The sequence below is a fragment of the Plantibacter sp. Mn2098 genome, from assembly GCF_049319745.1.
In the GTDB taxonomy this organism is placed as follows: domain Bacteria; phylum Actinomycetota; class Actinomycetes; order Actinomycetales; family Microbacteriaceae; genus Plantibacter.
This window is the reverse complement of the sequence record NZ_JBMOUH010000012.1, coordinates 1-57671: the sequence shown is the minus strand read 5'-3', so window position 1 is coordinate 57671 and position 57671 is coordinate 1. Positions and strand designations below refer to the sequence as shown.

Below are 57671 nucleotides of genomic sequence, written 5' to 3'. Positions count from 1 at the left end.
GGCGCTGAGGGACCCCACCAACGCGACGATGCGCGCGCCGTCCTCATCCACCGGGATCGGCGGAATCCGCAGGCCGGCATCGGCCAGGACGCTCCGATACAGCCCGAGTCCGTAGGACTCGACGGCAACTGTCTCGGCGCCTCTCGCGACGAGCGCACGAGCCACAATCCCCAAGCCGTCATGGAATCCGGACGCGATGACGATGCGAGACGGATCGGCGCGCACCCCGCGCGCACGAGCAAGATAGTCGGCGAGCGCCGCCCGCAGTTCCCGCCGACCGAGCGGATCTCCGTAGCCGAACGCACTCGGCGGCGCGGCGGTGATCGCTCGACGGGCGGCGGCAGCCCACTGCGCCCGCGGGAACTCCGCGAAGACGGACGCCCCGGGCGCCAGCCCGTGGACCGGCGCCCGGTCATGCGGCGCGGAACCCTGCCCCTCGACGCGCGCGCCACCAGGAGTCGCGAGCTGCGCCACCCGCGTCGCCGACCCCTGCCTCGCCGTGAACCACCCCTCGGCGACGAGTTCCGCGTAGCACTCGGTCACGGTGCTACGGGCGATCCCGAGATCGAGGGCGAGCGTCCGCGATGCCGGGAGCCGGCTCCCCGGGACGAGCCGGCCATCGCGCACCGCCTCCCGCAGCGCGCCGAGCAGACCGGCCCGCAGGCGAGGGCCGCGCAGTTCGAGATGCAGGTCGACACCCGTCGTCCCGAGCGGCACACGCGTCAAATTGGTCTGCGTTTTCTCCATAGAAGTGGACCATACTCCCCGGCCACCCGCTGCGTACAGTCGGAACTGCGCCACCCGAAACCGTTGGGCATCACGCATCCGACACCCGCCCCAGCGACACCCACTCACCCGAGGAGCACCCGTGACGAGCAGCCAGTCAGCAGACACCGGCGACATCGGCGGCGCCGTCGGCACGAGCGCCAGCACAAGCACCAGCACCAGCACCAGCGACGACCAGCACCGGCCAGGCACCCGGCACACCCAGCGCACCCGACACACCCTGTCGCCCGCGCTCGCGATGAGCGGCGCGGCCGTCGCGTTCGCGAGCCTGTACCTCGCGGCCGGATCGCTCACCCCGTTCCTCGTGCTCTTCGAACGCCAGTGGGGCTTCCCGCCCGCGATGCTGAGCCTCGCGTTCGCCGTCTACGCCGTCGGCTTCCTCGTCGCCGTGCTGGTGTTCGGCTCACTGTCCGACCACATCGGTCGTCGTCCCGTGCTCATCGCCGCGCTCATCGTGCAGCTCGCGTCGAACGTCCTGTTTCTGATCGGGCCGGACGTCGGCTGGGTCGTCGCCGGACGCATCGTGCAGGGCGTGTCGAGCGGGGCCGCGACGGCCGCGTTCACCGCGGCGCTCGTCGAGCTCGCCCCACCGCACCTCAAGCGCTTGGGAGCAATCCTCGGCAGCGTCAGCCTGACCGGCGGCCTCGCGGCCGGTTCGCTGCTGGCCGGGATCGCGATCCAGCTCACCGCCGCCGCGAGGGGGATCACATTCATCGCGCTCATCCTCCTCACCGTCATCGGCGGAATCGCGATGGTCTTCGCCCCGGAGACCATCGGCCGACGCCCGGGAGCGCTCCGGTCCCTCATCCCGACGCTCAGGATCCCACCGGACGCGCGGGCCGAGTTCGCAGCAGCGGCACCGGCCGTCGCGGCGGTGTGGATGCTCGCCGGCCTGTCCGGCGGCATCTCACCGAGCCTCGTGCGCAGCGTGTTCCATCTCGACAGCGGCCTCCTGAACGGGCTGGCGGGGTTCGTCGCACCGGCCGTGTCGGCCATCATCGGGCTGGCGTTCGCCCGTGTCGACTCCCGACGCGCGATGTCGATCGGCATCGGTTCGGCGATCGTCGGCTCGCTCGGCATCATCGGCGGAGTGCTCGCCGGCAGTCTGACGATCATGATCGTCGGACAGGCGTTGGCCGGTGTGGGCTTCGGTGCGGCGTTCACCGCTGCGCTGCGGCTCATCGTCCCACTCGCCCGACCGCATGAGCGGGCCGGGACCGTCGCGGCGATCTATGTCGTCTCCTACCTCGCATTCGGGCTGCCCATCATCATCGAGGGCCAACTCGTCGGCGCCATCGGCACCATCCCGGCTGTCGTCGCCTACACCGCGCTCACGCTGGTCCTCTCCCTCGCGAGCCTCATCGCGCAGACAGCGTTGCGTCGACGATCCCGCCGCGGTGAACACAGCCGACGTCGACCTCACGTCCCCACCCGTCCCTGAACCCCACACCCATCCCGAAACAGAACCCACAGAAAGCAGGCATCCCATGTCCAGAATCTTCCTCGCCGGCGCGACCGGCGTCATCGGTCAGCGACTCGTCCCACTGCTCGTCGCCGCGGGCCACACGGTCGGCGGCATGACCCGAAGCGCCGGCAAGTCCGAACTGCTCGTACAACTCGGCGCAGAGCCGATCGTCGTCGACGTCTACGACCGCGACGCCCTCATCGCCGCCGTCTCCGCGTTCGACCCTGATGTAGTGATCAACGAGCTGACCGACCTTCCGGACGATGTCGCCGACATCCCGGCGAGCGCCGGCAGCAACGCGCGCATCCGCACCGAGGGCAACCAGAACGTCATCGATGCCGCCCGTGCGGCCGGTGCGTCGAAACTCCTCGTGCAGACGGTCGCGTGGGACCTCGCCCCCGGCCCAGACGCCGATGCGGTCGCCGGGCTAGAACGGTCCGTGCTCGCCGAGGGCGGCATCGTGCTCGCCTACGGCCAGTTCTACGGTCCCGGCACCTACCACGAGGGCGCGATCCCGGCCGAGCCGCGGGTGCAGATCGACCGCGCGGCCGAGCGGACCGTCGATCTGCTCGACGCCCCCTCCGGAGTTGTGGTCATCACGGACTGACCCCGCGCGGGCCGGGCATCGCGTCCCGGCCCGTCCTCTATCGCGCATAACTCCTTCAAATTCGAGGGTCTCCGCGGCGGAACCCCGGTTTTCCGCGGGTCCGCTGGCGGGGCCGGACGAATCGAAGGAGTTATGCGCGATGGTGAGGGCAGGAACCGGGTCAGCCGAGCAACGGCGCGAGACGACGGGAGCCGTCCAGCATCACGTCGAGGAGCTCTGCCGGACGCTCGACGCGCACATTCGGCGCGGACAGCGCCAGACCGGCGACGAGCGACCCGCGCATGTCGCGGATCGGGACCACCAGACAGCCATACCCCGGCGTGAGCTCGCCGAGCTGCCTGGCGTACCCGACACGCGCGATCTCCGTGGCGAGCGCAGCGACGTCGACCTGCGGCCGCTCGACCAGACCTGTCCAGTCCGCGCCGGTCGACACGAGTTCATGCAGCAGCAGACGACCGATCGCCGACGCGTCCAGGTGCCGCACGATCCGCTCCTCGTCACTCAACGGGAAGTCCGGATCAGGATCGACGATGCTGATGCGATCACCGTCGTACCGCGCGAGGTGCACACCACCGCGCACCCGGGCGCGCATCCGCGCCATCTCCTCACGCGCAGCCTGCGGCGGAGGCGGGGCCGCCGGGGCCGCCGGAGCGACGAGGTGCGCGAGCTCCACGACCTTCCGCCCCAACGCGAACCCGCGCAGATCGGGCATCCGCACGAGGTACTCGTCCTGGACCAGCAGATTCAACAGTCGATACGTCGTGGCCCTGGGCATGTCGAGGCCCGCGGACACCTCCTGCGCCGTCACACCGGCACCGCACCGGGCGACCTCTTCGAGCACGGCCAGCGCACTGTGGATCGCCTTCGGTTGCCTCGCGCGGAGCTCGCCCGCCCCGCTCATCGTGGATCCGCCGACGATCCGCCCCCGCCGCTGCCGCCGCCCCGGATGCCATCACCGCCCGCAACGCCCCCGCCGTCCCCCGCATCTCCGCCGAGCACATCGCGGCGCACCGTCACATCGAACACGCCGACCGTCGAGTTCAACCACGGCCGGTGCCGATGCCGCACCCACCAGACGAGCACCCCGGCCACCATCAGCGCCAGGAACGACCAGACGCCGACGCGCCGACCCGTCCCGGCCTCGACCACGAGGTACGCGACGAGCGCGAGCGTGAGCAGGGCCCCTGCGACGAGCGCCCGCAGCACCGGCCACACGGTGACCTCACCGATCCGCCACAGGAACACCGGCGCGGCGGCGCACACGAGGATGTACGCCGTGATGTACCCGGCTGCGGCCACCACGATGAGCACCTGCATCGCCGCCCACACGCCACTGCCGAGGACGATCGCGATGATCGGCACCACCGTCACCACCGGCACGGCGACGAGGATCGCGATGTGCGGGGTGTGGAACCGGCGATGCGTCCGCCCGAAGCGCGACGGCAGCACCCCCTCCCGCCCCATCGCGAACAGGACCCGGACGAGCGCCGTGATCGAGGCGATCGCGCAGGCCAGGAACGAGGCGGCGACCGAGAGGTCGAGGAGGAGTCCCAACCACTCCACGCCGTACGCGCGGGTCAGGTCGTTGATGGGGCTGGCGCTCATGGTGATGTCCTCGCCGAGGCCGGCGAACCCGACGAGCTGACTGTACGACGTCACGAGGTAGACGAGTCCGGAGACGATGACGGTCCACCCGATCGCCCGGGGGATGTTCGCGAACGGTCGCCGAGCCTCCACCCCGAGCGTCGCCGAGCTCTCGAACCCGACGAACGCCGTGATCGCGAGCACCGACCCGACGGCGAAGCTCGCCGGATCGGCGTGCACGGCGAGCGCCGACCACTCGATGACGGGCCCGAACTGCGAGAGCAGCACACCGACGAGCACCAGGATGATCGCGACCGACGCCGTCTCCACGAGCAGCGTCACCCGCGTCGACACCCGGATCCCGCGCACCAGCACGAACAGGCACACGGCGGCCATCGCCACGATGAGGACCCCGACCACAACGGACGAACCGGGCATCCCCGGCCAGAAGCGATGCAGCAGGATGGCGAGGTAGTAGCCGGCCCCGGCGAGCGCGAACATCGCGATGAAGCCGTACCCGATGAGGAGCGCGACCCCCGCGACGAACGCCGCACCCGTCCCGAGTCCTTTCGACACGAAGGTGTAGAGCGACCCGGTGGCGGCGATCCGTTTGGCGAACACGTTGATGGTGCCGGCGACGAGCAGGGAGACGACCATCGCCGCGGCGAGCGACCACACCGTCGCCCCGCCGGCCATGACCGTGACGAGCAACGGGATCGTGGTCGCCGCGGCCGACGGCGCCACCGCCGAGACCGACTGTGCGAGCACGTCCACGAACCCGACGCTGCGACGGTCCAACCCGTCCACGGGGGAACGGGTGTCCAGGCCGCGGACGGCCGGCGGGTTGCTGATCGCACGCTCCAAGGCCGTCATACCGCCAGGGTAGGCGGCGCTCGTTGCACCGGCGTGGCGGTCGTGTTTCCAGTTCGTGTAGCCCAAATGAGACAGCTCCCCGCAGCCGTCTCATTCAGGGTGCGGAGGGTGTTACCGGGCCGAGACGGCGGCGCAACAGGCGGCGGCGATGCTGGTTGCCATCCCGATCGACCGGCACCACCGACCCCAGGAGATCACCCCATGAGCGTCACGAAAGACCCCGCAGCCGTTGCGGGCACCCCCACAAAAACCCTCACCGGATCGCTCGGCGTTACCGCGATCGTGTTCATGGTGGTGGCCGCGGCCGCCCCGCTCACGGTCGTCGGCGGCGCGGCGCCGCTCGGCATCCTGCTCGGGAACGGCGTCGGGTTCCCGAGCATGTACGTCGTCTCGGCGGTCATCCTGCTCCTCTTCGCCGTCGGCCTCGCCGCGATGACGCGGCACGTGCCGAAGCCCGGCGCGTTCTTCACCTTCGTCGGCTACGGCCTCGGCCGCCCGGCCGGGCTCGCGACCGCGTTCCTCGCACTCCTGACCTACACGGCCATCCAGGTGTCGGTGCACGGGTACATCGGCTACCTGCTGAGCGTGACGGTGTCCGGCCTCGGCGGACCGACGATCCCCTGGTACCTGTACTCGCTCGCCGGCATCGCGATCGTCGGCTTCCTCGGGTACCGGCACATCGACCTCAGCTCCAAGGTCCTCGGGGTGCTCCTCGTCGCCGAGGTGGGCATCGTGCTCCTGCTCGTCGCGGCGGTCGCGATCCGCGGCGGCGCCTCCGGGCTCTCCGCGGCGCCCTTCGAACCGGCGCACATCTTCTCCGGCTCCCCCGGCATCGGCCTGATGTTCGCGATCGCCGCGTTCATCGGTTTCGAGGCGACCGCGATCTTCCGCGACGAGGCCCAGGACCCGGCCCGCACCATCCCGCGCGCCACCTACATCGCCGTCATCGGCATCGGCGTCTTCTACACACTCGCGTCCTGGGCGCTCGTGATGGCGTGGGGACCGGACAACGTCATCAAGGTCGCGGGCGACGACCCGGGCGCGATGATCCTCAAGACCACGCTCATGTACCTCGGGCCGGTCGGCGAGGCGATCATCAACGTGCTCCTCGTGACCAGCATGTTCGCGTGCGTCCTGTCCTTCCACAACGTCATCACTCGCTACCAGCACTCGATGTCGAACGCCGGAGTCCTGCCGTCCCGACTCGGCGGGGTGCACCACAAGCACCTCTCCCCGCACACCTCGTCGATCGTACAGAGCATCACCGCCGGCGTCCTCGTCGTGATCTTCGCCGTCCTCGGACTCGACCCGGTGCTGCAGGTGTTCACCTGGTTCGCCGGGGTCGCGACCCTCGCCATCGCGATCCTGATGGCGGTCACGAGCCTCGCGGTCATCGTCTACTTCGCCCGCACCAAGCAGGACAGGCGGCTGTGGAACACGGTCGTCGCCCCTGGGCTCGGCCTGATCGGACTGGTGGGTGCGGCGATCGTGATCATCGTGAACTTCCCGATGCTCGTCGGCGACGTGAACGCGAAGGGCGCGCCGGTCTTCGGGCTCGTGAGCGCCGTGCTGCTCGCGCTGATCGTGCTCTTCCCGCTCTTCGGGCTGGTTCAGGCCGCGGTCCTCAAGCGGACGAAGCCAGCCGCCTACCTGACCATCATGGACGCGATCTCCGACTGATCGCGCCGCCCCGGTCCCTGAGTCCCGGTCCCTGAGCCTGTCGAAGGGCCCACCCCAACCTCACCCCGGTCCCTGAGCCCGTCGAAGCCCGGTCCCTGAGCCTGTCGAAGGGCCCACCCCAACGTCACCCCGGTCCCTGAGCCTGTCGAAGGGCCAGCCCCACCACCGTGAAGGAGCACCACCATGACCATCACCACCCCGTCATCGACCCCGGACACCACCATCCCCACCCCGCCCCAACACCCGCTCACCAGCCTCACCGCCGCCGAGTTCGAGCGCATCCGCGACATCGTGACCGCCTCCCCGCTCTTCACGCCGACGAGCCGCTTCGCGTACGTCGGCCTCGAAGAACCCCACAAGCGCGACGTGCTCGCCTGGCAGGACGGAGCCGCGCCGCTCCCTGAGCGCACCGCCCGGGTGATGCTCCTCGACATGGCCGCTGGCGCGTCGACCGACAACATCGTGTCGATCGATGCCGGGGCCGTGACCAGTTCGCACCTGCTGGACGGGTCGACGGGTCAGCTGCCGATCCTCATCGAGGAGTTCGAGGCCGTCGCCGACATCGTGGCGGAGGACCCGGCCTGGGTCGACGCCCTCGCGGCGCGCGGGTGCACGGTCGATCAGGTCGTTGTGGTCCCGCTGTCCGCCGGGTACTACGACTTCCCGGAGGAGGTGGGCCGTCGCATCGTGCGGGTGCTGGCCTTCCGACAGGACTACCCGGAGGACCACCCGTGGGCGCACCCCGTGGACGGTCTGAGCGCGTACGTCGACACGGCGTCGCGGACGATCACCCGGCTGGTGGATGCGACGCCCCTCGCCATCCCCGCGGAGTCGGGCAACTTCAACGATCCGGCCGTCCAGGGCGCACCGCTCACGACGCTCAAGCCCATCGTGATCACGCAGCCGGAGGGCCCGAGCTTCGCCGTGGACGGCGAGTTCGTGGAGTGGGCGAACTGGAAGTTCCAGATCGGTTTCGACACCCGCGAGGGCCTCGTCCTCCGGCAGCTGTCGTTCAACGATGACGGTGTGGATCGCCCGATCATCTACCGTGCGTCCATCAACGAGATGCTCGTGCCCTACGGCGACCCATCGCCAGTGCGGTTCTGGCAGAACTACTTCGACACCGGCGAGTACCTCTTCGGCCGCTTCACCAACTCGCTCGCGCTCGGTTGCGACTGCGTCGGCGAGATCACGTACTTCGATGCGACACTCGCAGACGAACTCGGCAACCCGTTCACGATCGAGAACGGCATCTGCATGCACGAGGAGGACTTCGGCACCCTCTGGAAGCACAGCGACATGTTCACGGAGTCGAACGAGGTCCGCCGGTCGCGTCGCCTCGTGATCTCCTTCTTCACCACGGTCGGCAACTACGACTACGGCTTCTACTGGTACCTCTACCTCGACGGCACGATCGAGTGCGAGTCGAAGCTCACGGGCATCCTCTTCACCTCCGCCTACCCCGGCCTCGACGAAGACGGCAACGACTACCCGTACGCATCTGAGGTCGCACCGGGGCTCGGTGGTCCGTACCACCAGCACCTGTTCAGCGCACGGCTCGACATGATGGTCGACGGCCTGTCGAACGCGGTCGACGAGGTGGACGCGGTCCGTGTGCCGATCGGGCCGGGGAACGAGCACGGCAACGCGTTCACCAAGCGGGCGACGCGGGTGACGAGCGAGGCCGTGTCCGGTCGGACCGCCGATGCGTCGGTCGCGCGTGCCTGGCACATCGTGAACACGGAGCAGACCAACCGCCTCGGGCGGCCGACCGGGTACGTACTCTACCCGCAGGACGCGCCGACGATGATGGCCGACCCTGCGTCCTCCATCGCGAAGCGGGCCGAGTTCGCGACGAAACACCTGTTCGTCACGAAGTACGACCCGGCGGAGCGATACGCGGCAGGCGACTTCGTCCACCAGAACCCGGGCGGCGACGGGCTCACCAAGTACATCGCCGACGACGCGTCCGTCGACGGCGAGGACATCGTGCTCTGGCACACCTTCGGGCCGACGCACTTCCCGCGGCCGGAGGATTGGCCGGTCATGCCGGTCGACTACGCGAAGTTCACGCTCAAGCCGTACGGGTTCTTCGGGAAGAACCCGACGCTGAACGTGCCGGCGAGCGAGGCGGTCGGAGCGTGCTCGCACGGGCACGACGGCGATGTCGGGCACGAGCACGAGCACGCCGGGCACTCGCACGACGAGCACGCCGGGCACGGCTCGCACGACCACGGCTCGCACGCCGGCCACTGACCGTCGATCATGGTCGAAGCCCTGCATCTCGGAGCGCTGCTCCCCGCCGCGGTCGGTGTGTGCTGCACCGCGGGCGGGCGACGCGGCGCCGGTGACCTGCTGGCCGCCATCGTGATGCTCGTGGCTATGGTCGACGTCGCGACGGGTGCCGCGCTCCTCACCCCCTTCACGTGGAGCGCGGTGCTCGTCGTCGTCGCGATGCTGTCGGCCCTGCGGTTGCGCATGGCGCGTCAGCCGGCGTCCGAAGCCGGCGAACGCACCCCTCGTCGGCACACCGGCATGGTGCTGCACACCTCGACCGGGTTGCTCGTCATGGCCGCGATGCTCGTCGCGATGGCCGGCCACGGAGCGCATGCCGCTCTCGGCATATCTTCGCAGGGGCAGCACCATGCCGGGATGTCCGGAGGTGTCTTCGGCCTGATCCTGGTGGCGGCCGTCGCGGCGTATCTGGCGTTCACGTCGCGGTTGGCGGTCATCGCCGTGCGCGAGCATCGCTCCCTCGCCACCGTCGAGCTGGTCAGCATGGCGCTCTCGGTCGCCACGATGGGCGTCGCCGTCGCCGCGGCCTGAGTCGATCGCCAACGGCTCAGTCGATCGCGCAGCCGCGACCGCGACCGCTTGAGAGAAGGTGAACCGCATGAGGGAAGGCCCGTTCCGCGGAACGGGCCTTCCCTCATGCGGTTCGCCTTCTGCCGTGCGGAGCGGCAGCCGCGTCAGACGGCGTCGACGCGCCCGTAGTTCGGCGTCGTGACAGCGCGGTCCCACGCAGCACCGGGTTCGAGCAGCTCGCGCCACGGCGCAACCTCGGTGTAGAGCACGCGCAAGGCGTTCAACCCGTTGACGTGCAGCGATTCGCCGTCCGTCGACACCGCATCCTCCGGCACGGCGACCTCGAAGTTCTTCATTAGCGCCGTTCGTGTGGTCGTCTCGACGCACGCGTTCGTCTGCAGTCCGGCGATCACCAGACGATTGACGTCCAGATTGCGGAGGATGCTGTCGAGCTCGGTCGCGTAGAAGGCGTCCCACCGCAGCTTCTCGATGACGATGTCTCCCGCCTGCGGAGCGACCGCGTCGAGTACCTGGGAGCCCCACGCCGCGTCATCGGCCACGGCGTTGTCCGCAGGGTCCGGCAGGGTCGCGGCGAGTTTGCGCATCGCCGGCGTCGCGTCGGCGCCGTCGGCGCGGCTGATCTGACGCGTGTAGATGACGGGCAGGCCCTGGGCGCGGGCCTCGGCGAGCAGGGCTGCGCATTCGGCCACGACTTCGTCGAAACGGAAGATGGGCGGCCAGCCGAAGCGGTCGCGCTTCTCCTGCTGCAGGTACATGTTCTGCATGTCGATCATGATGACGGCGGTGCGAGCGGACATCGGTGGACCTCCAGTGGAATGGGAACATTCGGTAGTACCTTTTGATACTCCAATAATGTTATACAGTAATTGACGTTACCCCCGTGTTACGCCGACAGGAGCATCCGTTTGTTGATCGACACCACACCGCCGACCGCGGAGAACAGCCCCCGCGAACGGCCGTGGGTGACCTTCTCCGTGCTCGCGGCGACGGCCGCACTCACCATTCTCGACGTGTCGAAGGTCGGTGTCGCGCTTCCGGCGATCCAGCAGTCCACGGGTGGCTCGGAGTCGGCGATCCAGTTCATGCTGGTCGGATACACGATCGCGTACGCGCTGTTCCTGCTGCCGTCCGGTCGCCTGGGCGACGTGCTCGACCGCAAGCGCGTGTTCCTCGTCGGATCGTTCGTCTTCATCGGCGCGAGCATCCTGTGCGCGCTGGCTCCCGACGCGAACTGGCTCGTCGCCGGACGACTGCTGCAGGGCGCGGGCGCCGGGATCCTCATGCCTCAGGTGCTCGGCATCATCCAACGGGTGTTCCCGGCCGGCGAGCGCACAAAACCACTCGCGATCCTCGCCGCGATCCTGGCCGCGACGTCGACATTCGGCCCGGTGATCGCCGGAGTCGTGATGCAGGCGGTCGGCTCCGCAGATTCCTGGCGCGCACTGTTCTGGATCAACGTCGCGGTCGGCGCGGTCGTCGTCCCGCTCGCCTGGCGGTTCGTCCACGAACCTCGGACGGAGAAACGACGAGGCTTCGACGCGGTGGGAGCAGCTCTGCTCGTCCCGGCCGTGGCCCTCACGATCTTCCCGCTCAGCACCATCTCGTCGACATCCGCCCCAGCCCCGTGGATGCTCGGCGTCACGGCGGTCGGGCTGATCTTCGGCGTCCTGTTCATTCGACACGAGTTGCGCTTGTCACGCGGAGAGACGCAGCCCCTCGTCGACCCGAGCCTGTTCCGCATCCACCACCTGCCGTCCGGCCTCGCGATCGCCGCACTCTCCTACGCGGCGGGGACGGCGAGCGCCCTCATCACCACCCTGACCCTGCAGCAGGCGGTCGGGCAGACGCCGCTCGAGACCGCACTGTGGATGCTGCCGGCCGCTGGCGCGGCACTCGCCGGCTCCTGGATCATGGCTCGCCTGCCGGAGTCGAAGAGCTACCGCCTCATCGCGATCGGCGCGCTGATCGGCACCATCTCCCTGCTCGCGATCTCGATCTCGATCTCAGCGGTTCCCGCGGGATGGCTGCCGCTGGCCGTCTGCATCGCGCTCGTCGGCAACTCCTTCGGCGCAGCGCTCGTCGGTGCCGCCAACCAGGCGCGGACGCTCCTCGACGTTCCGGCGTTCCGGTCGAGCATCGCGGGCTCGCTCATCCAGTTCTCGCAGCGCGTCGGCTCCGCCATCGGCATGGCCCTCGCGATGATCCTCTACTACGTGCTGCAGGTCGTCGAGGTGCCGTGGAGCGGGCGCCCGACCCTCGGCCCCACCCTTGCGATCGCACTCACCGCCGTCTTCACGGCCGCTGCCTTCGTCATCGCCCTCGCAGACCGGGACCGCCGCGCCGAAACCGTCCGCTAGCGAGATCCGTACACACACAGCAGCACCTCGCCGCCTGAATCGTTCGCGACAAACAACGCGAGTCAGGATACTCTACGGGGGTACGGCATTAGAGCGCCGTCTGCACAGACATCGGCACACGGAGGTGACATGGGCCCGGCATCGCGAACATGTTCCCGGCCGCCCCATGGCCGTCGTGTGACGACGATGCTCGTCGCCGTGCTCTCGCTGTCAGCCGTGCTCGCCTGGGTCCTGGTCATGCACTCCGGCGCACAGATGTCGGCGATGCCGGCCGGCTCGCACGGCATCCACACCGTCACCGATGCCGCTGATACCCCGGGCGCGGCGACAACAATAACCACAACCACCACCATTGCGACTGCCACGGCCATGTCGATGACCCTCCAAACGGCTCCCGGGGACGTGCCGTGCGGCGCGGGCTGCACGCCGGACTGCGCCATGATGACCGCGCTCTGCGCCCTCCTCGTCACGCTTCTCGCCCTCGTGCATCTCGCCGTCGCGCCCGCGGTTCACCGCCCGCTGGTCGAGGCCCTTCGACAGGTGATGCTGTTCTGCGCCGAGGCCGGCATCCCCGTGCATCGACCGGATCTGAACGCGCTGTCCATCAGTCGGACCTGAGTTGCGACGGCCGCTCCGCGTATCGCGGACACGCCCTTCGGCGACCCCGATTTCAGACCGATCTCTCAACGAATCTCCATGAATGGACCACACCATGTTCACCACACGAACCACCCTCCTCGCAGCAGGAGCACTCACGACCGCCCTCCTCCTCAGCGCCTGTTCCGGGGGAAACTCCGGCATGGGCATGGGCGGATCGACACCCTCCGCAACAGCCGAATCGGCGACCTCGAACACCGCCGATGTGATGTTCGCGCAGATGATGATCCCGCACCACGAACAAGCGGTCGCGATGAGCGAGACCCTCCTAGGGAAGGCTGCCGTTGATCCGCGCATCGTCGATCTGGCCCAGCAGATCAAGGGAGCCCAGGCGCCCGAGATCACACAGCTCACGACCTGGCTGGAGGAGTGGGGCGCGGATCAGGGCATGTCGCAGATGCACCACGGCACCGACGGGATGATGTCCGACGCCGACATGAACGCCCTCGACGCGGCGACGGGCGCCGAGGCCGGGAAGCTCTTCCTCGAGCAGATGATCGAACACCACGGCGGAGCGATCGAGATGGCGAAGGCCGAGGTCGCGGACGGCACGAATCCGGCCGCGAAGGCGATGGCGGAACGGATCGTCTCGACGCAGAGCGAGGAGATCGCGACCATGAAGCGCATCCTCGCGACGCTCTGACCGTTTCGCAGAGCAGAGCCGAACAGAGCCGAAGCGCCGGAGAGCACTTCGTCCCGGTCGGTGGCGGGATACATCCGAACGATGCCTCGCCGCCGACCGGAACCCATCACCGGTCGGTCGACTCGTGACCTCGCGCGCCCGAAGGAACGTCAAGATCCGGCGACATCGTCCGACTGAGCGGCCCCAGGAGTTCGGCGAGCCGCTGCGAATCGGCGAGGTATCGCTCGTACGGGAATCCCTCGCGCACGAGCCAGTCGCGCAACTCGACGGCATTGGCCGCACCCGACGCGTGGAACAGGTGCAACCCGCCAGGCGTCGCCGTCACCAGGCGTCGCCTGGCATGCGCGGGGTCGGTGACGATGTCGACGTGGCCGGCATCCCGGAGCGACTGCAGTGCGCGCGATGTCGCCGCCTCCGACAATCCGACGGAGTCCGCAAGCTCGCGTTGCGTCATCCCGGGCGCCTCTTCGAGCGTGCCGATGATCCGAATCTGCGTGTAGGTCAGCTGCGCCGGCCCGGAGGCGATGCGTTTGCGCGCGAGGTCTCCGAGGGTCGCGACGACGCGGTGGAGCAGGTCGGCAAGTCCATCATCCATACGTGAAGCATAGCGCAGTCTTGCGTTTGCAATATTGTGCGTGCAAGACTGCCGTCATGTCCACTTCGATGTTCCTGTTCCAAACGTCCGTGCCGGCCATCTGGCTGCTGATCGTCGTCATCGGTGCGAGCATCCACTCGGCGAGGTCCACCAAGCTGCCCAGGCTGGAGATCTGGCAGCGCTGGTGGGCCGTGGCCGCACTCGGCTGCGGCAGCGCCTGGATGACGGTGTCGTTCCTCCTCTTCCCCGGCATCATGACCACCGCGATCGGCTTCCAGCAGACGCCGTTCGTGACCGAGATCGCGTTCGCCAACCTCGGGCTGGCGATCGGCGGCTTCCGCGCCATCCACGCCGGTCCGCGCGAGCGCATCACCATCGGCCTCATCGCCGGCATGTTCCTGTGGGGAGCCACGATCGGCCACCTGTACCAGTCGTTCGCCCACGGGAACTGGAACCCGGGCAACACCGGCGGCGTCCTGCTCTACGACGTGCTCATCCCCGCGGTCATGATCGCCCTGGCAGTCCGCAGTCGTCGCAGCATCGCACCCTCTGGGGCGGGCGCTTCAAGCACCGCTGGTTGACGTTCGCGGCGGTTCGGCGGGGCGTGCTCCGGTCATCCGCCGTGCGCGTTGAGCGTCAGCTGGAACCCGGCGGCCGAGCACACTGACACCGAGCGGATGCGTGCGTCACCGTCAGCAATCACCAACATGTCGTCCGTTACTGACGTTTACAATACATAAACCCCAGTAACAATCTCTATACTGGGGCTTATGCCCCCGCGCGCACACGACTCCAGCTGGCCACCCCACGGCACTGAGAGACTCCCGTGGCGCCAGCAGACGCGCGGTGGCACTCGAGCTGATCGAATGCTCAGCGACGTCAGCGCGACCATCCCCCCACTCATTGCCGACCTGCACTACGTGCCGCCGCTTTCCGTTCTCCTGGCGACGGAGCAAGCGCTGCTGGTCGTCGTACAGGCCGACACCGATGCCGATGGCCATTCCGCAGCACTCAGCCGATTTATGGTGCGGTCAGAGTCAGTCGCCTCGTCGAAGATCGAGCAGGTCACCGCATCGGCGGAGGACTACGCCAAGGCGATTGCGGGCCAGAAGTCGAACGCCTCCGCGGTGAGCATGGTCGCCGCGTCCACGGCGCTACATCATCTCATCACCACCGTCGGCGAACGAGGCCTGTTCTCACTCGAGAATCTCACCGATGCTCACCGCGCACTCATGTCGAACGATCCGACCGAGGCCGCCCATGCCGGCGTGCTCCGCGACATGCAGAACTGGATCGGCGGCAGCGACTTCGCTCCACGCGATGCTCTCCACGTACCGCCGGCGCCAGAGCGAGTTCACGAGCTGATGGAAGACCTCGTCCTGTACCTGAACCGCGACGATGTTCCCGTGATGGTGCAGGCTGCGATCGGGCACGCGCAGTTCGAATCGATTCACCCGTTCACCGACGGGAACGGGCGCATCGGACGTGCGCTGGTGTCCGCGGTGCTTCGCCGCCGGGGAGCCACGCTTCACGCCGTGGTGCCACTCGCCAGCGGACTGCTCGCGCGCCGCGATGACTACTTCGCCGCGCTCGGAACCTACCGCCTGGGCGACCCGGCACCGCTCATCGAACTGTTCGCGCACTCGGCACGAGCGGCAGCCACGTGCTCACGCGATTCGATAGCGCGACTCAGAGCGATGCCAGACGAGTGGGTCGCGGAGATCAAGCCGAGAGCAGGCTCCGCTGCCGAGGCACTCATCCCGGCGTTCTTCGATCACCCCGTTATGAGCGCAGACTCGGTTGAGCGCCATGCCGGATCCACCGAGCGCCAGGCCTACCGGGCCATCGACCAGCTTGTCGAGGCCGGCTTCATCCGGGAGATCACGGGCCGAAAGCGAGATCGGGTGTGGGCCGCGTCCGAGGTACTCGCCGAACTCGACGACCTCGATCGGCGCATCCAACGCGAAATGGTGCACCGATAGCGAAGGCCGACAGTCGTCAGCCTTCGCTCTCGGCCCCAACGAGCACGGCCCGGCGTTCACCGCGACGCGGGTCGCCGATCGCGAACCAGGCCTACCGCGGCGTCAGGATCTCACCGGCGGGCGTGATCCCACTCGCTTCCTCACCGCTGCGACGGAGGCGCGCGCGGTGCAACGCTGCGACGACGATCGTCAACAGGATGTTGATACCGATCATCACGAGCAGGACGGTGCGGAACGCGGCGGCGTACTCGTCCCCGTGTCCAGGGAGACCGGCAGCGGTTGCATCGGCGATGCCCTGGTCGCCGAGACTGCTGAAGATCAGAGCCGCGACGACGGCAGCGAAAGCGGCGATCACCACAGCTTCGCTGCCGACGCGCACAAAGTTCAGGACTCCAGCAGCTGCTCCGGAGCGGTGGGGCGGGACCTGGGAGAGCGCCTCGCCGTCGACGAGTCCGATGGTCATGCCGAAGGCGGCGCCGATGAGGAACATCCCGGGGATCGCCCACCACATTGCGATGTCCGGCGAGACGACGAGCAGCGCGGCGTCTCCGACGATCATCGCGCCGAGAGCGATGTAGATGATCATCATCGGCGTGACCGCGACGACGGTGCTGATGATCCGCGACACCGCGAGCGGAGCGACGACGATCGGCGCCATCATGAACAACATGAACAGACCTGCGGCCGGGGCGGAGAGTCCGTAGACCGCGCCGAATGCAACCGGCAGATAGGTGCCGAGCGTGATCGCACCGATCGCTGTCGCGACGGGGACGAGCGAGAGCGCGAGGAAGTGGGGATTGCGGAGTACCCCGAAGTCGACGACCTTCCGGCCGGGCTCCGATTCGTGGGTGATCTTGGGCAGGAACCTGCTGAAGGCGATCGCCAGCAGCGTCACGATCCCGAATACGATGAAGACGCCCCGCCAGCCGAGCCATCCTGTGAGGACACCCGCGATCACCGGGCCGATGGCTGATCCGATGCCGATGACGGTCCCGAAGATCGCGAAGTTCCGAGCACGCGCCGCTCCTTCCCAGGCATTCGACATCAAGGATGCCGCTCCGGTGAACACGGCTGCGCCGCCGATCCCTGACAGGATGCGGCCGATGTCGAGTACGACCAGGTCAGGCGCGATCGCGCTCACGATGGAACCCGCCGTGAAGAACACAAGACCGACGACGACAGTTGCGCGATAGCCGAGTCGATCCGAGAGCACGCCCCACACGAGGGTGAAGACGGCGAACGAGGCATTGAATCCATTGACGACCGATTGCAGGAGGAACGGTGACGCCCCGAGGTCGCGCGCGATGGTCGGGAGGAGAACTCCCATGCCCGAGATCGCCAATGGCACCACGAAGACCGAGAGCACGATCACCGGCATGGCGAGTCTCGAGGGAGGGGTGTGGGAGGTTCCCGTCATGGGAGGTCCTTTCGCTGTGGGCGCACCGAAGTGCCGATGAGCACGGTCGCGGCATCGACATACGGTTCACCATGGATAGAATGTGTAGTGTCCGCTACAGTTATAGCACTTCACTGTAGCGACCATTACAGATTGGTGGAACATGTCTCGTGGACGCACCCGGAACTTCGACCTCGAAGAGACGCTCGATCGCGCGGTCGAAGTGTTCTGGCGACGAGGATACGAAGCGACCTCCATCGCAGAGCTGACGGAGGCCATGGGCATCAACCCACCGAGCCTGTACGCGGCGTTCGGGAACAAGCGCGCGCTCTTCGACCAGGTCGTGGAGCGATACATGCGCTACTCGGCCGCCAACCTGCAAGCAGCCGCCGCGCAGCCGACGGGGCGCGCGGCCGCCCTCCACATGCTGACGAGCGTCGTGATCAGCGCAACGAGCGAGGGGCAGCCCACCGGATGCCTCCTCGTGCAGGGAGCACTGGCGGGTTCGGCCGACAACGCGGACGTCCAAGAGGAACTGGCACGTCGGCGCGAAGACATCCGCCAGGCGATGCAGCTCCGATTCGAGCAGGCTCTCGACGACGGCGACTTCCCCCTGGACGCCGACCCGGCCAAACTGGCCAGGTATTACCTCACGGTCGCGACGGGACTGACCGTGCAGGCCGCCAGCGGCGTCGGGCGTCGGGAATTGCTCGAAACCGTGGACTTCGCCATGTCCGCGTTCCCCGACACCGACACCGACTCCGGCTCCGGCACCGGCACCGGCACCGGCACGACTCGATAGGCGAGTCACCGACCACATCGCCTCGGCGATCGAATGACCTCACGCGGATGACACCCGCACGGCTACAATCACGACGTGCGGATAGTCGTGTCAGGAACCCATGCGAGCGGGAAGAGCACCCTCGTGTCCGATTTCGCGCTCCGCCATCCCGAGTTCACGGTCCTGCCAGACCCCTTCGAACTCGTGGACGAGACGTGGGACACGCCCAGCGCGGGATTGTTCGCGGCGCAGCTCCGCCTCTCCGCGACACGACTCTCACCAGAGGAGTCACCGGGGAAGCTCATCGCGGAGCGCGGCCCCATCGACTTCCTCGCATACCTGCTGGCATTGGACGAGCTGAGCGGGATGTCCGGCTCGGACGAGATCCTGGAACGATCCTCCGCCATCACCCTCGAGGCGCTGGAACACGTCGATCTGCTCGTGGTGCTGCCGCTCACGGCGCGGGACGCGATCGTGCCCGACGCCGACGAGCACCTGGCGCTCCGAGACACGATGAACGATGTGCTGCTGGAACTCATCGACGACCCCGATGTCGTCGGCGAGCACCTGGAGGTCGTCGAGATCATCGGCGATCGGGACCGACGACTCGCCGCCCTGGAGGCCCTGACCGTCGGCCGGTGACATCCGACGGGTCTCTCGCGATGCCGTTGATCGGCACGCCCACCTCAGCCGGCGATGCCTGCCCCGGCACGGATCTCGGCGAGCGCATCATCGACCGACACCGTCGGGTCCTCGAGGATCTCGAGCAGACCGGCGAGCCAGTCGAGCATGAGGTTGGTCTGGGCGAGCCACAGCGTCCACATGGCCTTGCGGTTGCGCCAGACCCGCGTGTCCTCGTGCTCCTCCGCCCAGGTGTCGAGCATGTGGGTGAGACTGACCTGCCGTTTGCGCTGGGCTGCGATCTCGGCCTCGATGACGTACCGCGCACTCGTGTCGTCGAGCACCCACGCGGTGACGAGCCGCAACATGACGTCGTCGCGGATGCTGTGGTCCGGTTCTGAGCGGACGAGCCAGCTGCGCAGCTCGTCGAGGCCGGCCTCGGTGATGGCGTAACTGGTGCGACCGCGCTGGTTGCGTTCGCTGACCTCGATGAGCCCGTTGGCGTCCATCTTGGTGAGTTCGGCGTAGACCTGTGACGGACTGGCGTGCCAGGCGCGGTCGTTGTCGTCGTTGAAGCTGGCGTTCAGTTCGTATCCCGTGCGCGGGACTCCACGGGAGAGCGCTGCGAGGATCGCGTGTCTGAGGGCCATGACCGTCCAATCTGTCGGGGCGGACCACGGCGACCCCCGTTCGACATCGCAGATGGCCGAGTCGTCCGAATCCATAGTCCGATCCAGTTCTATCAGATCGTACGTGCGAGGTTACTCGGAAGCCTGGCGATCCCTCGATCCGAGCCGCGCGGAGGACGTACCCGAGACGAAACGGTCGCGAAACACGGCTGAAATAGTCGCACGGGACAATAGTACAATTATGGACTACAAAGCCATGTGGCAGACACCGTTCGCCCGGTTCATCGGAGGCCGCCTCCTCCTCACGCTCGTCACCGCGTTCGTGGTCGCGATCGTGGTGTTCTTCGCGGTCAGATCAGCGCCGGGCGACCCAGCACTCAACGTCCTCGGGCTGCAGAGCACCGAGGCCGACCGCGTCGCCCTCCGCCATGTGATGGGACTGGACCAGCCGCTCATCGTCCAGTTCCTCACCTGGATCGGCCACGCCGTCACCGGCGACTTCGGCTACTCCTACAGCCAGGGACGACCGGTCGCGAGCGTCATCGGCCCGGCACTCGGCAACACGCTCCTCCTCGGCGGCGCCGCGAGCATCCTGGCCGTCATCATCGGCATCGGGATGGGCAACGCGGCGACCTCCCGTTGGCGCGGCGTCCGACGCGCGACCGACTGGGTCGAGGCGTTCTTCCTCTCCGCGCCGCAGTACACGGTGGCACTCATCCTGCTGGTCTGCTTCGCCGTCCTCCTCCCGATCTTCCCGGCCGGCGGCGTCTCCAACCGGGACGGCGGCGGGTTCGGCGATGTCGCGTCGCACCTCCTCCTCCCGGCCGTCGCCCTCGCGCTCGCCCCTGGCGCCCAGCTCGCGAGGTCGCTCAAGACCTCGATCGCGTCACTCCAGGCGACAGAACTCCTCCCCTCACTCAGAGCACGCGGCCTCTCCCCCGCGAGCATCGCCGTCCACGCCCACCACAACGCACTCCCGCCGATGATCACCGTCCTCGGCATCCAGGTCGGATCGATGCTCGGCGGCGCCCTGTTCGTCGAGAACATCTTCAGCATCCCCGGCCTCGGCGCCCTCGTGGTCCAGGCCGTGACGCTCCGCGACTACGCGCTCGTCCAGGCGGTCTCACTCCTGATCGCCGTGATCTTCATCGGTGTGCTCCTGCTCGCCGACCTCCTCAATGCACTCCTCGACCCCAGAATCAGGGTGGGACAACGATGACCGGAATCACCAGCGTCGAGCACGGCGCACTCCCTCAGACGACACCGACGAAAGCGAAAGCGGCATCGACCGCACGCTTCCGTCGCCGCTCGATCCTCTCGCGCATGCCCCTACGGTCCAAGATCGCCCTCGGCATCCTCGCGGTCATCGTCGTGATCGTGGTGGCAGCACCCCTCCTCCCGCTCGCGAACCCCATCGTCGGCGACCTCGGCTCCCGCCTCCTCCCCGTCGGCAGCCCCGGGCACATCCTCGGCACCGACTCGCAGGGACGGGACATGCTGAGCCGACTGATCTATGCGACGCGGACGTCCCTCGTCGCCGGCGTCGTCCCGATCATCATCGCGACCGTCATCGGCATCGTGATCGGGACGGTCGCCGGCCTCGGCGGCGGCATCGTCAACACAGTGCTGATGCGCGGCATCGACGTGCTGTTCGCCTTCCCGGGGGTGCTGCTCTCCCTACTGCTCGCCATCACGCTCGGCGTCGGCCTGCCGACACTGCTCCTGGCCCTCACCCTCGTGTGGATCGCCCCCGTCGCCCGCATCGCGGAGACCGAGGTCGCCCGACTCCGTGACCTCGACTACATCACCGCGGCAAGGTCCAGCGGCGCAGGACTGCCCTCGATCCTCACCCGGCAGGTGACACCGGTCATCCTCCCGACCGTGCTCGCGTACTCCACCTCGCTCGTCGGAGCGAACATCGCGATCGCCGGCGGCCTCGGCTTCATCGGCCTCGGCGTGCCGTCGCCGCAGCCGGAGCTCGGCGCGGTGCTGCAGGAGATGCAGACCGCGCTCTACACGGACCCGCTGCTCGCGATGCTGCCGGTCATCGCGATCCTGCTGCTCTCCATCCTCTTCCCGTTGATCGGCGACGGGATCCGACAGGCCATCAACGGACGCGGAGGCGACTCGTGAACGACCAGAACCCCACCGCCGTCACGCCGCCACAGGGCGGCGGCCAGTTGCCCTCCGACATCCCCCTCGCACTCGACGCGACGGCGGTCGACGTCGCATTCCGCGGTTCGAACGGCCGATGGTCGAGTGTCGTCACACACGTCGGCCTCGGCCTCGAACGCGGGCAGGTCACCGTCCTGCTCGGCGAGTCAGGCAGCGGCAAGACCGTCTTCGCCCGCAGCATCACCGGCATGGCGCCGACCGGCGCACGGGTCCAGGGCCGCGTCGACTTCGACGGCGTCGACCTCCTGCGCATGTCGCGCCGCGAGCTGCGCGGCATCCAGGGCAAGCGCATCGGCATGGTGCCGCAGGATCCGAACGCCTCCTTGGACCCGATGCGCCGCATCGGTGGACAGATCATCGAAACGCTCCGGCGCCATCGCCCGGAGCTCGACCGCGAGGCAGCCAACGCCCGCATGCTCGAACTGCTCGACCTCGTGCAGATCCGCGAGCCGGAGCGCGTCGCCCGCTGCTACCCGCACGAGGTCTCCGGCGGCATGCGTCAGCGGGTCGCCATCGCCATCGCCATCAGCTGCGACCCAGAACTGATCGTCGCCGACGAACCGTCCAGCGCCCTCGACGCCTCCGTCGGCGTGCGCGTGGTCGAACTCCTGAGCGAACTCCGTGAGCGCCTCGGCACGGCCATCCTCTTAATCACCCACGACATCGGCATCGCAGCGCTCGTCGCGAGCAAACCGCACGACCGCGTCGCCGTGATGCTCTCCGGACGGATCGTGGAACTCGGCTTCGCGCACATCGTGCTGAGCGATGCGCGCCACCCGTACACACGAGCGCTCATCGCGGCGGAACCGTCAGCATCGGTGCCGCGCGGCCACCTCGCCGTCGTCCCGGACAGCGTGCGGGAACAGCGCCGGTGGGGTGAGCTCGTCGCCGTCGCCCCCGGCCACGGCGTCGCAGCGCCCCTCGACGAGCACGGCGCAACCATCGACTCGGAAGCAGGTGCAGCATGACCGCAGTGCTCCAGGCGGAGAACATCGTCAAGTCGTTCGGCTCGTTCACGGCGCTCCACGGCGTCTCGTTCTCACTCGAACGCGGCAGGACCCTCGGCATCGTCGGCGAGTCAGGCAGCGGGAAGTCGACGCTCGGCCGCATCGTCATGCGACTGCTCGACGCCGACTCAGGCCGCGTGTTCCTCGGCGGCGACGACCTGCTTGCGATGGACAGGGCCCAGCTCCGGGCGGCGAGACGACGCATCCAGCTCGTGCCGCAGGACCCGCGGAACGCCCTCAACCCCACGATGACGGTCGGGCAGAACCTCGCCTTCCAACTGCGTGCGCAGGAGGTCCCCCGGAAGACGTGGAACGCGACGATCGAACGCCTCCTCGACCAGGTGTCGCTCCCGGCCGACTATGTCCACGCGTTCCCCCACGAACTGTCCGGCGGGCAGGCGCAACGCATCGCGATCGCCCGCGCCATCGCGAACGGTCCCGACGTGCTCGTGTGCGACGAAGCCGTCTCGGCCCTCGACAAGTCCGTCCAGGCGCAGGTGCTCAACACCTTCGCCAGACTGCAGGCGGAGACCGGTGTGGCGATGTTCTTCATCACCCACGACCTCGCCGTGGTCGAGCACATCAGCGACGACATCCTCGTCCTCAACCGGGGCAGGACCGTCGAGGCGGGCGCCACGAGCGCCGTCCTCGCCGATCCGCAGGACGCGTACACCCGCGAGCTGCTCGCCGCCAGGCACTCGATCACCCCGGCCTGACCGGCTCCACCGACCCCGGCGCCACCGACCCCGGCGCCGACACCGCCCATCCGGATCGGCTCCGCCCAGACCCGCACCACTCCCAGACCTGCACCACTCCCAGACCCCGTCCACCCGCACCAGCACCCCATCCAGAGGAGATCACATGCATCACCCCAACGGTCGCAGCAGGCGTCACCTGCTCGGGCTCATCGGTACGATCGCAGCCGCATCGCTGCTCCTTGTCGGCTGCGCATCTGGAGGCTCCGGCGCCAGCGGTTCCGGCTCAAAGCAGGAACTCGTCATCGGCTCCCAGATGGCCTCCCTCCCGAGCCTCGACACCGGAGCGATCACCTCGGCCGGATACGAAGGCCAACGCCTCATCGGCAACCTCGTCTACGAGGGCCTCACGAAGCGCGACGTCTCCGACCCCGACAAACCAGCAGGCGTCGGCCCAGCTCTGGCGAAGAGCTGGGATGTCGCCGCAGACGGCCTGAGCTACACGTTCCACCTCCAGCAAGGCGTGTCCTTCACCGACGGCACCCCGTTCAACGCCGACGCCGTCCTGTACAACATCCACCGCTACATGGACAAGAATGACCCCCACTACGACCCGCAGCTCATCACCTACTACACGGTCCTCACCTATGTGAAGGACGTCACGAAGGTCGACGACGACACGGTCACGTTCGCGCTCAACCAGCCGTTCGCGTTCTTCCTCGCCGACCTCTACAACGTCTACTTCGCCAGCCCGACGTCACTCGACAAGGACGGCAGCGCCGGCCAGGCCAAGAAGCCCGTCGGCACGGGTCCGTTCGTGTTCGACTCCGAGCAGGCCAACCAGTCCATCTCCTTCACGAAGAACACGAAGTACTGGGGCAAGGTCCCGAAGCTGGATCGCATCACGGTCGACCTCATCCCCGACCCGGCCGCCCGCACCGCTGCGCTCCGCAGCGGCCGTGTCGACTGGATCGAAGCGGCCCAGCCCGACGACTTCGCGAGCCTCAAGGCAGCCGGATTCGTGACGACGGGCAACTCCTTCGACTGGGAGTGGTCGTGGCAGCTCATGACGACCCAGAAGCCGTTCGACAACATCCTCGTGCGGCAGGCGATGAACTACGCGATCGACCGTGAAACGATCGCGAAGGACCTCCTCCACGACACCGCGACGCCCGCGTATCAGATGATGGCGCCCGCCAGCCCGTACTACGACAAGGCGAACGACATCTACTCGTACGACCCGGCGAAGGCCAAGGACCTGCTCACCCAGGCCGGCTACCCGAACGGCATCGACATCACGGTCGGCTACATCACGTCCGGCTCTGGATCGATGCAGGCCAAGGCGATGAACGAAGCCCTGCAGGCGCAGCTCGCGAAGTCCGGCATCCGCGTCACGCTCGACCCCGTCGACTTCGCCGGCATGTACGCCAAGCTCGGTGCGGGCAACACGGGTTGGCAGGCCGCGAACCAGGCGTTCAGCCTGGAGCAGCCGTCGAGCTGGGGCTGGACGATGGGTTGCGACACGAGCCTCTTCGGCTACTGCAACCAGGACTTCCAGAAGCTGTGGCAGCAGGCGCTCACCACGACCGATGACACGGAGCGGGCCAAGCTCCTGACCGAGGCCGGCGGCGTCGAGACGAAGGACGCCGGCTGGATGTACGTCGTCAACGACACGGCCCCGCGCGCGATGTCCGCATCGGTCAAGGGCTACGTGCAACCGAAGAGCTGGTGGATCGACTTCAACGGCGTGTACAAGGGCTGATCCTCCCAGAACCGAGCGCCGCCGGCCGTCCCCCTGCGACCGGCGGCGCTCTCGCGCGGCGAGCTTCCATCCAACGGGTGACGCCGACCGCGCATCGGTCTAGAGTGCGATTGGGGTCACATCGGTGTCGACTGCTCCGACGCCGCGATGGCGGGAGGATGCGCATGGAACCCGAGCGCATGGAGACGATGGTCTGCATCGCGGGCGGCGGGCCGGCCGGGATGATGCTCGGACTCCTGCTCGCGCGAGCGGGCGTGGACGTCGTCGTCCTCGAGAAGCATCAGGACTTCTTCCGTGATTTCCGTGGCGACACGATCCATCCGTCGACCGTGGAGATCCTCGAGCAGCTGGGTCTGCTCGACCGCTTGAAGCGAATCGAGCACACCTCGCTGCCGACGCTCGACGCCGTGATCAAGGGTGTCAGGTTCACCGCCGTCGACTTCCGCTCCCGCCGCCATCGCACGCAACACCTGATGTTCATGCCGCAGTGGGATCTCCTCGCCCTGCTCGCGGAAGCCGCATCGGAACTGCCGAACTTCCGGCTCCTGATGGACGCGGAGGCAACGACCCTGCTCCGCTACGACACGCATGTGCGCGGCGTACGGGCGCGCGTCGCCGGGCGCCGCACCGACGTCCTCGCCGACCTCACGATCGCAGCCGACGGCCGCACTTCTGGTCTCCGCCGATCCGCTGGGCTCGTCGCGCACGCCCACGGCGTCCCCATCGACGTCCTCTGGTTCCGCGTGCCACGGCCGTCCGGCGAGAACCCGCCGGACACCATCGCGTACGTGACGGACACCGATGTGGTCATCACCATCCCGAGGACCGACTACTACCAGACCGCGCTGCTCATCCAGAAGGGCGCGTTCGACGCCGTGCGCGAGCGCGGCCTCGACGCGTTCCGTCGGACCGTCCTCGCCGCGACGCCGTTCCTCGAACCGACGATCGATGCCGTATCAGGCTGGGACGACGTCAAGCTCCTGTCGGTGCAGGTGGACCGGCTGCCCCGCTGGCACCGGCCGGGGTTCCTGGCGATCGGCGATGCGGCGCACGCGATGTCCCCCGCCTTCGGAGTGGGCATCAACTACGCCGTTCAGGACGCCGTCGCCGCAGCCAACCTGCTCGTCCGACCACTGCTCGACCACGACCTGACCGAGGCGGATCTCGCCGCCGTCCAGCATCGGCGGGAGGCCCCGGTGCGACAGATGCAGGCGATCCAGCTGCGGTTGCACGCGGTCGTCGGCAAACCTGGCGGCGGCGCGAACCTGCCGTCTGCCGGGATCGTGCGGACGCTCGCGGCGCCGGCCTCCGCCGTCGGGCGTCGGGCATTCGGGCGGCTCATCGGCTGGGGGTTCCGCCCAGAGAAGCCGGACGAGGCGATGTGGCCGTGGGGCGATACGGGCGCGGCGTCATTGCGGTGACCACCGGCCGTGTGCGCGGCGAGCCTGCCCTGGCATCGGCTACCCGGCGGCGCCCGACCGCGGAATCGTCACCGTGAACGTCGATCCGCGACCGGGGAGGCTGTCCACGGTGATCCTCCCGCCGTGCGCATCGATCACGGCATGGCTGATCGCCAGTCCGAGCCCCGCGCCCTGGATGGCGCGCCGATCCGCCTCGTCCGCCCGGTAGAAGCGCTCGAAGATCTGCGATTGCTCGTGCAGGTCGATGCCGATGCCGTCGTCGGCGACGACGAGCGACCAGCTCGCAGCATCGGCCTGCAACAACACGCGGACGGCGCCGCCGGACTCGCTGAACTTCACGGCGTTGCCCAGCAGATGAGACACGACGTGGCGGATCTGCACCGCGTCGATGACCGCGGCGAACCCGGCCGGCGGATCGAATTCGAGGCGCACACCCGCCGCATCGGCCGCGTGCCGGACCGCATCGATCTCCCGGATCACCAATGGGACGACATCGCTCGACACGAGCTTGACGGCCGCCGCGCTGCCTCCCGCGAGGAGCAGATCGGCGACGAGGGCGAGCAGACGGTCGACGTTGCGTTCGATCGCCGCGACCTCCTTCGACGGCTCCGCGCCGAGCATCTCCAGCTTGTCGACGACGAGGTCGAGGTAGCCGACGATCGCGGTCAACGGGGTTCGCAGCTCGTGCGACACGGTCGTGAGGAACGTCTCACGCACCCGGATGCTCTCCAGCAGGCGCGTGACGTCGTGGGCGATGACGACCGTCCCGAACGGTTGACCGTCCTCCCCCTCGACCACTCGCGAGCGCACCATCACGGCGACCTGGTTCGGTGGCACCCCGATCCACAGCGTGCGCCCGTTGAGCGGCCCGTCGATGAGCGCCTGCGCCATCGCCGCCGGACTCGCGGGGATCTCGGTCGACTGCCCGCCCTCATGGACGTGGACCGGGTTCGCCGTCTCGCTCTCCGCGCCGGCGAGCATCGCGAAATCGAGTGCCAGGCGGTTGCGACGCACGATGCGGCCACTCGTGTCGATCACGGTGATGGCCGCGTCCACGGTGTCTTCGATGGCGGACAACGCGAGCCGTTCCTGCTCCTCAGCGGCGAGCGCAGACCGCAGATCCGCCGCCGTTCGCTTGAGCGTGTCGCGATGCCGGGACAGACGCTCCGCTGCGAACCTCACTGAGATCGCGATGCCGGTCGCGGTGACCGGCAGCATCAGCACCTTCGCCCATCCGAGCGGTGTCGAGGGGATGTCGCCGCCGCGCAGGAACGGGAAGACGCCGACGAAGAGGGACCCGAGGATCGAGAACCAGACGGTCCACGCTGCGAATTCGTACGCCAGCCACAGCACCGGGAAGAAGACGAGTCCACCGATCCCCGGCACGAGAATGCCGGCGGCGTCCCGCACGAGGGCGACGGCGACGAAGTCGAGGATCGGGATGATCGCGATCCAGGCGTGTGCAATCGATTCCCACGGAAGGAGTGCTGCGAGCACGGTCGTCCCCGCAGCGGTGAGCACACCGCCGAGGAAGATGGCGTTCGGTTGTGGCGCGAGATCGACGAGGGCGTCGACCGTGAGGAAGATGATGACCATCACGGCCATAAAGGGGATCTGAATCGGGCCGACTGCGCGCAATCGGTGTCCGGCTCGCTGAGCAATGGTGAATGCGTGCGGCGGCTGCATGGGCGGGACTTTCGTGATCAGTGAAGGGAGGCGATGCGGGCGCCATGCGACCCGCTCCCTGCACAGTAACCCACGCGTGACCACCCGAAAAACCTGGATGGCCACCACCCTGGCTATTTCGGTAGTTCGCCCTCAGATGGGGGCCAACTGAAGTGTTTCAGTCGCGGATCTCGGCGGGCTGGAGGTCCGTGGTCGCCGTGTCGACGGTCGTCGGTGCTGTCGGTGCTGTCTGCGCAGGTGCCGATGCCGATGCCGGACGGTCTGCCGTCGTGTCTGCCGCCGCTTCGGCCGCATCCGCCGATGCCGGTGCGTCTCGTGCTGGCGGGGTGTCTGCCGCCGCCGCCCGTCGGGCATCGCGTGCTCGTCGGACGAGGATGCTGACGAGGAGGGCGAGGCTGAGTGCGACGAGGCTCACACTCGTCAGTTCGCCGAGGAGCGATCGGCTGGTGAATCCGAGGACGATTCCGCCGGCGAGCAGCAGCAGTCCGACGACCAGCAGCGTCACGAACCGGAACCTGCTCTGACGGCCGAGCGCCGGTCGGTCCAGCAGGATGAGGAGTCCGCTCTGCATCACGAGCAGGCCCCCGACGATCGCGAGGTAGTGCGCGGCAGTCGGGTTGATGATCTGCGGGAGCAACACGATTCCGCCGAGGTCGAGCGCGAGTCCGGCCGCGACGAGCACCCATCCCGTCCACCGTCGCATCCGCGCGCTCATGCCCCGACCCTACCCGCGAACTGTCACTCGTGGCGGTTCTCACGCACTGTATCTAGCCACAACCGTCAGCTCGCGAGCTGGCGGTCATGGCTGGAATGGCCCCGCCAGAGCAGCCACGACTGACCGTTCGCGGGCTGCGAGGAAGGCGTTCGGGATGGGGTCACGAGCGTGAGGATTGCGTGTGGGTCGTGGCGGGGACGTCGCGGCAGGCGTAGACCGGATGCATGAACACCGGATGCACCACCGGCGCCTCGGCCCCATCAGCCCGAAGCGCATCGTCCACCGCCCGCGCCACTGCGCGGGACGCGTCGTCCACCGCCCGCGCCACTGCGCGGGACGCGTCGTCCACCGCCCGCGCCGCATCGGCTCAGGGTCACACCACCACCGGATCAGCACGGTCATGACCCTCACCACCATCCTCCCCTCGCTGCGTCGCAGCATCCCCGATCCGCTCGACCCCGAATCCTGGCCGGCGACCACCGCCGCCACCACGACCGATGTCGTCATCGCCGGAGTCTCATTGACCAGACTCGCCGAATGGTGCGGAACCCCCTGCGTCCACACGGCGCCGGCGGTCATCCCCCGCAGCGGCGGTCGGCCGTCCGCGTCCGAGCAGGCGACGGTCGTCCTGGCGAGCGTCACGGGTGTCGGCGTCAGCGCCGGCGGGACCCTCATCGCCACGATCGACGCCGACCTGGACGACGTCAACGCGGTCTGGTCGGAACTGCGCCTCATCGGCCGGGTGTCCACCGCACACACGAGCATCGTCGCGATCCGCGGCATCGAGACCGAGCGCGGCAGCATCACCGATCCCGCCGCCGCTCCCGCTGCTGCCGCCGCTGCCGCCGCTCCCGGTGCCGCCGGTACCGCCGCTTCAGCCGCTCCCGATGCCGCCGCCGAACCCTCGTCCGACGAGTGCTGGCCACTCCACCTCGCCGGTCTACCGGGCGATCTCCGGATCGGCGACCTCGTCGCGGTCCCGTGTCCGGGCGCCATCGCCCGCCGTCATCTGCACCCCGTCGTCGTCCACGACGTCCCGCCCCACCCCATCGCACCCCTGGCCGACTGACCCCACGCCGACCGGCCCCACGGCCTGTTCACAATTCCGGAACTCTCATGCCCAAACGCCGAAAGCATGCGCATTCCGCGCCAGCCAAGCGCATTCCGGCCGCAGAGTTCCGGAATTGTGGACAACCGATCAGACGGGCGGGCCCTTCCGCTCGATCGCGATCTGGTCGGCGTCGAGATTCCCGAGGACCGTGCTGAGCAGACCGGCGCTGAACGCGCCGTCATCGCGCGCGTCCAGAATGGCATTCCGCTGCGCATTGATCCTGGCGATCGCGAGCCGCTTCCAGACGAGGTGCGAGTTCTGATCGCGTTCGACGCCGACTCCTTCGAGCAGGTCGCTCACCGGCTGGGCCTGCTCGGCCACAGCGCCGGACGACGTCCCACCGGTGCCGCCGCCGTCCTCGCCGATGGCCGCACCGACACCCGCACCGGCAGGCCTGTCTGGCTCGTCTGGTCCGACTTCGCCACCAGCACCGATACTCCTCATCCGCCCCTCGAGCGCCGCCGCGACCCGCGTCCCGCCGTCGACATCGGCCAACGTCACACTCGCCGCCGCATCGCGCAACAGCGCCATCACCCGCTCGCGCTCCTCCGCATTGACCGGATCCGCCACCGCCGGCTTCACCCAGCGCACGACCCGCGCGAGCGTCCCACCCTGGATGAGCAACGACGAAGCCGCCACGATGAATGCGATCAGCACCAGCAGCGACCGGTGCGGCGTCTCGGGGAGCGTCTGCACGGCGGCGAGCGTCACCGCGCCGCGCATGCCGGCCCAGACGACGACCGCGCCCTCCCGCCAGCCGAGCGGCGCCGCGAGGAAGTAGTCGATGTCGGCGAGCGCCCGCCGCATCCTCGTCGCACCGCGCGCCAGCTGGTTCTCCGACGGCACCCGGCCCCGCCGGAACTCATCCGGTTCGAGGGAATCCCGGTCTCCGAGCCGCTCCTGGAAGTCGACGATCCGTGATTTCATCCGTTCGCCGCGCCTCGCCCGCACCCGGAGCAGCGCGATGAGCGGCGCCACATACAGCGCTCGGACCACGATCGTGATCACGAGGGCGGCGGCTGCGACGCCGACGGCGATCAGCAACCCGTCCGGCTCGTCGCTGACGTCCGCGACGATCCCCGCGAGTTCGAGCCCCATCACGAGGAAGATGATGCCCTCGAGGACGAGCTCGACGGTCCGCCAGTTCTGCACGTCGGACACACGATGTTGCGGCGACAGCACCCGCGCGGCCCCGTGTCCGGTGATGAGGCCAGCGACGACCGCGGCGACGAGACCGGATGCGCCGAGGAGTTCGGCCGGGATCGACGCGAGGAACGGCACCGTGAACGAGATGACGGTGTTGACGGTGGAGTCGGCGACTTTGGATCGCAGCCACAGGTTCCCGAATCCGACGACGATGCCGATGGCGGCTGCGACCGCGACCGCGAACAGGAAGTTCCCGACGACTCCCCACAGCGAGATCGACGCCGCCGCGCCTGCGATCGCCGCCCGCAGCAGGACGAGCGCTGTCGCGTCGTTGAGGAGGCTCTCCCCTTCGAGGACGGCGACGATGCGCCCGGACACCCCGGATCGTTTGACGATCGATGTCGCGACGGCGTCGGTGGGGCTGATGACGGCGCCGAGCGCGATCCCCCACCAGATGCCGAGCCCGGGGATCACGAGCGAGAAGAAGAATCCGAGGATGACCGATGACAGGACCACGAGCACGATCGACAGCCCGCCGATCGCGTTGAGCTCACGTCGGAACTCCATGCTCGGCATCGAGACGGACGCGGAGTAGAGCAGCGGGGGCAGCAGCCCGGCGAGGATCCACTCCGGTTCGACCTCGACGACGGGGATGAACGGCAGGAAGCTCACCCCGATGCCGACGACCACGAGCAGGAGCGGCGTCGCGACTCCGACCTTGGGTCCGATGATCGTCGCCCCGGCGATCGCGATGAGCCCGAGCACGATGATGATGAGCGTCTCCACGGGTGGTCTCCGTTCGTCAGCGGGCGTTCCCCTGCCGAAAACCGTAGCGGACGGGTCGCACCGGCGGCCGTCGGCCGGTTACATCCCGCTCACGTCGCGCTCACGCCTCGGCGCGGCCCGCCGGCCCCCAGCCAGCCAGCCAGCCGCACCGCACCGCACCGCACAAGGACAACCGCGCGAGAGAAGGACGTTCTCCGCACAACACTCCTTCTCTCGCGCGGTTCACCTTCCCTCACACAGCCGATCCGCGATAGGGTCCCAGGACCGTGAACGCGCGCCGGCACCCTGCCACCACAGCCGCCACGGCCCCCACCGGAGGAGACGTCATGACACTTCAGCAGTGAATCCGCGTCAGCGGATGCGTCAGCGCACACGATCCGTTCGCTACTCACTCTGGAGTCGGCCATGTCCAACGTCCCGTCCATCAGTTCGCCCTCGCCTTCGCCTTCAACGTCACCCCTCCCCCTCCGCGGGAAGACGGCCCTCGTCACCGGCGTCTCGCGCCGTCGCGGCATCGGCTTCGCGGTCGCGTCCCATCTCGCCTCGCTCGGCGCGGACGTGTTCTTCCATCACTACTCACCGCACGATGCCGGTCAACCGTGGGGTTCAGACGACCTCGCGTCGGTCCGCGCCGCACTCCGCGAAGCCGCTGCTCCCGAGACGCAGCTGGGCGATCTCAGCTTCGACCTGGGGCTCCCCGATGCGCCGGCCCGCCTCATCGAGGCTGCGACGTCGCTCACCGGCCGTCTCGACATCGTCGTCTGCAATCAGGCGCGGAGCGGTGCTGACGGCTCGATCTTCGACATGACGGCGGAGAAGCTCGACGGCCATTGGCAGGTCAATGCCCGGGCCACGCTGCTCCTCACGGCGGAGTTCGCCCGGCGTGCGTTGGATCGCGATGCTCAGCCGTCCGACCCGTCCAGCCCCCAGACTGCCGCCGCCACTCCGACAGCGCCCGCTCAGCCGGGGCAGCGCCTGCATCGCACCGGCCCGGCCGATGAGCGCTCGGGCCGTCGCGTGTTCTGGATGACGTCCGGTCAGCACCAGGACTCGATGCCGGGCGAGGTCGCGTATGCGGGCAGCAAATCGGTGCTCGCCGGGCTGACGAGGACGGTCGCGAAGGAGTTGCTCGACGCCGACATCGTCCTCAACACGATCAATCCGGGCCCGGTCAACACGGGCTACCTCGATCCGGAGACTACGGATCGTTCGGTCGAGCAGACCGCCGCGATGCTCGGGGAGACCCCGTTCGGCCGGTTCGGCGAGCCGGAGGACGTCGCACGCCTCATCGCGTGGTTGTCGACCGACGCCGGCCGCTGGGTCGTGGGGCGAGTCCTCGTTTCAGACGGCGGCTTCTCGCTCTGACCCGTGACTCACATCCCATAGGTGGTGCACCGGGTCGTGGATCAGGTATCGGCCGAGCGTCTCCACCGTGAACACGGCACCGTCCGACCGCCGCCCGGTGCGCCCGATGTCGCCGGCCGGCACCGCCTCGAATGCGGCAGCGAGCGCCTCCCCCGCAATCGACAGCTCCCGCCCCACTGTCGCCGGGTCCTGCTCCCCGTATCGCTCGGCGACCGCCGTGGCGTCCTGGTCCCAGTTCTCGAAGAGCGGATCGTCCTCGCCGACGATGCGCGCGAGCCGCACCCCGAAGATCCGGAAGACGTCGCGCACGTGCGCCGCATATTCGAGCGCCGACCAGGTGCTGTCGTCCGGCCGGTCGCGCACGTCGTCGCGTTCGAGGACTGGGCCCCATGCGATGACGTTCTCCCGGATGTCCTGCGGCAACTCGTTCAACGGCACGATGGATGCGTCGAAGCCGCACTCGGGGCAGGCCCGCTCGAGGACCCAGGTCCAGTTCTTCGTGTCCGGTGTGATCGTCATGCGCCAACCCTACGGAGACGCAACGGCCTCCGACAGGCACAAACCGTCAGAGACGCACGATGCCCGGCCAAGCGGTCAAGCGCCCAAGCGCCCAAACGCCCAAGCGCCCAAACGCCCAAGCGCCCAAACGCCCAAGCGCCCAAGCGCCCAAGCGTGCAGGCGCGCAGCCGCCCAAGCGTGCAGGCGAGCGCCGGTCTCAGCCCGCAGCGGGTTCGGCGGGCGGGTCGGTCGGTGCAGCGGCCGGAGGCGCGCACGTCATCGCTGCAGCCGCGAGTGCTTCGGCGGCCTGCTGCTCGGACCACGGCAGCTGGATGTCCGGCGCCTTCTGCCCGGAGACGGGGGCTGCCTTGGAACCGATGGACGCCAGCTGCATGGTCAGTTCTTTAACGAACCCGGCTCCCGCGGTGGAGTTGTTAAGCATCACGACGACCGTCAGGCCGGACACCGGGTCGGCGAACGCGGCCGACAGGTACCCGGGGATGGCGCCGTACTGTCCACGCAGCGGACCGAGCTGCATGGCTCCGATGCCGTAGCTCTGCCACGCGGGCGAGTCCCCGCCGAGTGGAACGGGGTTCGCCCACTGCTTCTTGTAGGTGCCGGGGGCGAGCAGCGCGCCGGAGGCCATCGCCTGCGTGAACCGTTGCATGTCGCCGATGCTCGACACCACGCCGCCGGCGGTCCACACCATCGAGGAGGACAGCTTCGTGTCGTCGACCGGCGTGTCGCACTGGAAGGTGCCGTCCGCCAGACGGGTGGTCGTGTACCCGTGCGGGTAGGTGGAGCCCGGGAGCTCGACGTTCTGCACTTCGGGGAAGGACGACTGCTTCATGTCGAGCGGGGAGAAGATGTAGTGGTTGTACAGCGACTGCCAGGACTGGCCGGTGATCTGCTGCAGCGCCATGCCGAGCAGGATGTAGCCGGTGTCGCTCGATGCGTAGAGCGCGCCGGGGGACGTGCGGGTGCCGGTGGAGAGTCCGTTGGCGAGGATCTCCGCCATCGACCAGTTGCGTGTGGGGTTCGTGACGAACTGCGTCTGCAGCGCACCGCTGTAGCTGCCGAGCCCGGAGGTGTTCTGGCAGAGCTGACCGTAGGTGATCCCCTCGATGCCCTGCACCTGCGGGAGCGTGTCGGAGACCTTGTCGTCGAGTTTGACCTTGCCCTCGTCGACGAGCTGCAGCAGAACCGTGCAGGTCATCGGCCGGGTGCCGTCCGCGATGCGGTAGACCATGGACGGGTCCATCTTGGTGGAGCCGCCGGCCTTGGTGGTCCCGACGCCCTCCACGAGGCTGCCGGCCCAGGGGGCCCACACGCCGACGATGGCGCCGGACGAACCGGACTGCGTCACCGCGGCCTCGACCGCCTTGGTGATGGCGGTGCGGGTGTCCTTCGAGAAGTCGCCCTCTGCCTGCTTGGGGAAATCGGTGAGGGCGACCGAGGGGCCGGAGCATGCTGCGAGCACAACGGCGAGCGCTGCCGCTGTGACGAGAGCGCCGATGCGGCGAGCTCGCGAAACCTTCTCAGTCATTCATCCCCCTGATGAAACGGGCACGTCTGTCCTGCCCGTCCGAGTCTAACCGCGCGTGTCGCGACCGAACCTATGGATCGCCTGTGATGGGCACTCTGAGTCGATGGTGTTATCTAGGAGTTATGAACGCACAGGTATACGCCCCGGCAATCGTCGATGCCGTCCTCGCTCACATGAACGGCGACCACCCCGATGACAACGTGTTGATCGTGCACGCGTTCCTCGATGCGACGGCCACGGACGTCTCGATGACGACGTTCGACGGCGCAGGGGGGACCTGGGCATGGACCACCGCGGCGGGCGAGACGACGAGTGGCGATGTCGCGTGGCCGGGCGGGCCGATCACGGAGCGTGCGGAGGTCCGCCGCGAGATCGTGGCACTGTACGACGCGTCCTGCGCACGTCTCGGCGTCGAGCCGCGCCCACACGCCTGAGCACTGCCCGGTCGGTGTGACCCGGATGGCACTGGCAGCATGACCGGCCTTACACGCCGGGGATCTGGGCGTCTGCCATCGATTCGCCGCTGATGCTCCGATTCGACCAATCCGTTTGTGAGACGCCTCCGAACCTCCTGTGAACGCGGCATATGCCGCAGTCGCGCCGCGGCATATGTCGCAGTCGAGCAAGGAGGCAACATCATGCGTCAATCACCCAACCGTCTGTTGGCGACCATCTTCGGGGCCGTCTATGTGCTCGTCGGGTTGCTCGGATTCGCCGTCACGGGCGGCGTCCAACTCATCGCGACCCAGGGTGGCCTGCTGCTCGGGATCTTCGAAGTGAACCCGTTGCACAACATCGCCCACGTGCTCATCGGAGCCGCTCTGCTGATCGCGGGCGTCTCGAACGTCCAGGCAGCCAAGTCCGTCAACACCGTGGTCGGCGCCGTGTACCTGTTGCTCGGTGTGGTCGGGTTCTTCATCGTCGGTTCGGCGTTGAACATCCTCGCCCTCAACACGGCCGACCATTTCCTGCACCTGGCCAGTGCAGTCGTCCTGCTGGGAGTCGGCCTCTCAGCGGACAAGCAGGCTCGGCCGGTAACGGCCTAGCCAGGGGGAAGTCCGGGGGCCGGTCACGACACCGGCCTCCGGGCGCACCCCTCTCGCACTCGCTGACCCCCCACGCCCCGGTCCCTGAGCCTGTCGAAGGGCCCCCGGTCCACAACCCCACGCCCCGGTCCCTGAGCTTGTCGAAGGGCCTACCCCACGAGCGGAGCACCTCATGACATCCCTCGGCAACGTCCTCCTCGCCTTCGCCGCCCTCGGCGCGGGTCTGGTCTACACGGCGGTCGGTGCGGGATCGGCCCCGGTCTCGGCGGTCGTCCTCGTTGCGATCGGCCTGCTCGCGATGGTGTGGGCCGTCCTCGTCCTCGCCCGTGACCGTGTGCCGGCATCGCGTGTCTCGCTCGGTGCCGCGGTCGGCGCGATCCTCGCGTGGGTCGTCCTCGCCGCGCTCGGCGGCATCGTGCCGGAGGCGGTCGGCGGGTTGCCGCTCGTCCCGTTGCTCGCGTCATCGGTCATGCTCCTGTACGTGGCGATCGTGCTCGCGATCCGCTTCCGCGCCGAGCAGCAGCAATCCGCGCAGACAGACGCTTCTGACCACCGACACCCCGAAGTCACGAGATCACCGGCGCGCGGCACCTCCGCCGGCCGGTTCCTCCTCGGCGTCACGGCCGGCGGGTTCATCGTCGCCGCCCTGACCACGCCGGCCCTGGCGCTCACCAACGCCGGCGAGCATGCCGTCCCGCACGGAACCCACGGATTCTCGGAGCACGCGCGTCACTAGCCGCAAGTAGCCGCACGTCAACCGGCCGCAGACTCATCGGACCTCCCCAGACCGTCCCGATCCCTTTCGCAGGCGGGACGTATGCGGGCATCGTCGCCTCATCCGACGGTGCCCGCATTGCCATTCGATCCGCATCGGTCGACAGCCGCGGGACCGCCTCTTGGCGGATGCGCAGGAAATTCACCACGGCGACTCACGGAAACTGGCTAGACTAAGGCCACCCTAACCACAAGGCGTCCGCCGCCGCGTCCCCCGGAGTCGACATGAGCAACGTGATCCCCTTCTCGCAGGCCCTGCGCGAGCGCACCTCAACGGGCCACTCCTCCAGCGAGGGCGCCGACTTCATGAGCGACCTCATGACGGGCAAGGGCACCAAGGAAGACTACGTGGCTCTCGTCGCGCAGCACTTCTTCATCTACGAGGCCCTCGAGGCTGCAGCCGACCGCATGCGCAAGGACCCCATCGCGGCCCCGTTCATCAGCGACAAGCTGACGCGTCTCCCGGCCATCGAGCAGGATCTCGAGTTCCTCATCGGTCCGGATTTCCGCGACCACATCTCGCCGCTCCCCACCACTGAGCGGTATGTCGCCCGCATCAACGAGGTCGGCGCCGTGTGGGCCGGCGGGTTCGTCGCTCACCACTACACGCGTTACCTCGGCGATCTCTCCGGCGGCCAGATCATCCGCACGCTCATGCAGCGCCAGTTCGGTTTCGACACCAATGGCGTCGGGTTCTACCTCTTCGGCGACATCGCGAAGCCCAAGGAGTTCAAGGACGTCTACCGCGAGCAGCTCGACTCTGTCCCGTGGGACGAGGCGGAGCAGGCGCGGGTGATCGATGAGGTCATGGTCGCGTACCGCTTCAACACCGACCTGTTCCGCGACCTGGCCGATGCCAAGGCCGGTTCTTCCGCGACCGCAATCGCCTGACGCTGCGCCTCTGAAGCTCCTCCCCTGGTCTGCCCCCTGAGGTCTACCCGCTGAGGTTTACCCCCTGAGGTCTGCCCCCTCTCGCCTGACGCCTCTCGTCTGCGGCCGTCCATCGCCGACGGCTCCTCCCATCGAGCACAACTCCTTCAATTCGTGCCCCTCGGCGACCAAGAACCCCGGAATTCCGGGGTCGAGGCTGCTGACCGGTTCGCGATCGAAGGAGTTGTGCTCGATGCTTCGTCCTGTCAGACGGCGGTGGAGTCGATGTCCGGCCCGTCAGCCGGACCCGATGACGTCGTGCCCCGCTTCGACAGGCGCTTGCCGGCGATGAGTGCACCACCCGCGGCGAGCGCCGCAACGGCCGCCGCAACGAACCCGCCCGAGTTCACACCGGTCGACGCCAGCCCGCCACCGACTGCACCGGACCCACCGGACCCTGCACCTGGAGCGCTCGGCGAAGGCGAGGGCGTCGGGGTGATGACCCCACGCGCCACCACCGTGACCGCACGATTCACCGATGCCGCGTTGCCGGCCGCATCGCTCACCGAGTAGGTCAGGCTGTAGGTGCCGGTCTTGGACGGGTCGACCGTGCCGGTCACGACGATCTTCGCCGTGAGGTCGCCATCGCGCGCATCGAGGGCCGTGACCCCGGCCATCGGATCGAATGCGTCGCCCACGGTGAGCGTCGTCGACGCAGGAGCCGTGATGACCGGCGCGACCGTATCGGCCTTCTCCAACCGGACCTCGTCGACGACGGTCAGGTCGGAGACACGGTACGTCGTGAGCGTGATCGCGTCGTCCGTCACCCGCACGTTCGTCATGTTCGGGATGTGCTCCTGGTTCTCGACCTCCGCCCAGAAGAAGTCCTGGCCCTCCTGGATCTCGTAGAACTTGCTGCCGCTCGACGAGTTCGCCGTCAGATACAAGACGTCGCCGTCCTTCGGGACGACCGTGCCCTTCGCCTGCTGCGCGACGCTCTGGTTGCCGTTCATGAGGTACGAGCGCGTGTACACGTGGTCGTGTCCCATCACGACGAGGTCCACGCCGATCTCGCTGAATCCTGCTGGGAAGACGCCGCGGCGCTCGATGATGTCCGCATCGGTCGCGTGCGAGGCGACGCTGAAGATCGAGTGGTGGAAGTGGACGACGATCCACTTCTTGCCGCCGCCCTGCTCCTTGACGATTTTCGCCACGTACTCGACGTGCCGCGCGTTCTCGCGGTTGTTGGAGTTGAAGGAGATGAAGAGGACGTCGTTGTAGACGAACCAGTAGTTGCCGCCGGACTGGCCGGCGTTGCCCTGTCCATAGGTCTCGTCGATGTTCGGCATGTTGAAGTGCTGACGGTAGGCGAGGCTCGAGACGTCGTGGTTGCCGATGTTCGTGATGAGCGGTGTGCTCGTCAGCTGCTTCGGCGCGAGGAAGCCCGCGTACTGGTTCTCGTTGGCCGCGGAGTCCACCTGGTCGCCGACCGACAGGATGAAGCGACTGTCCGGGAGCAGCGTCGACGCCTTTTCCAGCGTGGTCGCCCAGCCGGCGGCATCGTTCGTCGCGTTGCCGGAGGCGCCGATCTGCGAGTCGCCGATGAGGAGGAAGCTGAAGTCGCCGGTGAACGCCTTCGTGGAGAAGGTGAAGGTGTCGGACCAGACCCCGTCGTCGCTGCCGACCCGGTACTGGTAGGCGGTGTTCGCGGTGAGGCCGGTGATGGTCGCGTGCCGGTACTCCTGTCCGTCGGTCGATGCGGCACCGGTCGCAGGGAAGCTCGTCGCGCCGGCGAAGGAGCCGCCGGCCGGGGCGAGCTGCACGGATTCCGCGATGCCGGAGGTCGTGTACCAGGCGAGGTTGAGGCTCGTGACGTCGGCGCCGATGTTGAGGACGACGTCCGAGACCTGCGCGGTCACCGCAGTGGTCGACGCGACGAGGGTGAGGAGGTCGAAGTAGATGTCGGAGCTGCCAGCATCGCTCTGGTAGAGGGCGACGGCGACCGTGTTCGTGCCCTCCTTGAGCAGCGACTTGCCGACCGTGAAGTCCGCCTTCTGCGGGTCGGAGACGGACTTCCCGGAGTACTGGATGTTCTTCGTCGGGTCGATCGCGCCATCGGCGACCCCTGCGGCCTTCTGCCCGTTGACGTACAGGATGAATGCGTCGTCGTAGACAGCCGAGCCGCTGAGCGTCTGGATCTCCGCGAGCTGCGTCGCGGTGAGTTCGAAGGTGGTGCGGAAGAAGTAGGTGGGGATGCAGACGGATCCGCCCGGCTGCGTGTACTGGGTGAGGAGCGTGTTGACGGCGTAGCCGCCGCCCATGCCCGTTGTGAGGCCGCGTTTGGCGCCGAAGCTCCCCTTCGCACTCTTCCAGGCGGTTTCGTCGTAGCCGGCCTTCGTCCAGGCGAGCACGTCGCCGCCGGCGGCCGGGTCCACATTGAGGTCCGAATAGCGCCAGGTCGTCGACGCGGTGCTGAGCAGGGGGATGTCGACCTCGGCGGCGTTCGCGGTGATCGGCCGGCCGAACGGGTCGGTGAGCACGATGGCGCTGGCTGCGGCGGCTGAGCCGAGCATCACGAGGGCCTGTCGGCGGGTGAATGAGCGTGGGGCGTCGGGGGATGACGGGGTCACAACGTTCCTTCTGTTCGAGCTGCGGAGTGGTGCTGGGAGGCGTCCGTGCTCGGCCGGTCGTTGGAGGACTCGGTCGTCGCCTGCCGGATCTGGGTCCGGCAGGCGGTGACGAACCCGAACGACGATGGTCGATCAGGTGGAACCAGAGCCGACGCCCCGATGAACGGCTGTCGACGCCCGTGTGAAACCCCGCATGCGGGAGGCGTCAGTCAAACATCCGTCGCGTATCCCTGCCGGTGTCGACGCCGCCATCCGGCTCTCGGACGTCAGAGACCGTCTAGGGGCGCGCCCGCGAGCCTGCCGATGCACCGGCAAGGGCCCGCCGATGAGCCCTGCCCGCAGCGCATCCGCACCGCAACGGCGCAGCCGTCCTCGCGCCTACCGCCCGCTCATGAACCGTTCGACGTCGGTGTCCACGATGATGTCGCTCGGCCGCAGCGGACGCGTCAGGTACAGCCCGTCGAGGGTCGAGATGCGACTGAGCGCCACATAGCTCTGCCCGGGGCTGAACGCGCGCGTGCCGAGGTCAACGATCGCCCGGTCGTAGGTCTTCCCCTGCGACTTGTGGATGGTGACCGCCCACGCCAGCCGCAACGGGAACTGCGTGAACTCCGCCACGATGTCGCGCTTCAGCTGCTTCGTCGCCGCCGAGTACGAGTACTTGTGCTTCTCCCAGGTTGCCGGTTCCACCTCGAAGACCTCGCCGTCGACATCGACCCACACGTTGGAGTCGACCTTCGTGACCGTCCCGAGTGTTCCGTTCACCCATCGTTGCTCAGCGTCGTTGCGGAGGAACATGACCTGGGCGCCCACCTTGAGGTCGAGCGCTTCGTCCGCCGGGAACGCACGTCCGCCGAAGTCGCCGGACACCTCGGCCTTCGCCGTGAGGATGCGCCCGCCCAGCTTCGCGAGTGCTGCCGCGTTGATCCGGTTGACCGTGTCGTTGCGGCTCGCGAGCGTGATCACGCCGTCGTCCGGTGGCGTCCGGGCGCCGGTGCTGTTCAGACGTCCGGCCATCTCAGCCGTCACCTGCCCGTGCCGGACACCGTTCAGCAGGTACTTGAAGTCGGCTTCGTGCTGGCGGTGGATCTCGGTCAGCTCGATGATGCGCAACGGCACCTCCTGCCAGATCTTCGCGTCGAAGAACCAGAAGGAACGGTAGGTGTCCTTGATGTAGGCGCGCTCGTCCGGGCTGCCTGGGACCGGTGCGAGCTGATACGGGTCGCCGAACAGCACGACCTGCACCCCGCCGAACGGGTCGTGCGGGCGCTGCCTCGCCTGACGCAGGCTGCGGTCCATCGCGTCCATGAGGTCGGCGCTCACCATCGACACCTCGTCCACCACGAGGGTGTCGATCGCGTTCAGCAGCTTGCGCGTCTGATCGTTCTGCTCGATGTCGTGATCGGCGATGAGCCCGATCGGCAGTCGGAAGAGCGAGTGGATGGTCTGTCCGCCGACGTTGAGCGCAGCAACGCCCGTCGGTGCGCAGATGACGAGCTGCTTCGAGGTGTTCCACGCGAGATGGTTGAGGAGCGTGGACTTGCCGGTACCGGCTCGACCCGTGACGAACACGTGCTCCCTGGTGCCCTCGATGCGGTCGAAGACCGCCTGTTGTTCGGCGGTGAGGGATACGCTCATGGGTGGTGGGTGCTCCTTGCGGATCGGCTCTTATATCTTACGCGCAAGCCGCCAGCCTAGGATGGCTGGATGAGCCATCTTGCGTCATCGGGGGAGTCGCCGGCACCGAGCGGTCGCCGTGGTGCGCTCGCACGGGCGATCGTGCTGTGGGCGGTCATCGCAGCCCTGCTCGTCGCTGCGCTCGGGGCGGCTTGGGGTGCGCTCTCCCGGGATGTGTACGGGCCGGCCGCGTTCGTCCGGGAGTATCTGGACGCGCTCTCGGTCGGGGATGCTGCCGGCGCGCTCACCATTCCGGGAGTCGCCGTCGACCGTGCAGATCTGAACGCTGCCGGGCTTCCGGCGGGGAGCTCCGATGCGCTCCTGCGGAAGGACGCGCTCGGCGTGCTGAGCGGCATCCGGTTCATCTCGGATGTGCACGAGGCTGATGGCAGCCACAGCATCACCTTCGCGTACACCTCGGGAGGGTTGGCCGGGAAGACGACCTACCGCGTCTCGGATACGGGGAGCACGTTCGGCCTGTTCCCGTCGTGGACGTTCCAGCACACGCCGCTCAGTTCCATTGCGCTGACCGTCCAGCATTCGACGCAGTTCCGTGCCAATGGATTCGCGCTCGACACGAGGCAGGTCGCTCCGGCCGAGCAGGAGGCCGGGTTCACCAACACGGTCTCGCTGTTGACGTTCACGCCGTCCGCCGTCGACTTCGATCTGGACACTCCGCTCCTGCACGCCGCCAAGCAGACGGTGCACGCGGTGGACACCCGATCTGTCCTCGATGCGGCGGTGAAGACGAAGCCGACGGCGGCGTTCGTCGACGAGGTGCGCACGCAGCTCACCAGCTACCTGGACTCCTGCGCGACGCAGGTCGTGCTGCAGCCGACGGGATGCCCGTTCGGGATGTATGTGAAGGACCGGGTGACCGATGCGCCGGTGTGGTCGATCACGACCGTCCCGGACGTGCAGGTGCTGGCTGGCGGGACGAGCTGGGTGATGCCGTCGACGCCGGGTGCTGCGCACATCGTGGTGGAGGTGCAGTCCCTGTTCGACGGCAGCGTGTCGACGCTCGATGAGGACGTCCCGTTCTCGCTGTCCGCGTTCATCACGGTCCGCGACGACGCGTCCCTCTTCATCGACCTGCGCTAGCCGCCCTCCCCGCACGAGGCCACGCGCTCGCCCACCCCGCACAGTTGCTTCCGCAATTCAGGAACTTTTGCGGTATTCAGGACGATTCGGGCGTCCGCGCGCGCGAATCGTCCTGAATTCAGTGAATCGTCCTGAATTGTGGAAGGAGAGGAGAGGGTGAGAAAGGCGCGAAGGGCGGGAACGGTCAGTCGCGCGAGGCGAGGCGCGCGAGACGCTCGTTGTACTCGTTGAGCTCCGCGTCGTTCGTCCGGTCGGCGTTGCGGTCGAGGCGCTTCGCCTCCTTCTCGTCGCTCCGGCTCCACTGGATGGCGACCGCGATCGCCAGGGCGACCGTCGGGATCTCGCCGACGCTCCACGCGATGCCGCCACCGGTCTGCTGATCGCCGAGCGGCGTCTGCCCCCACGTCCGACCCATCGCGCCGAACCAGTCGGCGAGGAACAGCCCGGTGGACGACATGATCGCCAGCCCGAAGAATGCATGGAACGCCATCGTCGCGAGCAGCACGAGCAGTCGCATCGGGTACGAGAGCCGCTTCGGGACCGGGTCGATGCCGATGAGGGACTGCACGAACAGGTACCCGGTGATCGTGAAGTGGATGATCATCCACTCGTGGCCGATGTGGTCCGTCATCGACCAACGGAACAGCGGCGTGTAGTAGAACACCCACAGCGACCCGGCGAACAGCACGGCCGCGACGATGGGGTTCGCGATGACGCCGGCGAACTTCGAGTGCACCGCGAGGAGCACCCATTCGCGTCCACCGCGTGAGCCGTCCGTCCGCTTCTTCACCGCACGGGCGAGGAGCGTGACCGGTGCGCCGGGGACGAGCAGCACGGGGACGAGCATGGTGAGCCCCATGTGTCCGAGCATGTGCACACTGAACAGGTACGGCTGGTAGACGTTGATGCCGCCGCTCGTCAGGTACGCGAGCACGAGCAGGCCCGCGACCCAGCTGACCGCGCGGAGGATCGGCCACGAGTCGCCGCGGCGACGCAGCCGCCACACGCCGGCGAGGTAGAAGAAGATGCCGAACGCGCACGCGAGGACCCACAGGAGGTCCATGTTCCACTCGGTCAGGTACCGGCCGAAGGTGAGTTCTGGCGGCAGCTGCTCGCCTGTCAGCAGCTGGGCGGGCGTCGGCGCCTGCGGGATCGCCTGGTCGACGGGCGGCGCCGTCTTCGCGAGCGCAGCGGCTGCACCTGAGGCGAGCCCCATAAACGCCAGCTCGAGCGCGACGAACCACCAGAACGGTTTGCGGGCCGGCTTCAGGTCTGCTTCGAGCTTGCGGATGAGGACGCGTCGCTGCATCGCGCCGAACAGTCCGAGCGCCAACAGGGCGAACACCTTGACGAGGACGAGGATGCCGTACGGCGTGCCCAGCCGATCGAGCGAGCCGATGCGCAGCTCAGCACTCACGTAGCCCGATGCGGCGACGACAACGAATGAGATCAGCGCGACGGTGGAGTACCGGTAGAGCACGGGGACGATCCGGCCGTCGTCAAGGGTGCGTCGGATGAAGACGATCGTGACGAGCCCGCCGAGCCAGATCGCGGCGAACACGAGGTGCAGGCCGAGCGCGGTGACGGCGGCGTTGTGGCCGCTCGCCTCTGCGGAGTGCCCCTGCTGCGCCATCGGGAGCAGCGACAGCAGCGACAGCCCGGTGACGAAGACGAGGACCGTCTGGTTGCGGACGGCGAAGCAGAGGACGGTGACGGCCGCTGCGATGAGCGTCGTGTTGAGCCAGGCCTGTCCGGCTTCGATGCTCGTGAAGAAGAGGCTGAGCTTCGCCCCGAACGCGTCGTCGAACGCGAGCGGCACCTGGGTGACGTTCAGGAAGGTGAAGAACCCGGTGACACCCGATGCGACGGTGAACACGGCAGCGGAGGCCGCCGCGACATCCAGCGCCGCGCCGTACTCCTTCTGCTTGGGGCTGAGCGCCCAGCACGCGAGGACGAGGGCGCCGATGGTCCCGGCCGCGCTGATGTTGACGAGGAGCGTCGCGATGGGGAGGCCCCAACGCACCACCGCCCCCGGGTCGCCGAGGAGCTGCGCTGTGGCGCCGCCGCCGAACGCGAGTCCGGCGAGCAGGGCGGCCACTGCCACTAGGAGGAGCAGGGCTGGTCCTGCGAGGCGGGCGACACGATTCACGACTCCCAGCCTACGCGGGCGGGCTGTGAGCTCGGACCGTCCGCACGCCCGCTCTGCACCGCGTCGTCGATCGCGAACGGTGCACGATCGACGTCGGTTGGACGGGTCAGGCGCGCACCAGCAGTGTGGACGACCCGTCCTCCAGTCGGCGCACCTCGATGCGTTCCCCGATGCGCTGTTTCATCTCCTCGACGTGACTCACCACGCCGACCACACGACCGCCGGCGGAGAGCCTGCCGAGTTCCGCCATGACCGTGTCGAGCGTCTCCGGGTCGAGGCTGCCGAACCCTTCATCGACGAACAGCGTCCCGAGTTCCACGCCGCCCGCCTCCCCTGTGACGACGTCGGCGAGGCCGAGCGCGAGGCACAACGATGCGTAGAACGTCTCCCCTCCGGACAACGACTTGGGGTCCCGGCGCGTGTCCGTGCGGTGATCGTGGACGGTGAGCGACAGGCCGATGCGCTGCGCCCGCGACGCTCCCTCCTTCACGTCGCTGCGGACGAGTTCGTAGCGGCCGCCCGACATCGATTCGAGGCGGGCGTTGGCCGCGGCGACGACGTCTTCGAAGCGGCGCAGCAGCACATAGGTGCCAAGGGTGATCCGTTTGGTGTTCTCCGAACCGGTCGCCGAGACGACGTCGGCGAGCCTGATGACCTCTGCCGCCTCGAGCACCGCGGTCGCGTTCTCGGCGATGGCGTCGTCCAGCTCGGCCTGGGCACGCTCGGCTTGGGCTGCACGGGTGCCGGTGACGGCGGCGATGGCGGCTGCGGCCGCTGCTGTCTCCCGCGCGGCGACGAATCGCTCCTCCGCGGCCTCGACATCGGCGACTTCTGCACCGGTGAGCGATGCGATCTCCGCCGAGGCGAGACCATCGGTCACCTGCTGGCTATGCCGCGTGTGGTCGGCAACGGTGGCTTCATGACGTGCACGATCCCCGCCATCGAGCGTCGCGGCCACGGCCTCGTCGACGTCGGCGAATCCGGCGGTCTCCAACGCCACGGACAGCTCGGTCTCGCGCTCGGCCAGCCGGAGCTCCCGTTCGGCGACGGCCGCGTGCGCTGCGGCGAGCGCCATGATGCGCTCCCGTTCCGCTGCAAGCCGGCCGTCGAGCTCTTCGAGGCTGTCCCCCTGGTCTCCGAGCGCTCGATCGATGTCCGCCCGGGTCGCGGCGATGGCCTCCGTCTCGCTCGTCCGGCGTTCGGTGAGCGTTGCGAGCGACAGCGCAAGAGCGGTCCGCTCTGCTGCGGCTGCATCGGAGGCGTCCTCCAGCTCGCGATGCTCGGCCATGCCTCGATCGGCGGCCGCCAGTTCGGTGGTGGCCGCGTCCACCTGCTCCGCAGCGGTCAGCTCTCCGGCAATCGCTGCCGCACGGATGTCCGCGATGGTGTGCTCACCCGCCATCGGATCGATCACGTCGGCGGAAACGCCGGCCGCGACCGCACCGGCAGCCTCGGCGCCGCCGGCCGCGGCCGCGCCACCGCTCAACTCACGGGACACGACGTCCCGCTCGGCGGCGAGCGCGCCGTGCGCCGCCCGCGCTGTCTGCACCGCCTGCTCCGCCCGGTCGCGAGCCGCGGAAGCGTCCTCGATCGTCGCAGCGGACGGATGCTCCCCTGACAGCGTCGCGAGGGCGGGATGTTCAACGGAACCGCACACCGGACACGCGTCGTCGTCCCGCAGGCCGGCCGCGAGCTCCCCGGCGATGCCGTCGATCCGTTGGCGTCGCAGCGCCGCCTCGTGGTCGACCGCGACCCGCGCTGCCACGGCCGCGACCTCCACGGCGTCTGCGGCGAGCCCGAGTCGGGTGTCGAGCGCTTCGACGCGGTCGATCGTCGCGAGCGTAGCGCGCGCGGATTCGAGCGCCGCCATCGCCTCGGCCGAGGTGGTCCGTGCAGCATCCAGCCGCGCGACGACGTCACCGAGTTCACCGCGGCGAGTGCTCCGTCCGGTCTCGGCGGTCTCCAGCTCCGCGATGCGGGACTCAGCCGCCAGCATGCGCTCTTCGAGGGCGGCGAGGTCGGACTGCCGCTGTGGAAGCGACCGTTCACGGCTGATGAGCGATGCCATCCCGGACCGCTCACCGGTGATCGCCTCGCGACGATCCTCGAGTTCCGCCGGTGTGAGCAACGATGTCCGTGGCTCGGCTTCGGCGAGTGCGTTCACCCGTGCGTCCTGCGCCCGGTCGAGCGCGACCCGAGCGCTGCGCAGCCCCGAGATCGCCGTCACGGTCGTTTCTGCACGCTGTGCTGCGGCGAGTTGGGCGCGGAGCTCGATGATCCAGTCGTCGTCCACGGCGAGCTGCTCCCGCTGCACCAGCAACGCGAGCCGCCGTTCGAGGCGCTGCGCCAATTGGAGCGCGGCGTCCCTGTCCCTCCGGCTGTCGTCGAGGACCGCCGATGCTTCGGCAGCCGTCGCTTCCGCCTCCGTCGCGTGCCGGCGAAGCACTGTCACGATGGCGGCGACATCGGGCTGCAGGGTTTCGGAACGCGCCGTCAGACTGCGGCCGAGCACCTCGGCATCCGCCGGCCGCGCATCCTGCAGCTCAGCGTCGTCGGCCACCTCGCCCGCTGAGTCAGCACTCTGCTCCGCAGCAGCCCCCGACTCCGCAGCAGCCCCCGACTCCGCAGCAGCCCCGGGCACCGCAGCAACCCCAGCCGCCCCAGGCTCCGCACCCGCGCCCTCCGGCGCCCCGTCCCCATCGGCCCCCGTCAGCTGCGCCGCACCGCTGAACCGTGCGACCGCCTCGCCGAGCGCCTGCTCTGCGGCTTCGACCTCGCGCCTGGCTTCTTTGCGCAACCCGACCAGATGCTCCGCGAGGCGTTCGTAGTGTTCGGTCCCGAACAGAGAGCGCAACAGTGCGCTGCGGTCCTCGCCGTCCGCTGAGAGGAACTTTGCGAACTCCCCCTGCGGCAGCACGATGGTCTGCACGAACTGCGCCCTGGTCAACCCGACGATGCGGGCGATCTCCGGTCCGACCTCCTGCGCGCGGGTCGACAGCGTCTCCCCGGTCAGCGCGTCGGGATCCGTCAGCCGCATGAGCGTTGCGCTCGCCTGCTGGTCGGTGAACCCTTCTCCGCGTTGTTTGAGGCGTCGATGGGCTGGCGTCCGCCGCACTCGATACACGCCTGACCCGGTTTCGAACACGAGCTCGACGAATGGCACGACGCCGGGCGCCGCGTGGTGCGAGTGCAGCCGGTCCTTGCTCGCCCCGGTGCCGGCGAGTTCGCCGTACAGCCCGAACACGATCGCGTCGATGATGGTCGACTTGCCCGCTCCGGTGGGCCCTTCCAACAGGAACAGCCCTGCGCGCCCGAGTTCGACGAAGTCGATGGCGTGCTCGCCCGCGTACGGACCGATGGCCTGCAGGGTGAGTGAGTGGAGGCGCATCAGCCGCTCACCTCCGCTGCGAGGGCCGCCTCGTGGGCAGTGCGGATCAACTCCGCCTGCCGAGTTGTGGACGGCGCACCCGTCGCGTATTCGAGGAACTCCGATGCGACCTCCACCGGGTCGGAGACCGCCGTCACGGCTCTCGCCGCGCCGTCATCGGAACGGTTCGCCGGCGCGTGGCTCCACACGAGCAGTCCGGGGAAGCGTGCCTTGAGCGTCGCGTACAGCTCGGGCGGCCGGATGTCATCGGTCACCGTCGCCCGGACCCAGGCGTCCACGTCGTCGTCGAAGGCGGCTCCGCCCAGTTGCTCGATGGCGCCGGTCACGTCCACCAGGCGTCGTGGCACGGGCGCCGGCACCAGCTCGATCGTGCTGCCGCCCGCGCCGTCGAGCTCGACGAGCACACTGGACTTGGTCTGGTTGCGCTCGGAGAACGAGTACGCGAGCGGGGACCCCGAGTAGCGCATGCTGTCCTCGGCGCCAGCGCGCCCGACGCGCTGCGCGCCGTGCAGATGGCCCAGCGCGACGTAGTCGAAGCCTTCGAAAACCTCGGACGGCACAGCGTCGACCCCTCCGATGCGGATGTCGCGCTCGCTCTCGCTCGCGGTCCCGCCGATGACGAACGCATGCGCGGCGACCACGGCCCGCACAGGGCCGCCCTTCCGCCGCTCGGCGAGGTCCGCCCGCACCAGGCCGAGCGCCGCGCCGATGACCGCCTCATGGGATCGGGCGAGCGGCGGCTCCCCCTGCGCCGCGAGCTGGCCGCGCGTGGTGTCCGGATCGAGGTACGGCAGCGGATAGAACGCGACCTCGCCGTGCTCGTCGGTCACGACGACGGGCTCCTGGAGCCGGTCGACCTCGGCACGGATGTGGATGCCGTCCCGCAGCAGCGCGGCGCCGAATCCCAGGCGGATGGCGGAGTCGTGGTTGCCAGGGGCGAGGATGACCGTGGCGTGTTCCGCCAGTCGCGACAGTGCGGTTGACAGGATCGTGACCGCTTGGACGGGCGGGATGGCTCGATCGTAGACGTCTCCGGCGAGGAGCAGGACGTCCACCTCCCGCTCGATCACGACCGCCAGCAGGTGCTCGAGGAAGGCTTCTTGATAAGGGAGCAGATCGACACCGTGCAGCGACCGGCCGAGGTGCCAGTCCGAGGTGTGCAGTATCCGCATGTCCGTAATGGTAGGTGCCACCGCCGACACGACGGCGCCAACGCACCGCCGCGCTGCGACCGCCCGAACACGAACGAGGGGCACCACAACAACTGTGGTGCCCCTCGGGACGTGATGCGTGAGGATCGACGGACCGGGTCCGTCGTCCTCGCTCCTTGCGGAGGGAGACTACTTGACGGAAGCCTTGAGCTTCGAGCCAGCGGTGACCTTGACGCGCTTGCCGGCCGGGATCTGGATCTCGGCGCCGGTCTGCGGGTTGCGGCCCGTGCGAGCGGCGGTGTCGGTCTGCTCGAAGGAGATCCAACCCGGGATCGAAACCTTGCCACCCGTGGCGACGGTCTCAGCGACGGTCGAGAACAGGGCGTCGACGACGCCGCCGACGGTTGCCTGGCTCTGGCCGGTGGCGCTGGCGATTGCGGCGACGAGCTCAGTCTTGTTCAAATTTGCCATTGTGAGGGTCCTCCTCGGACGATGCTGCATGGAACACAGCTGATCTGTTGGTATCGAAGGTGTCGCTTGGATACGGCACCAACTGGTCTTTCTGACCGCCTTGAATGTACCAGCATTCCGCGAGATTCCGCGGATATGTACGCTATTCGCGGACATTCACACCCGCGTGTCGGCCCGTTGGCCCCCGTTTTGCCGTTCTGTGCCGCTTTTCGTCGCTTTTCGCTGAAATCCCGCGTCATTCCGCGGAACCTCGTCAGTCGGCGCCTCGCGCCAACTCGTGCGCGAGGGAATCGAGTTCGGCGCCTCCGGCCATCAGACGGGTCAGTTCGGTCAGGGTGATCTCGGACTGCTCGAAGGCACCGATGCTCGCTCCGCGATTGAGGAGCAGGAACCGGTCGCCGACCGGATACGCGTGGTGCGGGTTGTGGGTGATGAACACGACCCCGAGCCCACGGTCGCGCGACCTGGCGATGTACTTCAGCACAACACCGGACTGCTTGACCCCGAGGGCGGCCGTCGGTTCGTCGAGGATGAGCACATGCGCACCGAAGTAGGCGGCTCGTGCGATGGCGACGCACTGGCGCTCACCACCGGAGAGGGTGCCGATCGGCTGATCGACGTCTCGCAGGTCGATGCCCATGTTCGCGAGCTCCGTGTACGTGATCGACCGCATCCGTCTGACGTCGAGCCGTTTGAGGGGTCCCCGACCCGTGGTGATCTCGGAGCCCAGGAAGAAGTTCCGCCAGACCGGCATCAACGGGACGACCGCGAGGTCCTGGTACACCGTGGCGATTCCGGTGGCCAGCGCCGCACGGGGCGAGGAGAAGATGACGGGCTCACCGTCGAGCAGCAGTTCGCCCTCGCTCGGCGTGTGCGCCCCGGCCAGGATCTTGATGAGCGTCGATTTGCCGGCGCCGTTGTCGCCGAGCACACACGTCACCCGACCGGCTTCGATCACCGTCGACACTCCGGCGAGCGCATTGACCGCACCGTACCTCTTGCCGATGTTCCTCGCCTCGACGATGGGCGTCCTGGTCGTCGTCTCGCTCATCGTGATCCCCCTCCGGCCCGCAGGCGGACCCAGTGGTTCAGGAAGACGGCGAGCAGCAGCATCCCGCCGAGGAAGGTGCGCAGCCAGTTCGTGTCCCATTGGGCGAAGGTGATGCTTTGGAAGACCATCCCGTAGATGAGGGCTCCGAGCGCGGCTCCGATGGCCGAACCGTAGCCCCCGGTCATGAGGCACCCGCCGACCACCGCGCAGATGATGTAGATGAACTCCTGACCGACGCCCGTGTTCGCCTGCACGGTCGAGGTGCGGAACAGCGAGATCATGCCGACGAGCCAGGCGGCTCCGGCCGTGGTCATGAACAGGCCGATCTTGGTCTTCAGGATCGGCACCCCGATCTGGCGAGCTGCGTGCAACGCCCCGCCGACGGCGAAGATCCAGTTGCCGGCCGGGGTGCGGAGGAGCATCCAGGTCGCGAGGGCGGTGACGACGAGCCACCAGAGGGTCGAGATGTAGAACGTGCCGCCGCCGATCTGGATCGATGAGCCGAAGAGCGGCTGGATCGAGTCGTAGATCGGGACCTTCGTCATGCCCTGGATGGCGACCTGACCGGTGATGAGCTTCGTGACGGCGAGGTCGATGCCGGCGAGGATGAAGAAGGTGCCGAGCGTGACGATGAAGCTCGGCAATCCCGTCTTCATCACGAGGAACCCGTTCAACGCGCCGATCGCGAGCGCGAAGACGAGTGAGAGGACCACTGCGACCCAGATGTTCAGGCCGTAGTGCGTGGTCAGGATGCCGACCACGAGCGCGGTGAACCCGGTCAGCACGCCGGCGGAGAGGTCGAACTCGCCTCCGATCATCAGCAGTGCGACGGCCACTGCCATGATCCCGAAGGTCGACGCCGATTCGAGCCACACCCCGGCACCGGGGAGCGTCAGGAAGTTGTCCGTGTAGAGGGAGAAGAAGGCCATCACTGCCAGGGCGGCGATGAGGGCGCCCATCTCCGGCCGCGCGAGGAGCCGTCTGATCGGTCGGTGTTCGAGTCGTGGCCTGGTGGCGATCGTCACGATGTCCGTGGTCGTCATGCGTCGATCCCGTCGACTGAGGGCGATGGATGGTGGGCCGCCTGCCCTGAGTCGTTCATCAGCGGGTGCCGTTCTTCGCGAACTCGGCGACGTCGGCGGCGTTGTCCTTCGTGACGAACGCCGGCCCGGAGTAGACCGGTTCGCCACCGCCGATGTCGTTGCCGTTCGTCGCCTTGAGGTGCAGTGCTGTGATCCCGAGGAACCCCTGGACGTAGGGCTGCTGGTCGACGGCGAACAGGATCTTCCCCGCCGCGACATCGCTCACGACGTCGTCGGACAGGTCGAAGGTCGCGACCGTCGCATCGCTGCCCGATTCGTCGACGGCGCCCACCGCGTCGAGCGCGTACTGCCCGCCGAGGGTGAGCACGGCGTCGATCGATGGATCGGCCTGCAGTTTCGACTTGATCGTCGCCTTGACCTCGGCATCGTTGGTGCCGTCCACCTGCAGGTTCTGCATCGTGCCGCTGAACGCCCCGGTCGCCGCCGCGCAGCGCTCCTCATGGCCGACATTGCCGGCCTCGTGCATAACGCAGAGCGCTTTGCTCAGACCTGCCTCGGAAAGCCGTTCTCCGGCTGCCGTGCCCGCGATGCTCTCACTCTGGCCGACATGGGTGATCGCGCCGAAGGCCTTGAAGTCCTCGAGCCCGGAGTTGACGGTGACGACGGGGATGCCGGCGGCCACGGCACGCTCGACGCTCGACCGCACACCGTCAGGGTTCGCCATCGAGACGACGATGCCGTCGACCCCCTGCGCGATGGCGTTGTCGATGAGCTGCGACTGCTTCGCCGGGTCCGGGTCGGCGGTATACGTGACATCGGAGCCGTAGTCGGCACCTGCCCGCTCAGCGCCGGACTTGACGCGGTCCCAGAACGCGTCGCCTGGGGACGCGTGGGTGATGACGGCGTAGGTGCGTCCGTTCGATGCGGTCTCTCCTCCGTCTTTTCCTCCACCTGTTGTGGAATCCTGGCCGGTGCCTGAGCATCCGGCGAATAGGAGAGCGGCGGTGGCCCCGATGGCGAGCCCGGTGAGGATGCGCTTGTTCATGCGTGGTCCCTTTCGCTGAGGACCCGGTCGACTTCGACCAAGACGCCGACGCGACGTCCCTGTCCGCCTCGAGTCTTACACCGCCAAGCAACATTGTCTATACATTCTATCAAGCTATCTGTAATATCAAAGAGTCGCGCTGCATTCTAGTGCGCATGCCCCCTGCGCCCACCTCAAGTAATGGCCGCTGGCGCGAAGGCTCGGCAGATTCGATGCCTGCCCCAATTCGTCTCCACGCACAGCAGGAGGGGCAGCGTCTCCCCGAATGACTTGCGGCCGCGGGCGGCGCGCCGGGCGCCTTCAAGGGCTCGCCACCCGAGCCTCGCTTAAGTAAACCCGGCCCCAGAGGGGCCGGGCGGTATGTACATAGAATACCAGCCATCCACTTGAGTCGCAATCACCACCCAGGCGGTCGACTGCACCTCCCAACCCGGGCCGGAAGCTGCGCCTCAACCAGATCCTCAGCGGTGAGGCAGTACCACCAATGCCGCCCAACACCCTGATCCGGAGCACCGTTGAGCTTTCCTGCTATGTACCCCCTGGTCGGGTTGACGGTGCCAACCGGCACCCGTCTCCGCGCCAGGTCTATCGGAAACGCCAAGTCGCTGTCATTGCTGATGACGATCGCCGCATCGATTCGTTTCTCGAGCACATCCAACATGAGATGCGACGCGACGTTCACGTCAGACCCTTTCTCCTCACGTCGAGCGACCGAGACCATGAATACCGCTTCGGGCTGATCTTCTCCGTCCACGTCTCGGATCATGACCGGCCATTCTGGCCGGGCGAGCACTGGCCGCCCTCTCCGATCGGGGACGGCGAGCGGCGCCGTCGCGATCCGCGAAACGTACTGACCCATTGCGAGTTCGTCGATTGCGCCTGACGCTTTCAGCGCACGAATATACGTGTCCTGGTCTTGCTGCCCTGTTGTGCCTGGACTCCCGCTGACCCGCGCGGTGCAGTAGACGACTCTAAGGGTCTGCACAGATCCCCACCCTGATTGCTTCTCCAGCAAGCGAAGCGCCAACTGCCGAAGGTCAAGCCACCGCCAGCCGGCGACCGCGCGCCCGCACACACCACGCGCACCGTAATAGAGGTTGAACCCATCGATGTACACGCCGACTCGCATGGGTCTGACGGTAGTCGTGCCGACTCGCGCCAAACGACACGGACGCCATCTGTGGAGAACTTCCTGGGCGTCGACGGTCTGTGGAGGAAGGCGCCCTCCATCACCGCCTCGGCGCAGCAGCCTTCACGATCACGCCACTGCCGGCGGCCCGCGAGAGCGCCAGCGCTTCGAACGTCGGATAGAGCGTGAGCACGGCGATCGCGATGAATGCGAAGCCGTACGGCAGCAGCGGCCCACCGTGCACGGCATCGTCCACCGCGAAGCCGGATGAGAGCAGGATCGCGCCGACGGTCACACCGAATCCGCTCGCGACCTGCTGCAGCGTCGAGTTGAGCGTATTCGCGCCCGCCATCTGCGGCTGCTCCACATCGGCGAAGGTGATCGTGTTGTAGGCGGTGAACCCGACGGATCGCGCGACCCCGCTGAGGAAGAGGAGCGCGGCCGTCACCACGATGGGCGTCGAAGCGGTCAGGAACGCCATGGCCACCATGCACAGCGCGCCGATTGCCCCGGAGGCCACGAGCAGGATCTTGAACCCGAACGTCCGAAGCATCCACGTCGTCGCCGGTTTGATCGCCAGGTTCCCCGCGAAGAGGAACAGCACCACCGCGCCGGCCTCGACCGGTGTCCACCCGAACGCGTCCTGGAACAGCAGCGGGAGCAGGAACGGAACGGCGCTGATGGTCAGCCGGTACACGGATCCGCCGGCGTTCGCCAGCCGGAACGTCTCCACGCGCAGCAGACGCAGATCCACAAAGGGGTGCGATGCCCGCAGCAGGTGCCGCACAGCGAACGCGAGCAGCACAACCCCGACCACCAGCGACACGAGGAATGCTCCGAGGTCGAACCCGACCCCGGAGACGAGGGCAGATGCGTAGACGAGCCCCGCCAGTCCCGTGCACGCGAGCACGAGCCCCCGCCAATCCAGCGGCGGGACCGCTGCCCCCGCGAAGTCCGGCACGATCCGCAGGGCGATGATGAACGCCGCGATGCCGACGGGCACGTTGATGAGGAAGATCCAATGCCACGACGCGTACGTCGTGATGAGCCCACCGAGGAACGGTGCGATGATCGGGGCAGCCAACGCCGGCCACGTCAGCAACGCGATCGCCTGGATCAGCCTCTCTTTCGGCGTCACCCGGAGCACCGCGAGCCGCCCCACCGGCACCATCAGTGCTCCACCGATGCCCTGCAGCACCCGCATCGCGATGAGCATCGGCAACGACACGCTCGCAGCGCACAGGATCGAGGCGATCGTGAACACCGCGATGGCGACAGCGAACACCCGTCGGGCGCCGAACCGCTCGGTGAGCCAGCCGCTCACCGGGATGAGCACTGCGACGGTCAGCAGGAAAGCGGTGACCGCGAGCCCGACAGCCGTCGATTCGGTGCCGAGGTCACGGGCGATGCTCGGAGCCGCTGTGGTGAGGATCGTTCCGTCGAGGTTCTCCATAAAGAAACACACGGCCACAAGCAGCGCGATCGCGCGTTGGCGTTGCACGTCCAGCGACGATCACCTCGTTCAATTCTGAGCTCCAGAAGCTTCCAGTATGGACCGTCGGCCGCTCACCGCCCCACGCGCTCCAGCAATGATGCAACACCCGTTAACGACCGAAGGGGATGTCCGTCGAAACGGACATCCCCTTCAGGATGAAGCTGTGCTGTGTTCAGCTGCCGGCGATGCCGACTGCAGGAACAACTGCGAGCGGTGAGTGACTACCAGCTCGACTTGGTGATGCCGGGCAGTTCGCCGCGGTGTGCCATTTCACGGAAACGGACACGGCTGATGCCGAACTTGGTGAGGATACCGCGGGGGCGTCCGTCGACGGCGTCGCGGTTGCGGACGCGGATCGGCGATGCGTTGCGCGGCAGCTTCTGCAGGCCGACACGAGCGGCTTCACGCGACTCGTCGGTGCCGTTCGGGTCCACGAGGGCCTTCTTCAGCTCGAGGCGCTTGGCTGCGTAACGGTCGACGATAACCTTGCGCTGCTCGTTACGGGCGATCTTGCTCTTCTTAGCCATGTTTAGCGCTCCTCTCGGAATTCAACGTGCTTGCGCACTACGGGGTCGTACTTCTTGAGCACGAGACGGTCGGGGTCGTTGCGACGGTTCTTCTTGGTCACGTACGTGTAACCGGTACCAGCCGTCGAACGGAGCTTGATGATCGGACGAACGTCCTGCTGCTTAGCCATTAGATCTTCTCCCCACGAGCAAGGATGTCCTTGACGACGGATTCGATGCCACGAGCGTCGATCACCTTGATGCCCTTGGCGGACACCTTGAGGGTGACGTTACGACGCAGCGAAGGCACGTAGTAGGTCTTCTTCTGCACGTTCGGGTCGAAGCGGCGCTTCGTGCGACGGTGCGAGTGCGAAATGTTGTGTCCGAAGCCGGGAACGGCTCCAGTCACCTGGCACACTGCTGCCATAGTGGTTTCTCCTTCATTACCGCAGAGCGATTGCTCTGCCCAAGATCTCTTGTCGGCATGCACCTCCCCGGATCTTGCGAAGGTGGGGAGTGTGCGTACGGTCTCGACGATGGAATCCGCCCAGCCAAAGGTCAAGCTTATGCGACCGATTGCTCGAGCGCAAATCCGCTTGCCTGAATTCGCCTGGTGAGGCGATGTTTCTGGTGGTGCTGTGGTGCTGGTGTTCCGTGAGCCAGATTTCTGGCACTTAAACGCGAAATGGCCACCCAAGAATTCTTGGGTGGCCATCTCAACGAAGAAGTCCGGCGGTGTCCTACTCTCCC

51 protein-coding genes (1 of these 51 running past the window's edge) are annotated in these 57671 nt (G+C 67.9%); 25 read left to right on the top strand and 26 right to left on the bottom strand.

Annotation, left to right across the window (positions count from 1 at the left end; translation table 11 throughout):
* A protein-coding gene (locus tag ACL9RL_RS17670; protein WP_422781601.1) for a PLP-dependent aminotransferase family protein crosses the window boundary here: on the bottom strand, window positions 1-747 show its 5' portion. Its footprint begins 756 nt before the window's first position; the window shows 747 of its 1503 coding nt (coding positions 1-747); it begins with the start codon at window positions 745-747; the stop codon falls past the left edge of the window.
* Between the two features lie 121 nt (window positions 748-868).
* Here ACL9RL_RS17670 and ACL9RL_RS17665 point away from each other — a divergent pair, with 121 nt between their 5' ends.
* Window positions 869-2227 (top strand): MFS transporter, encoded by a 1359-nt coding sequence (locus ACL9RL_RS17665; RefSeq protein ID WP_422781600.1) that lies wholly within the window; start codon window positions 869-871, stop codon window positions 2225-2227.
* 46 nt (window positions 2228-2273) lie between these two features.
* Complete coding sequence (locus ACL9RL_RS17660) at window positions 2274-2858, top strand: SDR family oxidoreductase (RefSeq protein WP_422781599.1); 585 nt, start codon at window positions 2274-2276, stop codon at window positions 2856-2858.
* Window positions 2859-3018: 160 nt separating this feature from the next.
* Here the strand turns inward: ACL9RL_RS17660 and ACL9RL_RS17655 are convergent, their stop codons facing one another.
* Both ACL9RL_RS17655 and ACL9RL_RS17650 read right to left on the bottom strand, forming a co-directional pair.
* The gene (locus ACL9RL_RS17655; RefSeq protein WP_422781598.1) at window positions 3019-3759 is read right to left on the bottom strand and encodes an IclR family transcriptional regulator; all 741 of its coding nucleotides are present in this window, start codon (window positions 3757-3759) and stop codon (window positions 3019-3021) included.
* Entirely contained in the window at window positions 3756-5315 is a 1560-nt protein-coding gene (locus ACL9RL_RS17650) for an APC family permease (protein ID WP_422781597.1), read from the bottom strand. The genes ACL9RL_RS17655 and ACL9RL_RS17650 overlap by 4 nt, the downstream gene beginning before the upstream one ends.
* A gap of 201 nt (window positions 5316-5516) precedes the next feature.
* On the opposite strand from ACL9RL_RS17650, the gene ACL9RL_RS17645 reads away from it, so the two are divergent.
* The 3 genes from ACL9RL_RS17645 to ACL9RL_RS17635 all read left to right on the top strand — a co-directional run bounded on the left by ACL9RL_RS17645 (window position 5517) and on the right by ACL9RL_RS17635 (window position 9821).
* The gene (locus ACL9RL_RS17645; RefSeq protein WP_422781596.1) at window positions 5517-6995 is read left to right on the top strand and encodes an APC family permease; all 1479 of its coding nucleotides are present in this window, start codon (window positions 5517-5519) and stop codon (window positions 6993-6995) included.
* A gap of 183 nt (window positions 6996-7178) precedes the next feature.
* On the top strand, window positions 7179-9251 hold the full coding sequence (locus tag ACL9RL_RS17640; RefSeq protein ID WP_422781595.1) for a primary-amine oxidase: 2073 nt from the start codon (window positions 7179-7181) through the stop codon (window positions 9249-9251).
* Between the two features lie 9 nt (window positions 9252-9260).
* A complete protein-coding gene (locus ACL9RL_RS17635) occupies window positions 9261-9821 on the top strand; it encodes a hypothetical protein (protein WP_422781594.1) in 561 nt (186 codons plus the stop codon).
* Window positions 9822-9964: 143 nt separating this feature from the next.
* On the opposite strand, the gene ACL9RL_RS17630 is transcribed toward ACL9RL_RS17635, so the two are convergent.
* The gene (locus ACL9RL_RS17630; protein WP_422781593.1) at window positions 9965-10618 is read right to left on the bottom strand and encodes a cysteine hydrolase family protein; all 654 of its coding nucleotides are present in this window, start codon (window positions 10616-10618) and stop codon (window positions 9965-9967) included.
* A 108-nt stretch (window positions 10619-10726) separates the two neighbouring features.
* Here ACL9RL_RS17630 and ACL9RL_RS17625 point away from each other — a divergent pair, with 108 nt between their 5' ends.
* From ACL9RL_RS17625 to ACL9RL_RS17615, 3 genes are all read left to right on the top strand, one after another.
* Window positions 10727-12178 (top strand): MFS transporter, encoded by a 1452-nt coding sequence (locus ACL9RL_RS17625; RefSeq protein ID WP_422781592.1) that lies wholly within the window; start codon window positions 10727-10729, stop codon window positions 12176-12178.
* A 186-nt stretch (window positions 12179-12364) separates the two neighbouring features.
* Window positions 12365-12796 (top strand): hypothetical protein, encoded by a 432-nt coding sequence (locus tag ACL9RL_RS17620; protein WP_422781591.1) that lies wholly within the window; start codon window positions 12365-12367, stop codon window positions 12794-12796.
* Window positions 12797-12890: 94 nt separating this feature from the next.
* Window positions 12891-13478, top strand: a complete 588-nt coding sequence (locus ACL9RL_RS17615) for a DUF305 domain-containing protein (RefSeq protein ID WP_422781590.1) — start codon at window positions 12891-12893, stop codon at window positions 13476-13478.
* A gap of 106 nt (window positions 13479-13584) precedes the next feature.
* Here ACL9RL_RS17615 and ACL9RL_RS17610 read toward each other — a convergent pair whose 3' ends face one another.
* Complete coding sequence (locus ACL9RL_RS17610) at window positions 13585-14073, bottom strand: MarR family winged helix-turn-helix transcriptional regulator (RefSeq protein ID WP_422781589.1); 489 nt, start codon at window positions 14071-14073, stop codon at window positions 13585-13587.
* A 56-nt stretch (window positions 14074-14129) separates the two neighbouring features.
* Between ACL9RL_RS17610 and ACL9RL_RS17605 the strand changes: the two genes are divergently transcribed.
* Together ACL9RL_RS17605 and ACL9RL_RS17600 are read left to right on the top strand one after the other, a co-directional pair.
* A complete protein-coding gene (locus ACL9RL_RS17605; protein WP_422781588.1) occupies window positions 14130-14654 on the top strand; it encodes a DUF6790 family protein in 525 nt (174 codons plus the stop codon).
* A 285-nt stretch (window positions 14655-14939) separates the two neighbouring features.
* The gene (locus ACL9RL_RS17600) at window positions 14940-16055 is read left to right on the top strand and encodes a Fic family protein (RefSeq protein WP_422781587.1); all 1116 of its coding nucleotides are present in this window, start codon (window positions 14940-14942) and stop codon (window positions 16053-16055) included.
* 91 nt (window positions 16056-16146) lie between these two features.
* On the opposite strand, the gene ACL9RL_RS17595 is transcribed toward ACL9RL_RS17600, so the two are convergent.
* Entirely contained in the window at window positions 16147-17472 is a 1326-nt protein-coding gene (locus ACL9RL_RS17595; RefSeq protein WP_422781586.1) for an MFS transporter, read from the bottom strand.
* 142 nt (window positions 17473-17614) lie between these two features.
* On the opposite strand from ACL9RL_RS17595, the gene ACL9RL_RS17590 reads away from it, so the two are divergent.
* Window positions 17615-18253 carry a TetR/AcrR family transcriptional regulator gene (locus tag ACL9RL_RS17590; protein ID WP_422781585.1) on the top strand — a complete coding sequence of 213 codons (639 nt, stop codon included), beginning with the start codon at window positions 17615-17617 and terminating at the stop codon, window positions 18251-18253.
* Between the two features lie 87 nt (window positions 18254-18340).
* Entirely contained in the window at window positions 18341-18874 is a 534-nt protein-coding gene (locus ACL9RL_RS17585) for a hypothetical protein (protein WP_422781584.1), read from the top strand.
* A gap of 44 nt (window positions 18875-18918) precedes the next feature.
* On the opposite strand, the gene ACL9RL_RS17580 is transcribed toward ACL9RL_RS17585, so the two are convergent.
* Window positions 18919-19503: a PadR family transcriptional regulator gene (locus ACL9RL_RS17580; RefSeq protein ID WP_422781583.1), complete on the bottom strand. Its 585-nt coding sequence runs from the start codon at window positions 19501-19503 to the stop codon at window positions 18919-18921.
* A gap of 220 nt (window positions 19504-19723) precedes the next feature.
* On the opposite strand from ACL9RL_RS17580, the gene ACL9RL_RS17575 reads away from it, so the two are divergent.
* The 6 genes from ACL9RL_RS17575 to ACL9RL_RS17550 all read left to right on the top strand — a co-directional run bounded on the left by ACL9RL_RS17575 (window position 19724) and on the right by ACL9RL_RS17550 (window position 26542).
* Window positions 19724-20701, top strand: coding sequence for an ABC transporter permease (locus tag ACL9RL_RS17575; protein WP_422781582.1), 978 nt, complete (start codon window positions 19724-19726; stop codon window positions 20699-20701).
* Window positions 20698-21615 carry an ABC transporter permease gene (locus ACL9RL_RS17570; RefSeq protein WP_422781581.1) on the top strand — a complete coding sequence of 306 codons (918 nt, stop codon included), beginning with the start codon at window positions 20698-20700 and terminating at the stop codon, window positions 21613-21615. Before ACL9RL_RS17575 ends, ACL9RL_RS17570 begins: the two co-directional genes overlap by 4 nt.
* A complete protein-coding gene (locus tag ACL9RL_RS17565) occupies window positions 21612-22625 on the top strand; it encodes an ABC transporter ATP-binding protein (protein ID WP_422781580.1) in 1014 nt (337 codons plus the stop codon). Before ACL9RL_RS17570 ends, ACL9RL_RS17565 begins: the two co-directional genes overlap by 4 nt.
* The gene (locus ACL9RL_RS17560) at window positions 22622-23380 is read left to right on the top strand and encodes an ABC transporter ATP-binding protein (RefSeq protein WP_422781579.1); all 759 of its coding nucleotides are present in this window, start codon (window positions 22622-22624) and stop codon (window positions 23378-23380) included. Before ACL9RL_RS17565 ends, ACL9RL_RS17560 begins: the two co-directional genes overlap by 4 nt.
* A gap of 145 nt (window positions 23381-23525) precedes the next feature.
* Complete coding sequence (locus tag ACL9RL_RS17555) at window positions 23526-25121, top strand: ABC transporter substrate-binding protein (protein ID WP_422781578.1); 1596 nt, start codon at window positions 23526-23528, stop codon at window positions 25119-25121.
* Window positions 25122-25285: 164 nt separating this feature from the next.
* Window positions 25286-26542: an FAD-dependent oxidoreductase gene (locus ACL9RL_RS17550; protein ID WP_422781577.1), complete on the top strand. Its 1257-nt coding sequence runs from the start codon at window positions 25286-25288 to the stop codon at window positions 26540-26542.
* Window positions 26543-26581: 39 nt separating this feature from the next.
* Here the strand turns inward: ACL9RL_RS17550 and ACL9RL_RS17545 are convergent, their stop codons facing one another.
* Window positions 26582-28228: a sensor histidine kinase gene (locus ACL9RL_RS17545; protein ID WP_422781576.1), complete on the bottom strand. Its 1647-nt coding sequence runs from the start codon at window positions 28226-28228 to the stop codon at window positions 26582-26584.
* Window positions 28229-28385: 157 nt separating this feature from the next.
* Entirely contained in the window at window positions 28386-28943 is a 558-nt protein-coding gene (locus ACL9RL_RS17540) for a hypothetical protein (protein ID WP_422781575.1), read from the bottom strand.
* 400 nt (window positions 28944-29343) lie between these two features.
* On the opposite strand from ACL9RL_RS17540, the gene ACL9RL_RS17535 reads away from it, so the two are divergent.
* On the top strand, window positions 29344-30012 hold the full coding sequence (locus ACL9RL_RS17535) for a hypothetical protein (RefSeq protein ID WP_422781574.1): 669 nt from the start codon (window positions 29344-29346) through the stop codon (window positions 30010-30012).
* A 129-nt stretch (window positions 30013-30141) separates the two neighbouring features.
* Here the strand turns inward: ACL9RL_RS17535 and ACL9RL_RS17530 are convergent, their stop codons facing one another.
* Window positions 30142-31986, bottom strand: a complete 1845-nt coding sequence (locus ACL9RL_RS17530) for a cation:proton antiporter (protein WP_422781573.1) — start codon at window positions 31984-31986, stop codon at window positions 30142-30144.
* Between the two features lie 405 nt (window positions 31987-32391).
* On the opposite strand from ACL9RL_RS17530, the gene ACL9RL_RS17525 reads away from it, so the two are divergent.
* Window positions 32392-33351 (top strand): SDR family oxidoreductase, encoded by a 960-nt coding sequence (locus ACL9RL_RS17525; RefSeq protein WP_422781572.1) that lies wholly within the window; start codon window positions 32392-32394, stop codon window positions 33349-33351.
* Here the strand turns inward: ACL9RL_RS17525 and ACL9RL_RS17520 are convergent.
* Window positions 33328-33870, bottom strand: a complete 543-nt coding sequence (locus ACL9RL_RS17520) for a DinB family protein (RefSeq protein WP_422781571.1) — start codon at window positions 33868-33870, stop codon at window positions 33328-33330. The two genes, ACL9RL_RS17525 and ACL9RL_RS17520, sit on opposite strands and share 24 nt — an antisense overlap.
* A 196-nt stretch (window positions 33871-34066) precedes the next feature.
* Window positions 34067-35395, bottom strand: a complete 1329-nt coding sequence (locus ACL9RL_RS17515) for a serine hydrolase domain-containing protein (RefSeq protein ID WP_422781570.1) — start codon at window positions 35393-35395, stop codon at window positions 34067-34069.
* A gap of 122 nt (window positions 35396-35517) precedes the next feature.
* Between ACL9RL_RS17515 and ACL9RL_RS17510 the strand changes: the two genes are divergently transcribed.
* The 4 genes from ACL9RL_RS17510 (at window position 35518) to ACL9RL_RS17495 (ending at window position 38106) form a co-directional block, all read left to right on the top strand.
* Window positions 35518-35829 carry a DUF2470 domain-containing protein gene (locus ACL9RL_RS17510; RefSeq protein ID WP_422781569.1) on the top strand — a complete coding sequence of 104 codons (312 nt, stop codon included), beginning with the start codon at window positions 35518-35520 and terminating at the stop codon, window positions 35827-35829.
* A gap of 204 nt (window positions 35830-36033) precedes the next feature.
* Entirely contained in the window at window positions 36034-36441 is a 408-nt protein-coding gene (locus ACL9RL_RS17505; protein WP_422781568.1) for a DUF4383 domain-containing protein, read from the top strand.
* 172 nt (window positions 36442-36613) lie between these two features.
* Window positions 36614-37177 (top strand): hypothetical protein, encoded by a 564-nt coding sequence (locus tag ACL9RL_RS17500; protein WP_422781567.1) that lies wholly within the window; start codon window positions 36614-36616, stop codon window positions 37175-37177.
* A gap of 263 nt (window positions 37178-37440) precedes the next feature.
* Window positions 37441-38106, top strand: a complete 666-nt coding sequence (locus tag ACL9RL_RS17495) for a heme oxygenase (biliverdin-producing) (RefSeq protein WP_422781566.1) — start codon at window positions 37441-37443, stop codon at window positions 38104-38106.
* Window positions 38107-38351: 245 nt separating this feature from the next.
* On the opposite strand, the gene ACL9RL_RS17490 is transcribed toward ACL9RL_RS17495, so the two are convergent.
* Window positions 38352-40715 (bottom strand): immunoglobulin-like domain-containing protein, encoded by a 2364-nt coding sequence (locus tag ACL9RL_RS17490; protein ID WP_422781565.1) that lies wholly within the window; start codon window positions 40713-40715, stop codon window positions 38352-38354.
* A 378-nt stretch (window positions 40716-41093) separates the two neighbouring features.
* Window positions 41094-42353: an ATP-dependent DNA helicase gene (locus ACL9RL_RS17485; RefSeq protein WP_422781564.1), complete on the bottom strand. Its 1260-nt coding sequence runs from the start codon at window positions 42351-42353 to the stop codon at window positions 41094-41096.
* A 69-nt stretch (window positions 42354-42422) separates the two neighbouring features.
* On the opposite strand from ACL9RL_RS17485, the gene ACL9RL_RS17480 reads away from it, so the two are divergent.
* Window positions 42423-43493: a hypothetical protein gene (locus ACL9RL_RS17480; protein ID WP_422781563.1), complete on the top strand. Its 1071-nt coding sequence runs from the start codon at window positions 42423-42425 to the stop codon at window positions 43491-43493.
* A gap of 184 nt (window positions 43494-43677) precedes the next feature.
* On the opposite strand, the gene ACL9RL_RS17475 is transcribed toward ACL9RL_RS17480, so the two are convergent.
* The 12 genes from ACL9RL_RS17475 to rpmB form a co-directional block, all read right to left on the bottom strand.
* A complete protein-coding gene (locus ACL9RL_RS17475; RefSeq protein WP_422781562.1) occupies window positions 43678-45642 on the bottom strand; it encodes a cytochrome c oxidase assembly protein in 1965 nt (654 codons plus the stop codon).
* Between the two features lie 106 nt (window positions 45643-45748).
* Window positions 45749-49030 carry an AAA family ATPase gene (locus tag ACL9RL_RS17470; RefSeq protein WP_422781561.1) on the bottom strand — a complete coding sequence of 1094 codons (3282 nt, stop codon included), beginning with the start codon at window positions 49028-49030 and terminating at the stop codon, window positions 45749-45751.
* The gene (locus ACL9RL_RS17465; protein ID WP_422781560.1) at window positions 49030-50202 is read right to left on the bottom strand and encodes an exonuclease SbcCD subunit D; all 1173 of its coding nucleotides are present in this window, start codon (window positions 50200-50202) and stop codon (window positions 49030-49032) included. Before ACL9RL_RS17465 ends, ACL9RL_RS17470 begins: the two co-directional genes overlap by 1 nt.
* A gap of 168 nt (window positions 50203-50370) precedes the next feature.
* On the bottom strand, window positions 50371-50652 hold the full coding sequence (locus ACL9RL_RS17460; RefSeq protein ID WP_422781559.1) for an HU family DNA-binding protein: 282 nt from the start codon (window positions 50650-50652) through the stop codon (window positions 50371-50373).
* 253 nt (window positions 50653-50905) lie between these two features.
* Entirely contained in the window at window positions 50906-51703 is a 798-nt protein-coding gene (locus ACL9RL_RS17455) for an ATP-binding cassette domain-containing protein (RefSeq protein WP_422781558.1), read from the bottom strand.
* Window positions 51700-52746: an ABC transporter permease gene (locus ACL9RL_RS17450; protein WP_422781557.1), complete on the bottom strand. Its 1047-nt coding sequence runs from the start codon at window positions 52744-52746 to the stop codon at window positions 51700-51702. The genes ACL9RL_RS17455 and ACL9RL_RS17450 overlap by 4 nt, the downstream gene beginning before the upstream one ends.
* 58 nt (window positions 52747-52804) lie before the next feature.
* Window positions 52805-53791, bottom strand: coding sequence for a sugar ABC transporter substrate-binding protein (locus ACL9RL_RS17445; protein WP_422781556.1), 987 nt, complete (start codon window positions 53789-53791; stop codon window positions 52805-52807).
* A 397-nt stretch (window positions 53792-54188) separates the two neighbouring features.
* Window positions 54189-54920 (bottom strand): NYN domain-containing protein, encoded by a 732-nt coding sequence (locus tag ACL9RL_RS17440; RefSeq protein ID WP_422781555.1) that lies wholly within the window; start codon window positions 54918-54920, stop codon window positions 54189-54191.
* A gap of 100 nt (window positions 54921-55020) precedes the next feature.
* A complete protein-coding gene (locus ACL9RL_RS17435; protein WP_422781554.1) occupies window positions 55021-56421 on the bottom strand; it encodes an MFS transporter in 1401 nt (466 codons plus the stop codon).
* Window positions 56422-56636: 215 nt separating this feature from the next.
* Window positions 56637-56942, bottom strand: coding sequence for a 30S ribosomal protein S14 (gene rpsN, locus ACL9RL_RS17430; protein ID WP_422781553.1), 306 nt, complete (start codon window positions 56940-56942; stop codon window positions 56637-56639).
* Window positions 56943-56944: 2 nt separating this feature from the next.
* A complete protein-coding gene (gene rpmG / locus ACL9RL_RS17425; RefSeq protein ID WP_185201999.1) occupies window positions 56945-57112 on the bottom strand; it encodes a 50S ribosomal protein L33 in 168 nt (55 codons plus the stop codon).
* Window positions 57112-57348: a 50S ribosomal protein L28 gene (gene rpmB / locus ACL9RL_RS17420; protein ID WP_129520113.1), complete on the bottom strand. Its 237-nt coding sequence runs from the start codon at window positions 57346-57348 to the stop codon at window positions 57112-57114. The genes rpmG and rpmB overlap by 1 nt, the downstream gene beginning before the upstream one ends.
* Window positions 57349-57671 lie beyond the last annotated feature (323 nt).

Coding starts and splice junctions, on each gene's coding strand:
- ACL9RL_RS17515 (WP_422781570.1), bottom strand. CDS start 35,395: ATGACTGAGAAGGTTTCGCGAGCTCGCCGCATCGGCGCTCTCGTCACA.
- ACL9RL_RS17610 (WP_422781589.1), bottom strand. CDS start 14,073: ATGGATGATGGACTTGCCGACCTGCTCCACCGCGTCGTCGCGACCCTC.
- ACL9RL_RS17480 (WP_422781563.1), top strand. CDS start 42,423: ATGAGCCATCTTGCGTCATCGGGGGAGTCGCCGGCACCGAGCGGTCGC.
- ACL9RL_RS17535 (WP_422781574.1), top strand. CDS start 29,344: ATGACCCTCACCACCATCCTCCCCTCGCTGCGTCGCAGCATCCCCGAT.
- ACL9RL_RS17510 (WP_422781569.1), top strand. CDS start 35,518: ATGAACGCACAGGTATACGCCCCGGCAATCGTCGATGCCGTCCTCGCT.
- rpmB (WP_129520113.1), bottom strand. CDS start 57,348: ATGGCAGCAGTGTGCCAGGTGACTGGAGCCGTTCCCGGCTTCGGACAC.
- ACL9RL_RS17635 (WP_422781594.1), top strand. CDS start 9,261: ATGGTCGAAGCCCTGCATCTCGGAGCGCTGCTCCCCGCCGCGGTCGGT.
- ACL9RL_RS17440 (WP_422781555.1), bottom strand. CDS start 54,920: ATGCGAGTCGGCGTGTACATCGATGGGTTCAACCTCTATTACGGTGCG.
- ACL9RL_RS17640 (WP_422781595.1), top strand. CDS start 7,179: ATGACCATCACCACCCCGTCATCGACCCCGGACACCACCATCCCCACC.
- ACL9RL_RS17505 (WP_422781568.1), top strand. CDS start 36,034: ATGCGTCAATCACCCAACCGTCTGTTGGCGACCATCTTCGGGGCCGTC.
- ACL9RL_RS17545 (WP_422781576.1), bottom strand. CDS start 28,228: ATGCAGCCGCCGCACGCATTCACCATTGCTCAGCGAGCCGGACACCGA.
- ACL9RL_RS17500 (WP_422781567.1), top strand. CDS start 36,614: ATGACATCCCTCGGCAACGTCCTCCTCGCCTTCGCCGCCCTCGGCGCG.
- ACL9RL_RS17460 (WP_422781559.1), bottom strand. CDS start 50,652: ATGGCAAATTTGAACAAGACTGAGCTCGTCGCCGCAATCGCCAGCGCC.
- ACL9RL_RS17645 (WP_422781596.1), top strand. CDS start 5,517: ATGAGCGTCACGAAAGACCCCGCAGCCGTTGCGGGCACCCCCACAAAA.
- ACL9RL_RS17660 (WP_422781599.1), top strand. CDS start 2,274: ATGTCCAGAATCTTCCTCGCCGGCGCGACCGGCGTCATCGGTCAGCGA.
- ACL9RL_RS17620 (WP_422781591.1), top strand. CDS start 12,365: ATGCTCGTCGCCGTGCTCTCGCTGTCAGCCGTGCTCGCCTGGGTCCTG.
- ACL9RL_RS17600 (WP_422781587.1), top strand. CDS start 14,940: ATGCTCAGCGACGTCAGCGCGACCATCCCCCCACTCATTGCCGACCTG.
- ACL9RL_RS17580 (WP_422781583.1), bottom strand. CDS start 19,503: ATGGCCCTCAGACACGCGATCCTCGCAGCGCTCTCCCGTGGAGTCCCG.
- ACL9RL_RS17445 (WP_422781556.1), bottom strand. CDS start 53,791: ATGAACAAGCGCATCCTCACCGGGCTCGCCATCGGGGCCACCGCCGCT.
- ACL9RL_RS17630 (WP_422781593.1), bottom strand. CDS start 10,618: ATGTCCGCTCGCACCGCCGTCATCATGATCGACATGCAGAACATGTAC.
- ACL9RL_RS17615 (WP_422781590.1), top strand. CDS start 12,891: ATGTTCACCACACGAACCACCCTCCTCGCAGCAGGAGCACTCACGACC.
- ACL9RL_RS17650 (WP_422781597.1), bottom strand. CDS start 5,315: ATGACGGCCTTGGAGCGTGCGATCAGCAACCCGCCGGCCGTCCGCGGC.
- rpsN (WP_422781553.1), bottom strand. CDS start 56,942: ATGGCTAAGAAGAGCAAGATCGCCCGTAACGAGCAGCGCAAGGTTATC.
- ACL9RL_RS17570 (WP_422781581.1), top strand. CDS start 20,698: ATGACCGGAATCACCAGCGTCGAGCACGGCGCACTCCCTCAGACGACA.
- ACL9RL_RS17605 (WP_422781588.1), top strand. CDS start 14,130: ATGTCCACTTCGATGTTCCTGTTCCAAACGTCCGTGCCGGCCATCTGG.
- ACL9RL_RS17485 (WP_422781564.1), bottom strand. CDS start 42,353: ATGAGCGTATCCCTCACCGCCGAACAACAGGCGGTCTTCGACCGCATC.
- ACL9RL_RS17525 (WP_422781572.1), top strand. CDS start 32,392: ATGTCCAACGTCCCGTCCATCAGTTCGCCCTCGCCTTCGCCTTCAACG.
- ACL9RL_RS17595 (WP_422781586.1), bottom strand. CDS start 17,472: ATGACGGGAACCTCCCACACCCCTCCCTCGAGACTCGCCATGCCGGTG.
- ACL9RL_RS17590 (WP_422781585.1), top strand. CDS start 17,615: ATGTCTCGTGGACGCACCCGGAACTTCGACCTCGAAGAGACGCTCGAT.
- ACL9RL_RS17520 (WP_422781571.1), bottom strand. CDS start 33,870: ATGACGATCACACCGGACACGAAGAACTGGACCTGGGTCCTCGAGCGG.
- ACL9RL_RS17550 (WP_422781577.1), top strand. CDS start 25,286: ATGGAACCCGAGCGCATGGAGACGATGGTCTGCATCGCGGGCGGCGGG.
- ACL9RL_RS17655 (WP_422781598.1), bottom strand. CDS start 3,759: ATGAGCGGGGCGGGCGAGCTCCGCGCGAGGCAACCGAAGGCGATCCAC.
- ACL9RL_RS17575 (WP_422781582.1), top strand. CDS start 19,724: ATGGACTACAAAGCCATGTGGCAGACACCGTTCGCCCGGTTCATCGGA.
- ACL9RL_RS17450 (WP_422781557.1), bottom strand. CDS start 52,746: ATGACGACCACGGACATCGTGACGATCGCCACCAGGCCACGACTCGAA.
- ACL9RL_RS17465 (WP_422781560.1), bottom strand. CDS start 50,202: ATGCGGATACTGCACACCTCGGACTGGCACCTCGGCCGGTCGCTGCAC.
- ACL9RL_RS17540 (WP_422781575.1), bottom strand. CDS start 28,943: ATGAGCGCGCGGATGCGACGGTGGACGGGATGGGTGCTCGTCGCGGCC.
- ACL9RL_RS17455 (WP_422781558.1), bottom strand. CDS start 51,703: ATGAGCGAGACGACGACCAGGACGCCCATCGTCGAGGCGAGGAACATC.
- ACL9RL_RS17495 (WP_422781566.1), top strand. CDS start 37,441: ATGAGCAACGTGATCCCCTTCTCGCAGGCCCTGCGCGAGCGCACCTCA.
- ACL9RL_RS17560 (WP_422781579.1), top strand. CDS start 22,622: ATGACCGCAGTGCTCCAGGCGGAGAACATCGTCAAGTCGTTCGGCTCG.
- ACL9RL_RS17470 (WP_422781561.1), bottom strand. CDS start 49,030: ATGCGCCTCCACTCACTCACCCTGCAGGCCATCGGTCCGTACGCGGGC.
- rpmG (WP_185201999.1), bottom strand. CDS start 57,112: ATGGCTAAGCAGCAGGACGTTCGTCCGATCATCAAGCTCCGTTCGACG.
- ACL9RL_RS17555 (WP_422781578.1), top strand. CDS start 23,526: ATGCATCACCCCAACGGTCGCAGCAGGCGTCACCTGCTCGGGCTCATC.